Source organism: Ruegeria sp. BHSC029 (genome assembly GCF_059613085.1).
Window position 1 is genome coordinate 677,784 of sequence record NZ_JBXWRU010000001.1, and the last position, 57,046, is coordinate 734,829.

Consider the following 57,046-nt stretch of genomic DNA (forward strand, 5'->3'; position numbering starts at 1 on the left):
CGGAACTCCTTGAAAAGGCGCATTTTGCACTGACTTCGCGACCGATCGAGCGCGATGAGAAGGCAGAAAAGGCGCTGAGTTCTGTATCCGACGGTATACTGGATCAATTGACGCCGCAGCTGCAAAATGCTAGCTGGACCCGGAACGAACTGGAGGAGACCCTCAATTCGTTTGCCGAGGCAAACGGGTTGAAGTTCGGCAAGCTGGCTGGCCCCCTCAGGGCTGCGTTGGCGGGTCGGGCCGTCACACCTTCGGTTTTTGACATGATGCTCGTGCTGGGTCGGGATGAGACCATTGCACGGATTTCTGATGCAGCGGCACAGTCCTGACTTCACATTCGGGTAACGCTGCTCCGCTACGACCTGACTCGCGCAGCCTTGCGCGATCACCGCCCGTTTTGTCGGTCAGCGAGCCGGCATTCGTATGATTGAGGAAGGGAAAACATGACCGAGAGCAACAAGACAGCGACTCTGACCGTCCACGGAAAAACCTATGAGTTGCCAGTTCATTCGCCAACGGCCGGACCCGACGTAGTCGACATCCGCAAGCTCTACGGTCAGGCCGGCGTGTTCACCTACGACCCGGGCTTCACTTCGACCGCAAGCTGCGACAGCACCATCACCTATATCGACGGTGAAAAGGGCGAATTGCTGCACCGTGGCTATCCGATCGACCAACTGGCCGAGAAATCGCACTTCCTCGAAGTGTGCTTCCTGCTGCTGTACGGATACCTGCCCAAGGCCGACGAACTGGAAGAGTTCGAAACGACCATCACCCGCCACACCATGATCCACGAGCAGATGCACTATTTCTTCCGTGGCTTCCGCCGCGACGCGCATCCGATGGCTACGATGGTGGGCGTGGTCGGAGCCATGTCGGCTTTCTATCACGACTCGACTGACGTGGGCGACGAGCGCCAGCGCGAAATCGCGACGCACCGCCTGATCGCCAAAATGCCGACAATTGCGGCGATGGCATACAAATACTCGATCGGTCAGCCGTTCATCTACCCGCGCAATGACTTGGACTACGCGTCGAACTTCCTGTACATGTGCTTCGCCGTTCCGGCCGAGGACTACGTCGTCAACCCGATCCTCAGCCGCGCCATGGACCGGATTTTCACCCTGCACGCCGATCACGAGCAGAACGCCTCGACCTCGACCGTGCGTCTGGCTTCGTCGTCGGGCGCGAACCCGTTCGCCTGCATCGCGGCCGGTATCGCCTGCCTCTGGGGCCCGGCGCACGGCGGCGCCAACCAGGCCTGCCTCGAGATGCTGGAAGAGATCGGCAGCGTCGACCGCATCCCCGAGTTCATCGAACGCGCCAAGGACAAGAACGATCCGTTCCGCCTGATGGGCTTTGGTCACCGCGTGTACAAGAACTTTGACCCGCGCGCCAAAGTGATGAAGCAGTCGGCCGATGAGGTTCTGGACTTGCTGGGCATCGAGAACAACCCGAAACTGCAGGTCGCCAAGGCGCTTGAGAAACAAGCACTGGAAGATCCGTATTTCGTCGACAAGAAGCTGTTCCCGAACGTCGATTTCTACTCGGGCATCATTCTCGAGGCGATGGGTTTCCCGACCTCGATGTTCACCCCGATCTTCGCGCTGTCGCGCACCGTTGGCTGGGTCAGCCAGTGGAAAGAAATGATCGCCGATCCTCAGAACAAGATTGGCCGCCCGCGCCAGCTGTACCTGGGCGAAACTCTGCGCGACTACGTCGACATCGAAAACCGCTGAGACAGACAAAAGGCCCCGCCATCGAGCGGGGTCTTTTCTTATTGGAACAGTGACAATTGATCCCCGGCCCGCGCAGGCCGTGCAAAGAGGTCGCAACGCAGTTTGGGAGTTGTGGTCGCCAAGCCAAGTCGCGCAATCGCAGACTTGAACCGCTTGGCGACCATTTCGGCGTAGACTCCCTCGCCGCGCATCCGATGCCCCCACCGCGGGTCGTAGTCCCTGCCCCCGTGCATTTCGCGCAACCGCGCCATGACCTTTTCGGCGCGACCAGGCTCGTGTTCGGACAACCACTCCTGCCACAGTTGCGAGACTTCGCGGGGCAACCGTAGCATGATCCAACTGGCCGCATCCGCGCCGGCGTCGCGGCCCGCCTCCAACAGCGCTTCAAGCTCGTGATCGGTCAGTCCTGGAATGATCGGGGACGTCATGACGCGCACGGGAATCCCGGCCTCGGTCAACTTTCGGATCGTGCGCAGCCGACGTTTTGGCGCAGGGGCACGCGGTTCCATCCGCCGCGACAGGCCAGAATCCAACGTGGTCAGCGAGATGCCGACCCGGACCAGCCCGAGGGCGGCCATCGGCGCGAGAATGTCGATATCCCGTTCGAGCAAAGCACCCTTTGTCACGATCGCAACCGGGTGGTTGAAATCTCTCAGAACCTCCAGGCAGGCCCTTGTGATCGAAAGTGTTTTTTCGATCGGCTGATACGGGTCCGTATTTGTACCCAGCGCAATCGGCGCCACCTTGTACCGCGCGGACGAAAGCTCGCGCGCAAGCACATCAGGCGCGTTCGGACGTGCGATCAGTCGCGTTTCGAAATCCAACCCGGCAGATAGACCGAGATATGCATGTGTGGGTCGGGCAAAGCAGTAGACGCAACCGTGTTCGCACCCGCGATACGGGTTGATCGACCGGTCAAATGGCAGATCGGGTGACTTGTTGTAGGTGATCAGAGACTTCGCGACCTCGTCCCGAACCGAGGTTCGCAAGGGAGGCAGAGGCTCGGGATCCTCCCAGCCGTCATCGACCGCTTCGTGCGCATACGCCTCGTACCGACCAGCATCGTTCGATACGGCACCTCGCCCGGAAATAGTGTGGCGCAACGGCATATTTGTTCCCTCTTTGTTCACGTAATTCCTAGCATCTGCGGGTTTCCGCGGCAAGTCTGCCATCACAGTTGCCGGCCTTGTCTCAAGCACAGAACCCATGAATACCGCTCAGAAAGATCATGTGAAATTTGGCGTCGAGCGCGGCAAGATTTTCACCTATAGGTCGGTCTCGGAACCGCCGAGGTCGCAATCGTCACAGTCTAACTGCGGCGAAATGGCCAAAACGGGAAAAACAGCCACCAAGGGCGCAAGGCCCGCCAGCTCAGGGAAATGACCCATGTCCGATGAAGAAGACATCGTCCTGTCGGAACTCAACGACGACGAACTCGTCGAACAGATGTTTGATGACCTCTACGATGGTCTGAAGGAAGAGATCGAAGAAGGCGTGAACATCCTGCTGGAACGTGGATGGGCACCTTATGACATTCTGACCAAGGCGCTTGTCGGCGGCATGACTATCGTCGGCCAGGATTTCCGCGACGGCATCCTGTTCGTGCCCGAAGTTCTGCTGGCCGCCAACGCGATGAAGGGCGGCATGGCCATCCTCAAGCCTCTGCTGGCGGAAACCGGCGCTCCGCGCGTTGGCAAGATGGTGATCGGCACCGTCAAGGGCGACATCCACGACATCGGCAAGAACCTCGTCTCGATGATGATGGAAGGCGCCGGTTTCGAGGTTGTCGATATCGGCATCAACAATCCGGTCGAAAACTACCTGGAAGCGCTTGAAACCGAGCAGCCTGATATTCTGGGCATGTCGGCCCTGCTGACGACGACCATGCCGTACATGAAAGTGGTCATCGACACGTTGGTCGAACAGGGCAAGCGTGACGATTACATCGTGCTGGTAGGCGGCGCCCCGCTGAACGAAGAGTTCGGCAAGGCGATCGGCGCTGACGCCTATTGCCGGGACGCGGCGGTTGCGGTCGAAACCGCCAAGGAGTTCGTCTCGCGCAAGCACAACCAACTGGCGGGTTGATCCTGCACGCCTTGTTTTGTCAAAGCCGCCTGTCCGGGCGGCTTTTTCATTTCCGGGCCGTGGCATCACAACGAGATCGAAACTCAGGTGCCGAGTGTGTGATCCCAAAGGCCGCGAACTTGCATCCGGGGCTTTTTCGCAGTCATTTGACATTGGAACCTTGCGGAGGCGAAACATGCCGCAGCACGACATGCCTGACGACAAACGCCTGACGGAAAAGGGCTTTGACGAGATGGATGCACAGCAAAGCATCCTGTTGATCGCCTGCGGCGCGTTGGCGCGCGAGATTCTGGACCTGAAAACACGCAACGGCTGGGACCACCTTGCTCTGACGTGCTTGCCTGCCATCCTGCATGTCTATCCCGAACGGATCACTCAGGCCGTCGAGGATGCCGTCGCCAAGCATCGCGACCAGTATGACCGGATTTTTGTCGTCTATGCCGATTGCGGGACCGGCGGACTGTTGGAGCAGGCCTGTAAACGACTGGGTGTCGAAATGGTGCGGGGACCGCACTGTTATTCCTTCTTCGAAGGTAACGACAAATTCGCCGAACGCGACGACGATGAGACTACGGCCTTTTACCTGACCGACTTTCTGGCCAGACAATTTGATGCGTTCGTCTGGAAACCGCTGGGGCTGGATCGGCACCCGGAACTGCGCGACATGTATTTCGGAAATTACACCAAGCTGATCTACCAAGCGCAGACAGATGACCCCGAACTGACCCGTCGGGCACAGGAATGCGCCGATCGGATGGGGCTGGAGTTCGAACGCCGTTTTACCGGATATGGCGATCTCGAGACCGCGCTGAAAGACTGGGCCGACGCACGCCCCAATTCTTCCTGATTGGCCCCCGAATGGCAAAACCGGCTCAGGCGTTTTCGCGCGCTACGTCTCGGATTCGGTCGATCATCGCACGCACACCGTTCGACCGCTGGGCCGACAGATGTTCATTCAACCCCAATCGGGCAAGCTCGGCCGCGGCGTCGACCTTCTCCACTTCGGCAACGGGCAAACCGTTGTAAAGCGAGCGCAATACAGCGATCAGACCGCGCACGATCAGCGCGTCGCTGTCGCCGTCAAACCGAAAAACACCATATTCGATCACCGGATGAAGCCAGACCTGACTGGCGCAGCCATGGACTTTGGTTGCCGGCACCTTCAAGGCGTCATCCAGCGGCTCCATCGCCTTGCCCTGCTCGATCACGTGGCGGTACCGGTCTTCCCAGTCCTCAAGGAACTCGAAATCCTCGACAATCTCCTCAAAGGCAGGCGTGGCCATGAACGTGGGTCCTCTGGTTGCGGTTCTGGTTCTGACCTAAGTCGCTCGATGTCCGGTGTCCACCCCCATGGGCGGCTTTTCAAACGACCGAAAGTAGGCTAACCCAGTGCGGGTAATACCTTGCAAAGCTTTGGGTCCATGCAAAAAACTGTTTCCGTCCTTCTTGTCGCCCTGTTGACCCTGTCCGCCTGCAGCAGCTGGCGCGATTCCCGGGCAAACCCGTCGAACTGGTTCGGGAACAGCGCGCCTGCCCCGGTCGAGACATCGGCCAGCGACGCAGATGCGCTGGTGCCGAAGCAAAGCTCGGGCCGGGGACTGTTCGCGCGCCCTGAACCCGAAGATACCAGCGTACCGATCACCACCATCACCGAGCTGCGGATCGAGCCGAACGCCTCGGGTGCCATCGTTGTCGCGCAAGGCACCGCCTTCCGCCAGGGCGCCTATGACGCAAAGCTCACCTTCGTCGAATCCGAGGAAAACCGGAAGAACGGCGTTATGGAGTTCGTTTTCCGCGTGAACTACCCGACCTATGCCACTGCGCAGGGGCCCGAACGTACGCGTGAAGTGACCGATGCGGTCAATGTCAGCCGTCAGGACCTTGAAGGCATTCGTCTGATCCGCGTGGTTGGTCAACAGAACGCCCTGGAATCGCGTCGGCGCTGAAATCAATCTTAAAGGGGGACGACCTGAACAGTTTGTCCCTTCGCTGCCAAGGCAATCTCGCCTCTGCAGAGTTTGAGCGCGTCCTCGCCAAAAACCTCGAACCGCCAGCCGGACATCGCAGCAACGTCACGGTCCCCAGCCGCGATCTGATCCAGCTCCGAGCTGGTCGCGATGAGCTTGGCCGCGACCCCTGCGGTTTCCGTCTTTGACTTCAGCAATACCCGCAGCAGATCAGCCAGCGCGGGGTTCACCTTGATCTTGTCCCGGCTGTTGTCCACCCGGGGAAGATCCTCTGGCGGGCAATTCACACCGGCCTGTACGGCTGCCAGAATACCGTCAGCGATGGCACCTTTGCGCGCTTCGCGCAGCAGCAAACGCGAGCTGCCCAGATCAGCATGCGTGCGTGGTTTGGTCGACGCCAGCTCGACCAGCGCATCATCCTTGAATACACGGCTGCGTGGCACGTTGTTCTGCTGGGCATATTCCTCACGGAACCGGGCAAGCTCCCGCACCACCGCAAGGAACTTGGCCGAGTTGGTTCGGGTCTTGACCCGCCGCCATGCCTCTTCGGGGCGGATGTCATAGGTTGCCGGATCGGTCAGAACGCGCAACTCCTCCGCTACCCAATGGCTGCGCTTGGACTTCTCCAGCTCGGCGGCCAGATGTTCATAGATTTTGCGCAGATGCGTCACGTCCGCCAGCGCATAGGTCTGCTGGGCCTCGCTCAGCGGGCGCCGCGACCAATCAGTAAACCGCGAGGTCTTGTCCAGACCCTGTTTGCAGATTTTGCGAACCAGCGTTTCATAGCCAACCTGTTCCCCGAAACCACAAACCATTGCAGCGACCTGCGTGTCGAATAGCGGCTTGGGGAAAATACCGGCTTCCACCCAGAAAATCTCAAGGTCCTGGCGGGCGGCATGGAAAACTTTGACGACGTTTTCGTTCTGGAACAATTCGTAAAGCGGCTCAAGCGACAGTCCTTCTGCCAGCGGATCGACCAATACCGCGCTGTCCTCGTCTTCAGAGGGCACGGCCAACTGGACCAGACATAACTTGGAGTAGTAGGTCCGCTCGCGCAGGAATTCGGTATCGACGGTCACATAGGGGTGTTGGGCGGCAGCCTTGCAGAAGTCAGCCAACTCTCGCGTGGTTTTGAGGGTCTTCATGCGCTTGCTATTCTTGCTCTTGCTCTGGTCATTGCCCGTTGGTTTCTTCTGCCCCGAGCGCTTGGCCAGACCATAGGCCGAATTGGCCGCTCATGTAAATCTCTGGCGCAAGATCAGGGGAGTAACACCGGTGCGCGATCGCCACGGGCAAAGCGCTCCAGAACCGCCGGATACAGCTTGTGTTCCCAGGCCAGCACCTTCCGAGCAAGCGAATCCGGGGTGTCGCCGGGTTCGACCGGAACCCGGGCCTGCCCCAGGATCGGACCGTCATCCAGCGCCGCGGTGACCTCGTGCACGGTGCAGCCGTGTTCGGCATCCCCGGCGGCGATGGCGCGGGCGTGGGTGTTGAGCCCTTTGTACTTGGGCAGCAGCGAGGGGTGGATATTCAGCATCCGTCCCTGAAAGCGGGACACGAAATCGCCCGTCAGCACGCGCATGAACCCCGCCAGGCAGACGATGTCTGGGTGCGCCTCGAGCAGCGGCTTGCACAACTCGGCCTCAAACGCGGCGCGGTCACCGCCGAACGGCCGGTGATCGACCACGGCTGTGGCAATCCCGCGATCCGCCGCCTTGGCCAAGCCGCCAGCATCTGCATTGTTCGACAGAACCAGACAGGGGCGCGCCGGGTGGTCGCCTGTCATGCTGTCGACCAGCGACACCATGTTCGACCCGCCCCCGGAAATCAGGATGGCGACGCGCTTGTGGCTCACAGCAGCTTGCCTGCGTAGCTGACGCCCGCCCCTTCGGTGACCGATCCGATGCGCGCGACGCTCTCGCCGGCATCCGTCAGCAGGGCGGCCAGGTCATCTGCGCGGTCGGCGGCACAGACGACGATCATGCCGATCCCGCAGTTGAAGGTCTTGAGCATTTCCGACTCGGCGATACCCCCGGTTTCCGCCATCCACCTGAACACCGGCGGCAGGTCCCAGGCGTTCAGGTCGATTTGCGTACCCAGATCGTCGGGCAGCACGCGCGGCAGGTTCTCGGTCAGCCCGCCGCCGGTGATATGAGCCAGCGCGTGCACGCCACCGGCCCGGATCGCGGCCAAGGCGGGTTTGACATAGAGCCGCGTGGGCGTCAGCAGCGCCTCTCCCAAAGGCCCGTCGCAGAAGGGCGAGTCCGCGTCCCATCCCAGGCCCGAGATCTGAACCAGCTTACGCACCAGCGAGTAGCCGTTGGAATGCACCCCGTCCGAGGCCAGCCCCAGCAGAACATCCCCGGCCTGCACACCGGCGGGCAGATCGCTGCCGCGCTCCATCGCGCCGACAGCAAAGCCTGCCAGGTCGAAGTCGCCATCGGGGTACATCCCCGGCATCTCGGCGGTTTCACCCCCGATCAAGGCACAGCCCGATCGGACGCAGCCCTCGGCGATGCCCTCGATGATCCGCGCGGCGGTCTCGGTGTCCAGCTTGCCCGTGGCGAAGTAATCCAGGAAGAACAACGGCTCGGCCCCCTGGCAGATCAGGTCGTTCACGCACATGGCCACCAGGTCGATCCCCACGCCATCGACCACGCCCGTGTCGATCGCGATCCGCAGCTTGGTGCCAACGCCATCGGTTGCCCCCACCAGGATCGGGTCGGAATACCCTGCCCCTTTCAGGTCGAACAGCGCGCCGAACCCGCCAAGGCCGCTCATGACGCCGGGGCGGTTCGTCCGCTTGGCGGCGGGCTTGATCCGGTCGACCAGCGCGTTGCCCGCATCGATATCCACGCCCGCATCTGCATAGGTGATGCCGTTCTTGCCCGCTGTCATGGCCGTTCCCTCATGAATGCTTTCAGCGCGGGTTAGTCGATTGTGCGCCGCGTTGCAACGGTCAGGCTTGACGCGGCTGTTCTGCGTGGTACCCAAGCGCTCAGGCGGGCCTGTAGCTCAATTGGTTAGAGCAGAGCGCTCATAACGCTTTGGTTGGGGGTTCGAGTCCCTCCGGGCCTACCAAATACGGCCGAAATCACCGCCCGATGATGATGTCTGCGCACAAACCGCCCAAGCGCTCGCTTTGTCCCAGGCGTAAAACACCGCCGTGGACACGAGCGATATCTGCAACGATCGCCAGCCCGAGGCCTACCCCGCTGCCCTGATTCTGGTTCCGCGACGGGTCCAACCGGCTGAACGGCTTAACCGCCTCGGTCCGCTGTTCGGGCGGGATGCCGGGGCCATCATCCTCAACCCGAATGCGCAGCGATTTGTCAGTCAGGGTCATGCTGACCATCGCGTGCGACCCGTAGCGCACCGCGTTGCCGATCAGGTTTTCCACGGCGCGGCGGATTGCAGTCGGACGCAGCATCACTGCACCCTGCCCTTCGGGCGGCAGCAACTCGACGCTTTGTCCGGCCCGTTGCGCATCATCCACGATCGAGCGCAGAAGCTCATCCGGACGAACCTCGACCTGCTCGCCCTCGGACGCGCCGCGCGAGAAATCAAGGAAGGCATCCAAGAGTGACTGCATTTCGTTCACGTCCTGAAGCAGCGGCTTTGCATCTTCCTCGGGCAGCATCGACAGGCCAAGCTTGAGCCGGGTCAGAGGCGTTCGCAGGTCATGGCTGACTCCCGACAGCATCAGGGTCCGCTGCTCGATCTGCCGCTCGATCCGGGCGCGCATGTCAAGAAACGCGCTACCGGCGGCCCGCACCTCGACTGCCCCTCCGGGGGTGAACGGCACGACCCGACCGCGACCAAAAGCCTGCGCCGCATCGGCCAGCCGAGTGATCGGCCGCAACTGATTGCGCATGTACAAGAACGAAATCGAGGTCATGATCACCGCAAAGAACAGCATCGTGACGATCAACTGGTGCGGGGCGACCGTCGACAGACGCCGGCGATCAAAGCCAAGCTCCAACACACCTAGATGGGTGTTCAAGAACAAAGTCGCGACCTGACTGTCCGGCAACGATACCGCTACGAGGTTCGGCAGCAGCTCTCGAAGATCAGCGTCGATCTGCGGTGCGATGAAATCATACCAGCGCCGAGGTTCAATAGTAGGCGTTTCGTTGATCCCCAGAAAACGGGCCTGCATGTCCAGCACCCTCAGATCCGGACGCACCGCGGCCAGCGCCTGCTGTTGGGTTTCGGCACCCTGAATGCCTTCCAGAACCAGCCGCACTTCGCGCGACGCCGCCCGGGTCATCTGACCGGTCACATCCTCTAGGTGTTCACGCACGAATGCCACCGACACCACCAACAGAACCACGATCACCGGCAGCACCAGAATCAGGGCCGCCCGGGCATACAAGCTGCGGGGCAAATAGGGTTTGAGCCAGCGCGAGGACATGCGCTAAACCTAGCGGGCTGCCCCGCCAAGAGAAAGAGGCCAAGATGCTGCAAGCAGACGATTTCAACCCGAAACCGGGGATCCCTGTCGCCCTGCAGCCGGGCCTCAGGCTCTTGCTGGCCCCAAACCCGTCGCCGATGACCTATCTGGGGACAAATACATATCTCTTGGGCACCAGCGACCTTGCCGTAATCGACCCCGGACCGTTGAGCGACAGTCACATGCAGGCCATTCTGGATGCGTTGCAGCCCGGGCAAATGATCAGCCATATCGTGGTCACCCACAGCCACCTGGACCATTCGCCGCTGGCTGCTCCGCTGTCAGAGCGGACAGGTGCCCCGATCTACGCCTTTGGCGGGCCACAGGCAGGGCGCAGCGCGATCATGTCCCAACTGGCCGAGCAAGGCCTCGCCGGCGGCGGCGAGGGAATCGACACGGAATTCCGCCCGGACATCGAGTTGGCGGACGGCGACAGGATCGAGGGGGACGGATGGGGCCTTGAGGTCATTCACACGCCGGGTCATCTGGGCAACCACATCGCGCTGGCCTGGGGAGACGTGTGTTTCACCGCCGATCACGTGATGGGCTGGGCCAGTTCGCTGGTTTCGCCTCCGGATGGTGATCTGACAGACTTCATGAAAGCCTGCCACCGGCTACGCGCGCACGACTGGTCGGTCTTCCATGCCGGGCACGGCGCGCCGATCACAGACCCCTCGGGTCGGCTTGACTGGTTGATCCGCCACCGGCTGGAACGTGAGGCACAAATCCTCGACGCGCTGGCCGAGCGCCCGGGCACAGCCCGAGATCTGGCCCAGCGGATCTATGTCGAAACCCCGCGCGCCCTGCTTCCAGCGGCCGAGCGCAACGTGTTTGCCCATCTGGTAGACCTGACCGGAAAAGACCGCGTCGCCCCCCGGGGCGCGCTGTCGGTGCAGACCAGTTTTCATCGCATTTCCTGAACGCGCAAAAAATTCGCCCTCGGTGCTTTTCCCCTCTGGACGCCGAAAAACCGGATTGCTATATGCGCCTCAGTTCCGGCGTAGCTCAGCGGTAGAGCAGTTGACTGTTAATCAATTGGTCGTAGGTTCGATCCCTACCGCCGGAGCCAAAATCCTCTGATTTCAGAAGTTTGTGGCGCACCCAACCGCTCACGTCCCGTGTGCAGTCGGTTTCCGATCCGACACGCGGAGTTTTCAGCCGGTTCAACGCATGCGATCAGACTGCCCCCAAGGACCTGCGCCGTTAGTTCGGAGTTGGTCTTTCGATCAGCCCAATCCTGTCAACCACACTCGCGAAACATCAGAGAATTTTCCAGCGCCTGTGACTCAAGTTTGGTCCGCCTTGCATTTGCACAGCAGACCGTCCGCTACAGTTCGTTTTTGTAGATCACCCCGCCCTTCATGATCAGATCGAAGCGCTCTTCGTATTCGGTCATGACAGACATGTCCTCAAGGGGGTTGCCGTCGATCAAAAGGATATCCGCATGAGCACCTTCCGCAATGACACCCAGCGCCCCGGGATAAGGATTGCGCGGCCCCGACAAGGCAAGCAACTCGGCTGATTTCGAGGTTGCCTGACGGAGTATTTCGGCATTGTCGAACCATTCCGTTCTCAGAACGAACTCCTCGTTTGCGCGCTTGATCATCTCAGGAGAAGTGATCACGTCCGTGCCGAAGACGATATTCTCGAATCCAAGCTCCTTGGCCATGGTGAACATCTGGTTGATGCCGTCATAGGCTTCGTCATGCTTGGCTTTTTGTTCGTCGTTGTAGCCGGCCGGATGGAATGTGTAGACGATGACCTGCGGCGACAGCCAGGCATCATGCTCCATCATCACGCGCATGGCCTCTTCGCTCATCAGATTGCCATGCTCGATGGACTTCACCCCATTCTCGACGGCGCGGATGATGCCATCCGAGTTGTAGACATGGGCGGTTACGTAGGTGTTCCAGTCTTCTGCCGCTTCGACGGCTGCACGGATTTCGTCTGCCGTGTACTGCGTGGTGTCCAGTGGATCAGCAAATGACCCGGTACCGCCACCGACCGAAATCTTGATCTGCGAGGCCCTGCGGCGCAACACCTCGCGTACGGTCTTCAGAACCTCGTCACGCCCATCGGCAACTGCGACATGGAAGTATTTCATCGGAATGCTGGGCTCGAACACCAATGACCCGGGCTCGTTTGCGTCCGTCCGATGATCCGAGTGGCCCGAGCTCTGCGAGATCATGGGACCCGAAGGATAGACACGCGGCCCCACCAGAATGCCCTCGTCGATGGCGCGTTTCAGTGAAAACGAGTTCCCGCCGACATCGCGGACCGTCGTGAACCCCTGCATCAGGTATTGTTCGGCGACGGTTGCGGCAACATAGGCCCAGTATTCGCGATCGGCATTGAATGCGATACCGAACGGCATCTGAAACATCAGATGCGCATGCATGTCGGCAAATCCGGGCATCAGGAACCGACCCTGCGCATCGATCACCGTCGCCCCCTCCGGCGCATCCAGATCAGGGCCAATGGCCGTGATCACGCCGTCTTGGATCAAAACGTCCTGACCCTCGATCAGGTCGGAACGGACACCGTCGAAAATCCGAGCGCCGGTGATCAGGGTTCCGGCCTCTTGGGCGATCCCCGGCGCGGCGAGAACAAAGAAGAAAAGCTTCGCTGCAATCCTGCAAGCTGTCCGCATCTTGGGTTCCTTTCCGATTTCAACAGGTTCACCGAAGAATGGTGCATTATCGAGAGGCTAGTCTCTTTCTGATCCGGATGAAACGATCACGTCGCGGCCGGTGCGTAGATCAACGCAACGTTTCACTGCCGCACGAAACAACAAACCTGTTCACCCCGATTGAAATCCGAAACGGAAACCTGGGGCGCGCAATTCGTCCAAAGAAAGCAATTTTCGTCTGGACCTCGTCTTTGCAGATTGGTACACGCCCCTCAGTTCCGGCGTAGCTCAGCGGTAGAGCAGTTGACTGTTAATCAATTGGTCGTAGGTTCGATCCCTACCGCCGGAGCCAAAAATCCTTATAAATCAAGCGTTAACCTGCCAAGGCGTCCTTGAATTCATCCCGCAGTTTGCGTTTCAGGACCTTGCCCGTCGCATTGAGTGGCAGCGCGTCGACGAAGACCACTTTGTCCGGCACCTGCCACTTGGCAATCTTGCCGTCGAAAAACTCTAGCAGCTCGGCCTCGGACGGGTCTTCGCCCTCGGCCTTGACCGCCACCAGCAGCGGGCGTTCGTCCCATTTGGGATGCGGCACGCCGATCACCGCCGCGGTGGCCAGTTTCGGGTGCGCTACGGCGATGTTTTCCAGCTCGACCGAGCTGATCCACTCACCGCCCGATTTGATGATGTCCTTGGAACGGTCGCGGATGGTCATGTAGCCATCGGGGTCCAGCGTGGCCACGTCGCCGGTGGCGAACCAGCCATCCTGCAGAAGATCTTGATCCTGCTGCTGGAAATAGCTGTCCAGCACCCAGTGTCCGCGCACCATCAGGTCGCCCTGCGTGACCCCGTCATGCGGCAGGTCGTTGCCGTCGTCATCGACGATCTTCAGTTCGACCCCAAAAGGTGGACGACCTTGATTCTCGCGCAGTTTGTGCTGTTCCTCGATCGGCAGCTTGCGATGCTTGGCCAGCGGGATGTTGGCGGTGCCCAGCGGGCTCATCTCGCTCATCCCCCAGGCATGCACGGTGTCGACGCCGTATTTTTCCCGGAAGGTCTCGATCATCGAGGGCGGGCACGCCGCGCCGCCGATCACCGTACGTTCGAGGCTTTCCAGCCTGGTGCCGCATTTGGCGGCATGGGCCAGCAGGCCCTGCCAGATCGTGGGAACCCCCATCGCCAGCGTCACGCCATAGGTGTCGATCAGGTTCACCAGTGCCTCGCCATGCAGGTCCGGCCCGGGCAGCACCATCTGCGAACCGGACATGGCGCAGCCATAGGGCGACCCCCAGGCGTTGACGTGGAACATGGGCACCACCGGCATCACCACATCCATCGCCGAATACCCGATCACGTCGCGGGTGTTCGAGGCAAAGCTGTGCAGAACGGTCGAACGGTGCGAATACAGCACGCCTTTGGGGTGGCCGGTCGTGCCCGAGGTGTAGCACAGGCTCGAGGCGGTGTTTTCATCGAAGACCGGCCATTCGAAATCGGCGTCGCCGGTCTCGATCAACTCGTCATAGAATTCCAGTCCGGGGATCTGCTGCAGTGCGTCCTCGCTGCGCGGTCCCATCAGGACGAAATGCTTCACTTCGGTCAATTGATCGCGGATCGCGGCGACCAGCGGGATGAAGGTGGCGTCGAAGAACAGCACCCGGTCCTGCGCATGGTTGATGATGTAAACCAGCTGTTCGGGGAACAGGCGCGGGTTGATCGTGTGGCAGACGAACCCGGCACCCGAGGCGGCATAGTAGATTTCCAGATGCCGGCGGTTGTTCCAGGCCAGAGTGCCGATCCGATCCTGCGGCTGCAGGCCAAGCTTGGTCAGCGCTGACCCAATGCGCCCGGCATTGGCGGCGATCTCGCCCCAGTTCGTCCGGGTGACGGTTCCGTCGGTTTCGACCGACACGATCTCGGTCTGACCATGATAGCGCGCAGCATGATCGATCAGTGACGAAATCAACAGCGGCTGCGTCATCATCTGTCCCAGCATGGACATCCTCCCATTCATCGCGCCGGCCTGATGCGGCGTCTGTTGCGGCCAGGCGACACGGCGGCATGGCCGGCCCCAGGGCTTCTCCTCGGGGCCGATCCTGCCAATCATTTAATTGTCTGACAATAAAAGAATGCGGCCTGCCGTGGCGGCAGGCCGTCAGATTTGCAGGGCTTCAGCCCCGGTGCCGCAGCGCATAGGCCACAAGTGCGGCGGTCGAGCCGTCCTTGCCCTCGGTGCCCGCATCGCCATCGACGATTGGCCCCAGCGAGGTGGCCAACTCCTTGCCCAGCTCCACCCCCCACTGGTCGAACGAGTTGATGCCCAACAGCACGCCTTCGACGAACACCCGGTGTTCATACAGCGCAATGATCTGGCCCAGAACGAAGGGCGTCAGCTGCGGATAGATCAGCGTGGTCGAGGGCCGGTTGCCCGGGAACACGCGATGCCGGGCCTGACGCTCCAACTCGTCGCCATGCAGGCCCATCTCGGCCATGCGCGCTCGCGCTTCCTCAAGCGACCGGCCACGCATCAACGCCTCGGACTGAGCCAGGCAGTTGGCCAGCAGCAGACGGTGATGATGGGCCAGTTCGGGCTCGTGGCCTTCGGCGGCCACCATGAATTCGCAGGGGATCACGTCGGTGCCCTGATGGATCAGTTGGTAAAACGCGTGCTGCCCGTTGGTGCCGGGCTCACCCCAGACCACCGGCCCCGAAGGCACGCTCAGCGCCGAGCCGTCCATGGCCACCGATTTGCCGTTCGATTCCATCTCGAGCTGCTGGAAGTAGGCCGGCAGCCGCAGCAGCCGTTGGTCATAGGGCAGAACCGCGCGGCTGGCATGACCCAGCACCTGACGGTGCCAGAAGCCCACCAGCGCCAGCATCACCGGCATGTTCTCGGCCCAGCCCGCGGCGCGGAAATGCACGTCCATCGCCTGCCCGCCGCGCAGGAACGCGTCGAAGGCGTTCGAGCCCACCGCAATCATCACCGGCAGTCCAACCGGACCCCAGACCGAATAGCGCCCGCCGACCCAATCGGCGAAGCCGAACACGCGGTCAGACGGGATGCCGAAGTCCGCCGTCTTGTCCACGGCGCTGGACACGGCCGCGAACTGCCGCCCCGGGTCGCCGCCGCCGTCCAGCATCCAGGCCCGCGCCGTCCGCGCGTTGGTCATGGTTTCGATGGTGGTAAATGTCTTGGACGCCACGATCACCAGCGTCCGCGTCGGGTCCAGTTCGCGCAGCGTGTCGGCGATGTGCGCGCCATCCACGTTCGAGACATAGTGCAGGCGCGGCCCGTCGTGATAGGGCGCCAGCGCCAGCGTCGCCATCACCGGCCCAAGGTCCGAACCGCCGATGCCGATATTCACCACGTCGGTAAAGCTGCCCCCTGCCCCCTGGGCCGTTCCGCCCCGGACCTCTTCGGCGAACACGCGCATGCGCTGCAGGGTGTCCAACACCTCGGGCATGACGTCCTGGCCATCAACCTCGATTGGGCCGCCATCCAGATTGCGTAGCGCCGTATGCAGCACAGCGCGGCCTTCGGTCTCGTTGATCTTGTCGCCCCGGAACATCGCGTCGCGCCGCTCGGCTAGACCGGCCTGATCGCACAGGTCGATCAGCGCCGCGCGGATGTCCGTGTCGATCAGGGTCTTCGAATAGTCGAACAGCAAATCCCCGGTCGAGGCCGAGAATCTCTGCGCCCGGTCGGGATCCTGCGCGAACAGGTCGAGGATGCGGGTGTCCGCCGCCTGCGCGGCAAGGGTTCTGAGAGTGTCCAGTTGCATAAGATCAATCCGCCCAGTGTACCGTCATTCCATCCAAGACTGCCGCAATTGGCGCCTCCTCAGGCGGCAGGCTCATGGCACGCTCAAGCGCTGCACGCTTTTGTTCCCCATAGATGACCAGGTGTTTGGACAGCGCCCCATCCAGAACCGGACCCGTCAGGGTGATCCGCGTCTCGGGCTGCGTCTGCGGGCGAGCAACGGCCAATGCCGGTGCGTTGCCGGCCAATGCCTGCGCCAGCCCCTCCATCCCCGGAAACAACGAGGCCGTATGCATGTCGTCGCCCATTCCAAGAACCAGCACCGCCAACGGGCGCAGCGGCTCGATCAGAGCTTCGATTTGGGGCAGAACCTCTTCGGGCGCCTTGCCCGGAATATAGAGCGGGACATAGTCCGCTGCCGCCGCCCGGTTGGTCAGAAGACGGTCGCGGATCAAGCGCTCGTTCGACCGGTCACTGTCTGCTGGAACGCAGCGTTCATCGGTGGGCAGAACACGGACACGCTCCCATTCAAGATCCGCGGCGCACAGGCTGTCGAAGATCGGTCCGGGCGTGGTGCCGCCGGGAACCGCAAAAGCCACGACATCGCTGTGCAGCAGCGCGGCCTCCAACTCGCCTGCCAGAACGTTGGCAACATCAATGGCCAGCATGTCCCTGTCGGCATATTCCTGAATCTTCATGGCTTGATCCCTTGCCAATGGCGATCGTCGCGTTTCATCAGCAGTTCGGCGTCGCCGGGACCGGTACTGCCGCTGTCATAGGGTTTAGGCACGTCGCCGCGCGCCTGCCACCCCGCAATGATCGGGTCGGTCCAGGCCCAGGCGGCCTCGACCTCGTCTCCGCGCATGAACAGTGTTTGATTGCCTCGGATCACGTCCATCACCAAACGCTCATAAGCATCCGGCGCTTCCTCGTTTTCGGGCCCGAGCGCTTCGGCAAAGCTCATGTCCAACGGGACGTCGATCAAACGCATTCCGCCCTGCCCCGGCTCTTTGATCGTGACTTTCAGCGTTATGCCTTCGTTCGGTTGAAGGCGGATCGACAACGTGTTGGCATGCCGCCCGGCCTCGGCCCCGAAAATCGAATGCGGCGCATCCTTGAAGATCACGTTGATAACCGAGGACCTTGCCACCAACCGCTTGCCGGTGCGCAGGTAGAACGGAGTTCCCGCCCACCGCCAATTGCTGACATGCGCCCGCAGCGCCACATAACTTTCGGTGGTCGAGCGCGGATTGCCCACCGCTTCGCGGTAGCCCGGCCCGTCGGGACCACCCGAATACTGCCCACGCACGATATGGTGCGGCTGCACCGGGTCCAGTGCGCGGATTACCTTGAGCTTTTCATCGCGCACGGCATCCGAATCGAACTTGGCAGGCGGTTCCATCGCGATCAGGCACAACAGCTGCATCAAATGGTTTTGCACCATGTCGCGCATGGCCCCCGCGCGCTCGTAATACTCTTCGCGACCATCCACGCCGACGGTCTCGGCGACGGTGATCTGGATATGGTCGACATACTGGCTGTTCCACAGCGGCTCGAACAGCATGTTGCCGAACCGGACGGCCATCAGGTTCTGGACGGTTTCCTTGCCCAGATAATGATCGATCCGGTAGATTTGGTTTTCGCTGAAATACGAGGCCAGCGTGGCATTCAACGCCCGCGCGCTGTCCAGGTCGTGACCGAACGGCTTTTCGACGACGATCCTCGTCTGCTCGTTTGCCAGACCATGCTGGCGGATTTTCTCCGCCAACGGGGCGAACAATCCGGGTCCAACCGAGAAATAGAAGGCGCGGATCCGCGAATCCGCCAACAGACCTGAAAGGTTTTCCCACCCATCATCAGAGCTGGCATCCAACCGCAGATACTGCAGCCGGTTCAGGAACCCATCAAGGTTGCCGGGATCTGCCGCTTGACGAGGTGCGTGCTGGGCCAGCGACTCGGCGACGATCGCACGATAGCCCGCCTGATCATGTGCGGACCTTGCTGCGGCGATTATCCGAACATCGTCATTCCACTGTCCCGCGCAATAACGACGAAACAAGGCAGGCAAAATCTTGCGCTGCGCCAGATCCCCGGTGCCACCAAAAATGACCAGATCAAATGGGTCGACGGGTATAACGCGAGAAACCATGAACCGTCCTTAACGCGCCATCGCCGGCATGTCCAATGTTAGCGCAATCATATCCTGGACTTTCTCTGGTTTTCCAATCTGTACCAATCGTGTGCGGCGCACCGGACCGCCACCGAAACGCACAAGAATATTCAACCGCTCAACGCGTCCGCCGTCAACGGATTGCCAAGATCTGGTTGTGTTCAGAAATTATGAGAGTGAGTAACCTGCGCCGAAACGCAGGTCGGCATTCATTCGATGATCCATCGGCCGGATCAAGGCGCATTGGCCTCGAGCGCAACCTGGCCGAAACGCTAGTTCAGCCGGTATTCTCCGACGACGTTCCGCCATTCTCCGGGTGCGATCATCTTGCGGTGGGTAAAGCGCACCGAATGCAGCGGACCCTCGATTTCGCGCTGCCAGAACTCGATGAAATTGAACAGCTTGGGATGATCCGGCGCCAAGTCGTAATCCTGCCAGATGAACGTGTTCAGAACATGGATGTAATCCGGCATGCGATAGAAGATTTCAGCCGTTGTCAGGCCATACCCCTTCAGCATCAATTCGGTTTCGTTTTTCTCCATTCAGACCTCCAGATTTCCTCAAAGGTCCCTTCAGGGTAACATGATTCCTTTTCAATCCGTATTAAAACAATGTGTTACCCGAAAAACACCGCGGTTCCAGGCCACTTCCGGGTTGCTTGCTTGCACCCTATGTGCCGGGTCTGATAAGATGCATCCACAAGATATAGACCCAGCACAATAAACGGGCAGTTTACGTGAGCGATACGCCAGAAATCCCCGAAAACATGGATGAAACCCCGCCCGAGCGCCCGGTTTACGACGGCCCGACGGTATCCATCGAATCCGAGATGCGGACGTCCTATCTGGACTATGCGATGTCGGTCATCGTGTCCCGTGCGATCCCCGATCTGCGCGACGGCTTGAAACCGGTGCATCGGCGCATCCTCTATGCGATGCACGAGACCGGGAACACCCACGACAAAGCTTACCGCAAATCGGCCCGTCCCGTGGGCGATGTGATGGGTAAATACCACCCGCACGGTGACAGCGCGATCTATGACGCGCTGGTGCGGATGGCGCAGGATTTCTCGATGTCGCTGCCGCTGCTGGATGGTCAGGGCAACTTCGGCTCGATGGACGGCGACAACCCGGCGGCCATGCGCTACACCGAGGTCCGCATGGACAAGCCCGCCGCCGCTCTGCTGGCGGATATCGAGAAAGAGACGGTAGATTTCCAGGACAACTACGACGGCAAGGACAAGGAACCCACCGTCCTGCCCGCGCGGTTCCCCAACATGCTGGTCAACGGCGCCGGCGGCATCGCGGTGGGTATGGCCACCAACATCCCGCCGCACAACCTGGGCGAAGTGGTCGACGCGACGCTGGCGCTGATCGACGATCCGGACCTGACCAGCGAACAGCTGATCGAATACATCCCCGGCCCCGATTTCCCCACCGGCGGCGTGATGCTGGGCCGGTCCGGTGCGCGCAAGGCCTATCTGGAGGGCCGTGGCAGCGTCATCATCCGCGCCAAAACCCGCGTCGAGGAGTTGCGCAAGGACCGCTATGCCATCATCGTGGACGAGATCCCCTATCAGGTGAACAAGGCCTCGATGATTGAGAAGATCGCCGAAGCCGTGCGTGAAAAGCGCATCGAAGGCGTCAGCCACGTTCAGGACGAATCTGACCGCAACGGCGTGCGGGTGGTGGTCGAGCTGAAGCGCGACGCAACGCCCGAGGTGGTGCTGAACCAACTTTACCGGTTCACGCCGATGCAGACCTCATTCGGCTGCAACATGCTGGCGCTGAATGGCGGTCGCCCCGAGCAGCTGACCCTGCGCCGGTTCCTGACCAGCTTCATCGACTTCCGCGAAGATGTCGTTGCCCGCCGCACCGCATACGACCTGCGCAAGGCACGGGAACGCAGCCATATCCTGTGCGGTCTGGCCGTGGCGGTCTCGAACGTGGACGAGGTCGTTGCCACGATCCGGTCTTCGGCCGACGCGGCAGAGGCGCGCGAAAAGCTGATGACCCGCCGCTGGCCCGCAGCCGAGATCGAGAGCTATCTACGCCTGATCGACGATCCGCTGTCCAAGATGAACGACGACGGCACCTACAACCTGACCGAGGTTCAGGCCCGCGCGATCCTTGATCTGCGCCTGCAACGCCTGACCCAGATTGGTGTCAAAGAGGTCACGGACGAGCTGGAAGACCTGGCCGCCAAGATCAAGGAATACCTGGACATTCTGTCCTCGCGCGAGCGCATCATGAGCATCATCGCCGACGAGCTGCGCGAGGTTCGAGAGCAGTTCGCAGTGCCGCGCCGCACTGAAATCGTCGACTGGTCCGGCGATATGGAAGACGAGGACCTGATCGAACGCGAGGACATGGTCGTCACCGTGACCTCGGGCGGCTACATCAAGCGTACGCCGCTGGCCGACTTCCGCGCGCAGAAGCGCGGCGGCAAGGGTCTGTCGGGGATGCAGACCAAGGAAGAGGACGTCGTAACCAATCTGTTCGTGGCGAACACGCATACGCAACTGCTGTTCTTCACCACCGATGGGATGGTCTACAAGCTCAAGACATGGCGCTTGCCTCAATCTGGGCGAACCGGCAAGGGCAAGGCCATCGTCAACATCCTGCCGATTCCCACGGGTGTTTCGATTGCGGCGATCATGCCGGTCGATGTGCCGGATGAAGAATGGGAAAACCTGCAGATCGTCTTCGCCACCAGTGCCGGTGACGTGCGCCGAAACGCGCTGAGCGATTTCACCAACGTCAAGCGCAACGGCAAGATCGCGATGGATCTGCCCGAGGGTGTGGAACTGGTCAACGCGCGCATCTGTTCCGAGGATGACGACGTGATGCTGGTCACCAATTCCGGCCGGGCAATCCGCTTCCCGACCACTGCCGTGCGCGTGTTCAAGGGCCGCAAATCGACCGGTGTGCGCGGCATCAAACTGACGAATGGCGATCGAGTCGTCTCGATGTCCGTCATTCGCCACTTCGAGGCCACGGCAGACGAGCGCGCCGCCTACCTGAAGATGCGCCGCCTGATGGCAGGCGTCACCGAAGAGACCGAAACCGACGAAGACGAAGGCAACGCAGACAGCATCCTGCCTCAGGAGCGCTATGCCGAGATGTCTGCGGCGGAAAACCTTATCCTGACTATCACGGCCGGCGGGTCGGGCAAGCTCAGCTCGTCGCATGACTACCCGGTGCGCGGCCGCGGTGGAATGGGCGTGATGGCGATGGACAAGGCGATGCGGGGCGGCCCGCTGGTGGCCTCGTTCCCCGTCGAAATCGACGACCAGATCATGCTGGCCACGTCCAAGGGGCAGTCGATCCGGGTTCCGGTCGACGGTATATCGTTCCGGTCCCGCAGTGCGGGCGGGGTCAAGGTGTTCAACACCGGCAAAGGCGAGGAAGTCGTCAGCGTCGCTTGGATCGCAGACCAGGGTGACGAGGAAGACGATAGCGAAACGTAAGGATGGCCGCCTCTGATCGGCGGCCCTCATTTCAACGACGACGGAGCGGCTCTGCAACAGCAGCCGCTCCTTTTCGTTTCGGCGAATGTCGAAGCGTTCTTTCTGGGGTCAAGCCGGGTTTTGCGGTAGGCTCATCCAATGAGACCCGAACCCAGACTGGACATCATCGGCGCCGCCCTCGCCGACCCAACCCGCGCACGCATCCTGTGCAAACTGATGGACGGGCGGGCGTTCACCAACAAAGAGTTGTCCTGCGCAGCCAACATAACGCCACCAACTGCAACGGCCCATCTCAAGCAGTTGGAGCGGGCCGGCCTGACCACTTCGATACGCAGCGGCAGGCATGTCTATCACCGGATCGCAAGCGCACAGGTCGCATCGGCTTTGGAAAAGCTGTCCACGCTAACCCCCAGCGATCATGTCCGGCGGGCCGCGAAACCGGACTTGGGCGTTCTGTTGGCCCGTTGCTGCTATAACCATCTTGCCGGGCGTCTCGGTGTGTGGATCACGGACAACCTGCTGGATACGGGCGTTCTGCAACTGGCACATGGGGCACTGGCGCCGGGTCCGCGATATCACGCATTTCTGACCGATCTCGACCTGGACCCACCGCGGGTCAGCGCCCACCGGCCGGTCGCCAAATTCTGTCTGGACTGGACGGAACGCCGAAATCACATCTCAGGTTCCTTGGGAATCGCGATTCTGGAAAAAGCTCTGAAAGACAAATGGCTGACGCGCCAAAGGTCCAGTCGCGCCCTGACCATCACGCCGGAAGGCAAGATCGCTCTTGCTCGCCATTTCGGCCTGTCGGACTCCGCGTTTGATTGCCTCGGGTCGTCGGTTCGGTCGATGGCGAAGCGATAAGTCACACTTGAGATACAAACCCGGTCATTTTGACGTTGCTTGGTTAGGAGACTGGAATGACCCAAAAACCACAGGACACCGAACGATATCTGACAGACGAAGGTTGGCGCGTGATCGTTCAGGTTCCCGAGGACCGCGCGCAGGCGGTGATTGATGCCGTTCTGGCCGAAGCCAACCTTGTTTACGGCGATTATGATCGCGTCACCTTCCGGTCGACGCCCGGAACGCAGAGCTTTCGGTCACTCGGGACCGGACGCAATGCCGTCACCTGCGACACGGTGGATGTTCCCTGCGTCGAAGTCTCGTTCTTTCTGGATGTGTCGGACGGCGTGCGTTCGAAGGTGCTGCGCGCAATCTACGCGGCCCATCCCTATGAAGAACCGGTGATCCTTCTGCACCCGTGTTTTCGAACGCTGCACATCCGTGGGCAGGACGAAGACAACCCGAACCGGTTCTGGAACCGGCCTCTGGAAGACTGGGTGCCTGATGCACACCGCAGCTAGATGACCCCTATCATACCCATAGCGGTCATCTTTCCAGGTCATAGACCGTAGAGCGTGCCGAATTTGTCTTCGAGATAAGCCAACAAAGGCTCGGGTCCGGGCTCCATGCCGCTGGCGCGGCGGATGACGTCGCGTGGGGCATACAGACCGCCATGCTGCTGAACATGCTCGCGCAGCCAGCCGGTTGCAGTGGCGGTATCGCCCTGCGCCAGTTGATCGTCCAAGCTTGGAACTGCCGCTCGGAGAGCCTGATACAGACAGCCTGCGTACACATTGCCCAGCGAATAGGTCGGGAAGTAGCCAAACAGACCGACCGACCAATGCACGTCCTGCAGACACCCGTTCGAAGGCTTGTCGACCGCATAGCCGAAATCGGCATGGAAGCGGTCGTTCCACGCGGCCTCGAGGTCCTTCACCTGCAGTTCGCCCGACATAAGTGCGCGCTCCAGATCGAACCGCAGCATTACGTGCAGATTGTACTGAACCTCGTCCGCTTCGGTTCGGATGTATCCGTTGTGCACCCGGTTTACGGCGGCATAGAAGGCATCTTCATCTGCTATGCCGAAATCACCGAAGGTGTCCATCATCTGCCGGAACAGCCAGCCCGTGAAGGCGCGCGAGCGGCCCAGCTGATTTTCATAGATGCGGCTCTGGCTTTCATGAACGCCCATTGACACGCCCTGGCCCAGCGGTGTCAGCGCGTAGGCCGGGTCGATGCCCTGCTCATAGCAGGCGTGCCCGACCTCATGGATGGTCGAATAGAAACAGTTGAACGGGTCGGTTTCGCTGGTCCGAGTGGTGACGCGCACGTCGTCGCCGCTGCCCGAACAGAACGGGTGTACGGCCTTGTCCACCCGCCCCCGGTTCAAGTCGTACCCGAAAGTCTCCGCCAGCTTTTGCGTCAGCTTCATCTGGGCCGCTTCGTCAAACGTTCCGGTCACGCCCGCGGGGGACGGCCGGTCAAGAACCGCGGAGCGCAGCGCAACCAGACGCGGGCGCAGGGCGTCGAAGATGTCGGCGATCTGGGCAGCGGTCGTGTAGGGCTCGTAATCCTCGACCAGCGCGTCATAGACATCGCCGCCCTGCGCCAGAGCCGCCCCTTCCTCGCGCCGCAGCGCCACGACTTCCTCCAGAACCGGAAGAAACGCGGCAACATCCTCGTCGGCGCGGGCCTGTGCCCACTTGCCCTGCGCGGCCGATGTCACGCGGGCGATGGCCGTGGCCAGATCAGCGGGCACCTTGACCGTGCGCTCGTATGTGCGGCGGATTTCGCGCAGTTGCGCCTGACCGACCTCGGTGTCGGCATGGGCGTTTTCCAGCCACTCGGCCACGCGCGGATCCGAACGGCGCGCATGCAACACGGCTTCGATTGCGGCCATCTCCTCGGCGCGCTGGTTGGCGGCCCCGCGCGGCATGACAGTCTCCTGGTCCCAGCCCAGGCGCCCGGCGATCTGTGCCAGGGCCGAGGTTTCGCGCTGAAAGGCCATCAGGTCATTGAATGCAGTCATTGGGTCAAGCTCCGCGCAGCGAGGTTGCGATGGGATAAGCGGTCAGGAACCGGGCGCGCAGGATCAGGGTCCAGACGACCACGGCCATAAACTGGTGGAAGATGGCGATCTGCCAGGGCGCGCCGTAGACCACGGTGAGGATGCCTACGACCACCTGCAGCGACAGCGCCGCGAACATGGAGTTGAAGGCGAATCGGGTCTGCGGGTGGGCGCTGCTGCTGCCGCGCCGCCAGACGAAGATGCCGAAGGCGAACAGCACATAGCCCACGCAGCGGTGGATGAACTGCACCAGCCCCGGACTTTCGAAAAAGTTGCGCCACATCGGTTCAAGCGCGGTGGCGTCCGGCGGCAGCAGTTGCCCGCCGATCAGCGGCCAGTCGGTATAGGACCGGCCGGCGTCGATACCCGCCACCAATGCACCGATCAGGATCTGCAGAAAGGCAAAGTGCAGCAGCCCGGTCGACAGCGAGAACAGCCGCGCCTCTTTCGCGCGACGGGCCTGCATCAGGTCGCGTTCCTCGCGCCCCAGCATGAAGATGTACCAGGCCAGAAAGCCCAGGATCACGAACGCGAGGCCAAGATGGGTGGCCAGACGATAACTGGCGACCGCGGTCATCCCCTCGCCCTGCGTCACCCCCGAGGCCACCATCCACCAACCGACGGCGCCCTGAACGCCGCCCAGCAGTCCGGGGATCGCAAGGCGCCCGGTCCAGCCTGCGGGGATCTTGTGCAGCACCAGAAAGCCAAAGAACCCAAGCGCCCAGACCAGGCCGATCACACGGCCCAGCTGCCGATGACCCCATTCCCACCAGTAGATGGTCTTGAAGTCATCCAACTCCATCCACTGGTTCATGATGCGCCACTGGTCGATCTGTTTGTACTTGTCGAACTCGGCCTGCCAGTCCGCCTCGGACATCGGCGGGATCGCTCCGGTGACCGGTCGCCATTCGGTGATCGACAGGCCGCTGTCGGTCAGGCGGGTCAGCCCACCCACCGCGATCATCATGACGACAAGCGCGAACAGGATCATCAGCCAGATACGGATGGCCTTGCGTGCGCCACCCCGGCCGCGGTCGATCATGCCGGGCTGGATCGTTCCCTGCTTTTGTTCACCCGAGACTTCTTCGAAGATGCTGCGCTTGCCGCTCATGCCGTCCTCATGTCCTTGATTTTCCCGCAAGCTAGGGCCAGTGCCCGCGAAGGTCCAGCCTCAGCCCTTGTCCTTCCAGCGGACCATCTGACGCATGATCCCGTGCAGCATCTGCACATCGGCCCGCGTCATCTGCATGCGCGACCACAGGTTGCGCAGGTTTACCTTCATCCCTTCGGCCTTTTCCGGCGGGTAGAAGAACCCGGCATCGTCCAGCCGCTGCTCATAATGCTCGACCAGTTTCTCGACCTCGATGCCGGTGGCCCAGTCACCTTTGCCCAGATCGGTGGCCTCGTGCACCACGTCGCCGGTCTGGCGCATCCACTCATAGGCGGTCAGCAACACGCACTGCCCCAGGTTCAGCGAGGCATATTCGGGGTTCACAGGCACCGAGATGATCGCATTGGCCTTTGCGATGTCTTCATTCTCCAACCCGGCCCGCTCAGGCCCGAACAGCACGGCCACCTTTTCGCCCGCCGCCACCTTCTGGGCCGCGATCTGCATGGCCCGTTCGGGGCTGTAGACGGGTTTGGTCAGTCCGCGCTGACGGGCGGTGGTGGCGAACACATATGTGCGGTCGCCCAACGCGCCGCCCAGATCGTCGAACAGCTGCGCCTCGTCCAGCAGCCGCCCGGCACCGCTCGACATGGCCACGGCCTTGGGGTTGGGCCAGCCGTCGCGCGGGGCGACGATGCGCATCCGGTCCAGACCGAAATTCCACATCGCCCGCGCCGCGGCGCCGATGTTTTCGCCCATCTGCGGGCGGACAAGCACGAATGAGGGCTGGGGTCTGTCGCTGAGCATCCTGATCTCCGAAAGTTGCGCCTGCCATAATGCCGCCGCTGGCACAGGGCAAGCCCGGCCGCCCTGCCCGATTGCAAATCACGCGGTCTGCGGGCAATAAAGTTTGCTTCGCCGCCGCAATCGGCTAAACCGCGCCAAAGACCAACCGCGAAGGATCCGCCAATGGACACCCCCGAGCAGCCTCAGATCTATCTGATCACCCCGCCGACCATCGACCCGGCCACCTTTCCCGACCGGCTGGCCCGCGTTCTGGACGGGACCGAGATCGCCTGCATCCGGCTGGCGCTGGCCGGCAGCGACGAGGACGCCATCGCCCGCGCGGCCGACGCCTGCCGCGAGGTGGCCCATGCGCGCGATGTGGCGCTGGTGATCTCGAACCATGTCCTGCTGGCGCAACGGCTGGGGCTGGACGGGGTGCATCTGGAGGATGCGGCCCGCTCGGTCCGGGCCGCGCGCAAAGAGCTGGGGGCGGATGCCATCGTGGGCAGTTTCTGCGGAACCTCGCGTCATGACGGGATGACTGCGGGCGAAGCCGGGGCCGACTATGTGGCTTTTGGGCCCGTGGGGGAAGTGTCCTTGGGCAAAGGAACCCGTGCCGAGCGTGATCTGTTCCAATGGTGGTCCGAGATGATCGAGGTTCCGGTTGTCGCCGAAGGCGGCCTGACACCCGAACTGGTTGCCGAACTGGCTGAATGCACCGACTTCTTCGGTATCGGAGACGAGATCTGGGCCGCAGAGGACCCGCTAAGCGCCCTGAACACGCTGATCGCGCCGATGAATACCGGCGGTTAGGACATAACCGCCCAGTACAGACCCAAGCCCGCCAACAACAGCGAGGCTACTGTGGAAATACGGCCGCGCAGCCTGGGCGAATCCGGCAAGAGCACGGTCAGGGTGGCGAGGATCAGGATCGCGACTCCGCTCAGCGCCAACAGGATGCCAGCGGCAAAACCCAGCACCGCCGGCGCGACATGGTGCGGCGGCACACCAAGGCGCGACGATGCTTCTGACAGTGTCAGGCCAAGGACTGCACCGGCCGCCAAAAGGAACAGCACGCGCCAGACCCCCAACCGGTCGGTGACGAGGTTCCAAAGCGCCAACAAGGCGATGGCAGCCGGCACGACCGGCCACGGCAGGAACGGCCTCGCACTCAACACGTCGAACATCCCAAGCGGCAGCATCACCAGAACGCCCAGCCCCAGCGCGGCAAGTTGAACAAGGACCGGGCGCAACTTCAGTGACAAGAAAACCAGCACCGAGGCCAGCGCCAGAAGCTGTGCCCCCGCGCCCGCGACATGCAGCAGCCCGGCCCGGAAAAAAGCCTCGGCCGCTTGCTGCGCCCCCAGCCCGGCCCCGCCTGCCAAGGGAATGCGAGGACTGACCTCGCCGCCGCTCAGAAACCCGGTATAAGGCGCCTCGACCCCTTGCTGGCGCAAGACCACGGGGCCGATCCCTTCGGGCCACGTCAGGCGCAGACTGCTTGCATCGGGTGGCAGAGGACCGGCCAACAGCACTCGGGAAATCCGCGGCACGTCCGGGTTGCCGACCACTGGAATACTTGCGCCTTCATAGGACAATGCAACCGGCCCGTTCACGTCGATCTGCAAGGATTGCTTCCAATCCGTAACAAAATCGTGGACGTGTTCCTCAAGTTCGGACGAGACAAGCCGGCGCAGCTGTGCGTAACGCGCGCTCCCGCCGTCGCCGCCCTGCGCGACTTCTTGCGGATCGAACCCGGCCAGAACGGCCTCGGCGTTCATGGCGATTTCGACCAGAAGCCGACCGTCCCGGACCTGAAAGTCAACGATTGTCCGTCCGCTTTGTTGCGCCCATGCAGGCATTGCCAAAAAAATATATGCCAGAAATGGCGCAATGATCCAGGCGCGAAACCTCAGGAAGGTCAGCAAACGGATATTGAGACCCATCCGAAAATATCCAAAAGAACCAAAAAACACTGTGTCTGAGTGTTTCTTCCTTCCAAACAATTGGCAAGCCAAATCGCCGACGTGGACCCAGCCCGCGCAGCTTCCGGCTTGCGCGCGCCCTGCGCCTGCGGCATGACGAGGAAATGACTCAGAACAGCGACATCCTGTGTATCGGATCCGTCCTGTGGGACGTGATCGGACGATCCGCCAGCCACATGCGGCAAGGATCGGACGTGCCCGGCCGCATCACGCGCCTGCCCGGTGGCGTGGCGATGAACATCGCCATGACCCTTGTGCGCTTCGGCATGACCCCGACCCTTCTGACCGCCATCGGCAGCGACCCCGAGGGCGACGAGCTGGTCCATGCCTGCAAGCGGCTGGGCATGGACACGACCCATATCTATCGCTCGCAGGACCTGCCCACCGACCGTTACATGGCGGTCGAAGGCGCAAACGGACTGATCGCCGCCATTGCCGACGCCCATTCGCTGGAGGCCGCCGGCGCCAAGATCCTGCGCCCGCTGATCCATGGCCCGCTGGGCTATGAAAACACCCCGTTCGAGGGGCAGATCGCGCTGGACGGCAACCTGACGCTGGACCTTCTGGAAGAAATCGCCGTCAGCCCGGCCTTCGCCCGTGCCGACCTGCGCGTAGCCCCGGCCTCGCCCGGCAAGGCCGAGCGGCTGCTGCCTTTCCTCAAGCACGGCCGGGCCACGCTGTATGTGAACCTCGAAGAAGCCGGGCTGCTGTGCCAGCGCGAGTTCGACGATTCCGAATCCGCCGCCCGTGCGCTGCTGGAGCGGGGCGCGCTGCGTGCGCTGGTGACCGACGGGGGCAACTCGGCCACCGTGGCCAGTGCCCAGGCGGTGATCACCCAGAAACCCCCGTCGGTTCTGGTCACGCGCGTGACCGGTGCGGGCGACACGTTCATGGCGGCCCATATCGCCGCCGAAGCCAATGGCGCCAGCATCGACGAGGCGCTGACCCGCGCCCTGCATGCCGCCGCAACCTATGTATCCGGAGAGACTCCCCTGTGATCGACATCCAGTATTCCGCCGAAGTGCGCGCGGCCAAGGACGATGGAACCCCCATCGTTGCCTTGGAAAGCACCATCATCACCCACGGCATGCCCTACCCGCAGAACATCGAGGTGGCGGCCCAGGTCGAGCAGGACATCCGCGATGCGGGCGCCGTTCCGGCCACGATCGCGGTGATCGACGGCCGGCTGCATGTGGGGCTGGAACCCGATCAGTTGAAGGATTTGGGACAGGCGCAGGGCGTGGCCAAGATTTCGCGCGCGGATATGGCAGCCTGCATCGCTTCGGGCGGGACCGGGGCCACCACCGTTGCCGCCACGATGATCGCCGCCCATTTCGCGGGGATCCAAGTCTTTGCCACCGGCGGCATCGGCGGGGTGCATCGCGGCGCGGAAACCAGCTTTGACATCTCGGCCGACTTGCACGAACTGGCGCAGACGCCGGTCACGGTCGTGGCTGCCGGGGCCAAGGCCATCCTCGATCTGGCCAAAACGCTCGAAGTGCTTGAGACACTGGGCGTGCCGGTCATCGCCCATGGGCAGGATGAATTCCCGGCCTTCTGGTCGGCCAAGTCGCCCTTTGCCGCGCCCCTGCGGATGGACACAGCCGAGCAGATCGCCAAGGCCCATGCGACGCGCCGCGCTCTGGGTCTGCCAGGCGGGCAGCTGGTGGCCAACCCGATCCCGCTGGCCGATCAGATCCCGTCCGAGGAACTTGACCCGATCATCGCCTCGGCCCAGCAGGACGCCGAAGCGCATCGCATTACCGGCAAGGCCGTCACGCCCTACCTGCTGCAGCGCATCTACGAGCGGACCGAGGGCCGATCCCTGATCGCCAATATCGCCCTGGTGCGCAACAATGCGCGCCTTGCGGCTGGTATAGCCAAGTCTTTGGAGGCTCAGGCTGACTAAGCGTCAAACGGACCTATTGTACCAAGGCGCCGGACTGATTAACTAGTCCGGCAAACCGCTCGGAACCGCGATGAACACACCGTTTGATGAAGAACCCCACCGCCGCCCCGGCCTGCTGTCGCGGCTACGCGCGTCGTTTCTGACGGGTATCGTCGTCATCGCACCGGTCTGGCTGACGCTGTGGCTGATCCTGTCGGTAGTCGGCTGGATCGACAGCGCGGTCCTGCCCCTGATCCCGCACCAGTTCCGCCCTGAGCAATATGTGGGCATCAACCTGCGCGGCGTGGGCGTCCTGTTCTTCCTGATCTTCACGGTTCTGGTCGGCTGGATCGCCAAAGGTATCCTGGGCCGGTCACTGATCCATTTTGCCGAAAGCCTGGTCAACCGGATGCCCGTCGTCCGGTCGATCTATTCCGGGATCAAACAGATCTCGGAAACCGTCTTTGCCCAGACCGAGCGGTCGTTCGAGAAGGCCTGCCTGGTGCAATATCCCCGCCGGGGCATCTGGGCCATCGGCTTCGTCTCGACCGAGGCAAAGGGCGAGATCAACAAACGCGCCGAAACCGGCGGCGGCCTGCTGAGCGTGTTCATCCCAACCACGCCGAACCCAACCTCGGGTTTTCTGCTGTTCTTCCCCGAGGAAGACGTGATCCTGCTGGACATGTCCATCGAGGATGCCGCCAAGCTGGTGATTTCGGCCGGGCTGGTCTATCCGAATCAGAAAGACCCCACGCAGCCGCCCGAGTGATCAGCCGAACATCGCGGGCAGATCAACGGTGCTGCGCGCACCCAGATCGGGTTTGTGATCGGCCAGAAACTGGTCGGCCGCGGCCCGTCCCGCCTGTTTCAGGCTGTGCAGAACCACCGGGTTGGGCACTGTCTTGGTCGCCACCGACAGGCTGTTCATCAGCGCGTCATCGGCGATCATGTGCACGAAGACCCGGCTCATTTCACCCGCCTTCAGCTTGCCCTTGGCCAACAGGCGCTGCACGAAGTTGATCGCCCGCAGCTCGCGCAGAAGGGAAGAATTGAAGCTGATCTCGTTGATCCGGTTCTGAATCTGCTGCGGGGTCTTGGGAACCTCGTCGCGCTCCAGCGGGTTGATGTTCACGATCACAACATCTTCGGGCAGGCCCGCGTTGAACAGCGGAAACAGCGCCGGGTTGCCGGTATAGCCGCCATCCCAATAGGCTTCGGTCCGGTCGGTTTCGGGGTCGTGGATTTCAACCGCTTGGAACAGGTTCGGCAGGCAGGCCGAGGCGAGAATCGCGTCAGTCGTCACCTCATCGCCCGTGAAAACACGGATCTTGCCGCTGCGCACACAGGTGGCGCAGACGAACAGGCGTGGCCCCTGATCGGCGCAGACCTCGCCAAAATCAAACGCCTCTACCACCGGGGCCAGCGGATTGCGGTAGAACGGTCCATAGGCATAGGGCGACACCATCCGCGACCAGGTATCAGCCACCGAGAACGGCAAGGAATACTCCATCGCCTGCGCGATCTGAGCGGGCTCCATCCCGGCCAGCCAGTTGGCGATGCGCATGTCGCCCACCGCGCCCATCCTCTCCCACAGGGCGTTCAGGGTCTCGCGCGCGCCATCGCGACCGGCATGAACCATGCCGGCCTTGAACGCGGCTCCGTTCAGCGCCCCGGCCGAGGTTCCGGTAATCGCCGCAACCTCAATGTCTTCGTCGTCCAGCAGACGGTCCAGCACGCCCCAGGTAAAGGCGCCATGCGCGCCGCCGCCCTGCAGGGCAAGATTGATGCGCTTTACCATGTCCGCCGGCCCCGGCGCGCGCCGCGGATCACAACGCGGTCCAGCCGCCGTCGACCGAGATCGTGGTGCCGGTGATCTGGGCCGCGGCGTCCGAGCACAGGAACACGGTGGTTCCACCCAGCTGTTCGACGGTCGCGAACTCTTTCGAGGGTTGCCGCTCGAGCATGACGTTCTTGATCACGTCCTCGCGGCTCATGTTGTATTCCTTCATCGTGTCGGGGATCTGCGCCTCGACCAACGGCGTCAGCACATAGCCCGGACAGATGGCGTTGCAGGTGATGGGCTCCTGCGCGGTTTCCAGCGCAACAGTCTTGGTCATGCCGACGACCCCGTGCTTGGCCGCCACATAAGCCGCCTTGTAGGGCGATGCAGTCAGCCCATGCGCCGAGGCGATATTGACGATCCGCCCCCACCCGGCCTTGCGCATCATCGGCAGCGCCGCCGCCATTGTGTGAAAGGCCGAGTTCATGTTGATGGCGATGATCGCGTCCCATTTCTCGACCGGGAACTGGTCGATCGGCGCGACGTGCTGAATGCCTGCGTTGTTGATCAGGATATCGCAGGCTCCGGCCTGTTCGATCAGCGCGCGGCATTCCTCGCCCTTGGACATGTCGGCCTTGATGTAGCGCGCGTTGGTCCCGGTCTCCTTGCTGATCTCGGCCGCCAGCGCGTGATCTTCATCGCGGTTGGTGAACGAGTTCAGAACCACATCGGACCCCGCCTTGGCCAATTCGCGCGCGATGCCCAACCCGATGCCCGAATTCGATCCGGTGATGATTGCTGTTTTTCCCGACAGGTTCATTTTGGGTCTCCCACAGACTCATGATTTGGAGACACAGTGCCATGCTGCACCTGCAAAATAAACGGGGAAAGACCCGCTTGCGGTTCCGGTCGATTTATGGGCGGGAAACTCAGTGCTCGAGGCAGAAAAAAACGCCCGCACGAAGCGGGCGTTAAGTTATTGAGGCAGGTTTCATACAGGCAAGAAACCTATCGAGCAGTGGAACCTTTATAAGCAATTCCGCGCCGTCATCCAAGCTAAAAGTTTGATAATAAGAAAAATCATCGGTACGGTGAATCCCAACAAAATAAGGCCAGAGCAGGATTGTTTCCAAAATGAGCCCCGATATTCTCCGTCCCATCCGCCCGTTGATCGCGGGAATCGCTGCCTCGGTTGTCGCCACGTTAGCGCAAGCAGAATCGACCCATGGCATAGCTATGTATGGAGACCCGGCCCTACCACCGGATTTTGTGTCGCTGCCTTATGCCAACCCCGACGCGCCCAAGGGCGGCAAGGTCGTGTTCGGCAATACCGGCGGCTATAACAGTCTCAACCCGTTTGTGCAAAAAGGCACCGCCCCTTGGCAGCTGAGATTTTGGACCCACGAGGGGTTGATGGGCCGTTCGTGGGACGAACCTTTCACTCTTTACGGGCTTTTGGCCGAATCAATCGACACCGCGCCGGACCGATCCTGGGTCGAATTCACCCTGCGTGAGACTGCCCGATTCTCTGACGGATCGCCGGTCACGGTAGACGATGTGATCTGGTCTTACGAAACCCTCGGAACGCAGGGGCATCTGCGCTATCGCGGTTTGTGGTCCAAGATCGACAGCATTCAGCAAACCGGACCACGCTCGGTCCGGATCATCTTCAACGAGCCAGACCGCGAGCTGGCCCTGATCGCAGGGCTGCGGCCGATCCTCAAGAAGGCCCAATGGGAGGGCAAGGATTTCGCCGAGGCAGCGCTGCAAGATGTCCCGATCGGCACCGGCCCCTATGTCATCGATGACTACGAGGCCGGGCGTTTCGTGAACCTCAAACGCAATCCGGATTATTGGGGCAACGATGTGCCGTTCCGCCGGGGCACCATGAATTTCGACGAGATGCGGTTGGAGTTCTACGGCGACCAGACGGTTCTGTTCGAGGCCTTCAAGGCCGGCGCGCTGTCGGCCGTCCGCGAGTTCAACGCCGACAAATGGGCCACGCAATACGATTTCCCGGCCGTTCAGCGCGGCGATGTCATCAAAACCGAGATTCCGCATAAAAAGCCCTCGGGCATGACAGGTTTGGTCATGAACACGCGCAGAGCGCCTTTTGACGATTGGCGCGTGCGCGAGGCACTGACGCTTGCGTTCAATTTTGAGTTCATCAACGGCACGATCACGGGCGGGGCTCAGCCTCGGATCACCTCGTATTTCTCGGGGTCTGAACTGGCGATGCAGCCCGGCCCGGCAACCGGTCGGGTGGCTGAGATGTTGCAACCCTACGCGGCTGATCTGCTGCCGGGAACCTTGGAAGGGTATGTTCTGCCCGAGGGCGACGACTCGGTTCGCAACCGAAGGGACATCCGCAAGGCGGCTGATCTGCTGGAGCAAGCCGGATGGACAATCCAGGACGGCGTGCTGAAGAACGCAGCGCGAGAGCCCCTCAAGATAACCCTGGTCATCAGTCAGGGAAGCTTGAATGTGGTTCAGAACGTGGATGCGATCGCCGAGATGTATGCCCGCGCGCTGGAACGGCTGGGGATCGAGCTGACCGTCGACAAGGTGGATGACGCACAATACACCCAGCGGGTGTCCGAGCTGGATTTCGACATGACCCCGTTCCGCCGCGCGCTGTCGCTGTCGCCGGGCAACGAACAACGCCTCTACTGGGGCAGCGAAGGCGCGGATGCTTCAGGGACACGCAACCTGATGGGGGTCACCTCTCCGGCAGTGGATGGGCTGATCGATGCGATGCTGGCCTCGGAAAGCCGTGAGGATTTCGTGGCCGCCACCCGCGCGCTTGACAGGGTTCTGACCGCCGGACGGTATGTCATTCCAATCTGGAGCTTTGATGTTGGCCGCATCGCCCATGTGAAGGAAATGAAGCATCCTCAGATCTTGCCAATCTACGGCGACGGACCGCAGTTCATGCCCGATGTCTGGTGGTACGAGGAGTAGCAGGCAACCGGTAGGGGCTTGTGCCCCGGCCCATTTCAAGTGATGCACTTAGCTCGGATCGGGCGCCGCGCGGGCGTCGGCAATTTTCGGCACATGTGACCAAACACCAAAAGGCGATCAAACAACCCCGCTGGCCGCTATTTCTAGAGCATTTGACTACTTTTTGCGGGTGGAACGCCTGTTACCACGATATCTCGCAATCCAAGTGAGGATCGACGCAACGGACACCTGCACCGAAAACAGATTTCTTAGATAGAACAAAGCCCTGTATTCGGCGCAGTCCAGAGTGCGAGCATTTGAACGATCGCCAAAACCGACAGTGAGTGGGAAAACGGGCCGAGCACGGCGTGAAAAACCGCTTTGATTTTCCAGCACCCCGACCTGCGACATTTTGTCATGTCTTCGCGCGGGCTGCGCGCTCCGTACGCTGGTCTGGGGAAGAGCAGTCCTGAAACCCGAACCACGGAAGGCTCGCAGATGTTGAACTGGACTGATTTGACACAAGACTGGAGCGCGTCCTACGCACGTGCCAAGCGCCGTTTTCCGAACCTGCGCGATCAGGATATGGCGCGCGTGAGGACGGACAGGAAACGCTTTGAGGCCTATCTGGCCGAGCGGCACCACCTGACGGTGAACGAGGCCCATGAAGAGGTCGAGGATTTCCTTTACACCGAAGGCCTGAACCGCGAGCTTGCCCGGCGTTAGGCCAGCGACGTGACCCACAGGATGGTTGCATCCTCATCGCTTACCGAGATCACGTTGTGCCCCATGCTGCCGTCGTAATAGGCGCTGTCGCCCCGACGCATCTCAACCGGTTCATAAAACTCGGTGTACAGGCGGATCACGCCGGTCAGCACATACAGGAATTCTTCGCCATCGTGACGCACCCAGCCGTCGAACTCGTCCATTGACCGGGCGCGCACGCGGGCCCGATAGGGCAGCATCTGCTTCTTGGTCAGCGTTTCGGCCAGCAACTCGTGCTCGTAGGTCGTAGTGGCGTGCGCGGTGCCTTCACCCATCTTGGTCACCGCCATGCGACCGATCACTTGATCCCGCTCGGGCGGGGTGAACAGCTGCGGTACAGAGATTTCGAGACCGATCGCCAGCTTCTTGAGCGCATCATAGGTCGGCGACATTTGGCCATTTTCGATCTTGCTGAGCGTGGACCGGGCCAACCCGGCCTGGTTCGCCGCCTGCTCGAGGGTCCATTTCCGCGCCTTGCGCAGTTCACGCACGCGGGCACCCAGATCTACCGGCTCCAGCTCGGTGCGGGAACCGTTGTCGCGGGCGATGCGTACGATGGATTTGTGGTCTTTGCTCGTCATGCGTCATTCTATAGGGCCAGCGCCGCGCGCTTGCAACGCGTGACAAAGGGCAATAGCCAAGGCGCATGTTGTCGATCTTCGATCAGGGGCCGCCGACGCCCTGCCCCGCGCTGTTCAACCTGGCCGCCCATGTGTTGCGCCGCGCCGATGCCACGCCCGACAAGGTGGCCCTGTCCGTGCTGCGCCCTGACGGTTCGGACGACTGGACCTTTGCGAAGTTGAAATCCGCGGTTCTGGGCACCGGAACCGGGCTGCTGCGTGCGGGCCTGGTGCCCGGCGACATCGTGCTGATGCGTCTGGGCAATACGGTCGATTTTCCCATAGCCTATCTGGGGGCGATCGCCGTCGGGCTGATCCCGGTACCGACCTCCTCGCAACTGACCGAGCCGGAAACGGAGCGGATGATCCGGGAACTGTCTCCAGCCGCCATTCTGCGCGATCCGTCCGTGGCCTGTGCCGCGCACCCCAACCAGATCGGCCTGGCCGACCTTGCCGCCATGCGCGACCTGCCGCCCGCGTCGTTCGACATGGGCGATCCGGAACGCATGGCCTATGTCGTCTATACCTCGGGCACCTCGGGCAAACCGCGCGCCGTGGCCCATGCGCATCGCGCGATCTGGGCACGGCAGATGATGGTCGATGGCTGGTACGGCCTGCGTGAGGCCGACCGCCTGTGCCACGCGGGCGCGTTCAACTGGACCTACACGCTGGGCACCGGCCTGATGGACCCGTGGACCATCGGCGCCACAGCGCTGATCCCCGAACCCGGAACCGACCCGGCCGCCTTGCCCGGGTTGCTGTGCCGCCACCGCGCCTCGATCTTTGCGGCCGCCCCCGGCGTGTACCGAAAGATGCTGAACGCGGCGGACACGCTGCCCCTGCCCGATCTGCGCCACGGCCTAAGCGCCGGCGAGAAACTGTCGCGCGCCCTGCACGAACGCTGGGTACAGGCCACCGGGACCGAGCTGTACGAGGCCTACGGCATGTCGGAATGCTCGACCTTCATCTCATCCAGCCCGTCCCACCCCGCGCGCGGCGATGCGCTGGGACGGCCGCAACCGGGGCGCCGCGTGGCGATCCTGGGGCCCGACGGGCCGGTTCCGCAGGGGCAGGAAGGCACCATCGCCATTCACCGCTCGGACCCGGGGCTGATGCTGACCTACCTCAACGCCCCGGACGAGGCCCGCGCGCGCATGCAGGGCGACTGGTTCCTGACCGGCGATCAGGGGGCGATGGCCGTGGATGGGCAGATCACCTATCTGGGGCGCGACGACGACATGATGAACGCCGGCGGCTACCGGGTGTCCCCGGTCGAGGTCGAATCCGTCCTGTCGCGGTTTCCCGGAATCGCTCAGGTCGGCGCGGCGGCGGTCGAGGTCAAACCGGACACTTTCGTGATCGCCGCCTTCTATTCCGGGCCGGAAAAACTGGACGAAACCGCCCTGCGCGCTTATGTCGAGGCCAACCTGGCGCGCTACAAGCAACCCCGCGCCTTCATCCACCTTCCCGAACTGCCCACCGGGGGCAACGGAAAACTCCTGCGCCGTGCATTGCCGGCCTATTTCAAGGCACCCGAAGAATGACCCAGACCGTCAAGCTTGATATCCTGTCCGACCCGATCTGCCCGTGGTGCTATATCGGCAAGACCAACCTGGACAAGGCGCTGGCCTCGGTCCCGGACCATCCCTTCGTGATCGAATGGCATCCGTTCCAGCTGAACCCCGACATGCCCGAAGGCGGCATGGACCGGCGCGAATACCTGGAACGCAAATTCGGTGGCAAGGAGGGTGCGGTTCGCGCCTATGCGCCGGTGGTGGAGCATGCCGAAAAGGCCGGCCTGAACATCGATTTCGAGGCCATGAAACGCACCCCGAACACGCTGGACGCCCATCGCCTGATCCATTGGGCAGGGATCGAGGGTAAGCAGAACCAGGTGGTGGATGCGCTGTTCACTGCGTATTTCGTGCAGGGCCGCGACATCGGCGACCACGAGGTTTTGGCCGACATCGCCGACAGCGTGGGCATGGACGCCGCAGTTGTTCTGAAGCTGCTGAAATCCGACGCCGACCGGGACGACATTCGTCAGCGGGATACGCACTCGCGTGAGATGGGCGTAAACTCGGTCCCCACCTTCATCGTCGCCAACCAGCACGCGGTCCCTGGGGCGCAACCACCGGAATTGTGGGCGCAAGTGATCGGCGAAATCATGTCTCAGCTTGAGCCTTCCTCTGCAGAATAGCACAGAGTTCTGTGCGCGATTGCACCTAGCCCACCTTGCCCTGTCGTGTTAGCGCGTTGGGGCAAGGAGTCCCCGCATGGCTGACCGTATTTCCAAGGCCGAATTCATCGCGCTGATCGCGATGATGTTTGCCACGATCGCATTTTCGATTGATTCAATGCTGCCTGCTCTACCTGAGATCGGCGCGCAGCTCAGCCCTGATGACGTGAACCGGGCGCAGCTGATCCTGACCAGCTTTGTTCTTGGCATGGGAATCGGCACGTTCTTCACCGGCCCGATCTCGGATGCGGTCGGACGCAGGCCGGTGATCTTCGCCGGAGCAGCAGTCTATATTCTGGCATCGGCCGTGGCTTGGGCCAGTTCGTCGCTGGAGTTGGTTCTGGCTGCCCGGGTGGTTCAGGGACTGGGGGCCGCCGGGCCCCGCGTAGTCGCGATGGCGATCATCCGCGATCTGTTCTCGGGCCGGGAAATGGCGCGGATCGTGTCCATCGCGATGATGATCTTCACCCTGGTGCCCGCCATCGCGCCCATGGCCGGTGCCGCCGTGATCGCCTTTGCCGGTTGGCGCGGCGTGTTCATGTCGTTTATCCTGTTTGCGTTGGTCATCATTGTCTGGATGGGGTTCCGTCTGCCGGAGTCCCTCGCGCCGAAAAACCGCCGCCCGTTCCGCCTGCCACTGATGGTCGGTGCCGTGAAAGAGATGTTTGCCCACCCCACCGTGCGCCTGTCGATCTTTGTCCAGACCCTGTGCATGGGCATGCTGTTCACCATGCTGACCATGGTGCAGCCGGTCTATGACGTGATCCACGACCGCGCCGACAGCTTCCCTTTCTGGTTCGGATTCGTGGCGCTGATGTCCGGCTCGGCCAGCCTGCTGAACGCAGCCGTCGTGGTGCGCGTGGGCATGCGCCGGATGGTGACCTGGGCGCTGGCCGGACAAATCCTGATCACCTCGTTGGTGATTGCCCTCAACATGTCGAACCTGTCGTCCCAGGCCTCGTTTGCGCTTTTCGTGTTCTGGCAGACCACGGTCTTTTTCATGGCCGGCGTCACCATGGGCAACCTGAATGCCATCGCGATGGAGCCGATGGGCCATATCGCCGGCATGGCGGCCTCGGTCATCGGGTCGATCTCGACCGTGCTGGCCGCCGCGATCGCCGCACCGGTGGGGCTGCTGTTCGACGGTACGCTGGGGCCGCTGAGCATCGGCATCCTGATCATGTGCGTGCTGGCCTTCGCACTTATGGTTCACATGGGCCGGATCGAAGACCGCGTCCCCGCCTGACCTGTCCCGCGTGCCCGAACTGCGCTAGACTCGCCCCAGTCAGGGGGAATTCGGCATGAGCGACTATTACGATCTGGGCACGCATAGCTGCCCCGTCACCACGTCCTCGGATCAGGCGCAGCTTTGGTTCGACCGGGGCCTTGTCTGGACCTACGGCTACAACCATGAAGAGGCGGTCGTGTGTTTCCAGCGCGCGCTGGAGCATGACCCCGACTGCGCCATGGCCCATTGGGGCGTGGCCTATGCCGCCGGGCCCAACTACAACCTGCCCTGGGATCTGCTGGACGACCGCGGTAAGGCCAAGGCCCTGAACTGCGCCTATGACGCAACCCAGTGCGCACTGGCCCTGCTGGATCGCTGCACGCCGGTCGAACGCGAACTGATCCGCGCTCTGCCCGCCCGCTATCCCCAGCGGGATCCGGCGCTCGACATGCACCGCTGGGACCACGACTTCGCCGACGCCATGCGCGCCGCCTTCGTGGCCCAGCCCGACCATCTGGACCTGCGCACCATCTATGTCGAGTCACTGCTGAACCTGACCCCTTGGCAGATGTGGGACCTTAGGACAGGCCAGCCTGCCGAGGGCGCCGCGACGCTTGAAGCGCAGGAGGCGTTGGAATGGGCCATGGCCAACGATCCGGCGGCAATGTCGCATCCGGGGCTGCTGCACCTCTATGTGCATCTGATGGAGATGTCGCCCACACCGGAAAAAGCGCTGAATGCCGGTGATGTGCTGCGCACGCTGGTGCCCGATGCCGGACATCTGGTGCACATGCCCACCCATATCGACGTGCTGTGCGGCCACTACCAGAACGTCGTCCACTGGAACGAACAGGCCGTCATCGCTGATCTGAAATATTACCAGCGCGAAGGCGCGTTCAACATCTACACCGGCTATCGCCAGCACAATTACCACTTCGTCATCTATGGCGCGTTGTTCCTGGGCCAGATGGAGCCCGCCCTGCGCGCCAACACGGGCCTGTGGGACACCACGCCCGAGGAAATGCTGCGCATCGAAAGCCCGCCGATGGCGGATTACTTCGAAAGCTACATGGCCATGGGGCCACATATTCTGATCCGTTTCGGCCGGTGGGAGGAAGCCAAGGCCCTGCCCCTGCCCCCCGATCCCGACCTGTATCTGACGGTGACGGCCACCACGCATTACGCCCGCGCCATCGCCCATGCTGCCACCGGCGACGTGGTCGCGGCCGAGGCCGAGGAACTGCTGTTCCTCGCCGCCAAGGACCGCGTGCCCGAAACCCGTCTGCTGCACAATAACCGTGTAATCGACCTGCTGGAGATCGCGCGCGAGATGCTGCGGGGCGAGATCGAGTACCGTAAAGGCAATTTCGACACGGCCTTCGCCCACCTGCGCCGCTCGGTCGAGCTGGACGACAATCTGCCCTATGACGAGCCCTGGGGCTGGATGCAGCCCACCCGCCACGCGCTGGGGGCGCTGCTGTTCGAACAAGGCCACGTGGCCGAGGCCGAAGCCGTCTATCGCGAAGATCTGGGATTGGGCGGCACCCTCAGCCGCGCCTCGATCCATCCCGACAACGTCTGGAGCCTCAAGGGTTTGCACGATTGCCTCAAGGCGCGTGGCGCGGTAGAGGAATTGCAGTTGATCCGACAACGACTTGACCTGGCCCTGGCGCGGGCCGACCGCAGTGTCGGCGCCTCGTGCTTCTGCGCCCAGGCCGCGATGAGAGCCGCTGAATGAAACTGTTGAACGCTGCGCTGATCGCGCTGTGCTGCGGTCCCGCCTGGGCCGACCGTCAGACCTTTCCGCCTGTGGACGAGGCCAGCAAAGACCCGGCACTGGAAGCCTTCCGTGCGGACCTGCGCGCCAAGGTCGCCGCCCGCGACCTCGAGGGCGTCATGGCCGCCACCTGCCACGAGATCTATACCAGCCACGGCGACCCGGACGGCCCCGAGACGTTCCGCGCCAATCTGACGGTCGATCCCGAAACCCTGCCCGAGGCCGACCGCCGCCACGCCGCCACCATCCGCGAGGACTACTGGCGCGACCTCGAGACCACGCTGGCCCAGCCCGGCTATTTCGACGAGGATGGCGAATTCTGGATGCCGCACCAGTGGCGGCTTACCCTGCCAGCGAAGCTGGATCCGTTCACCGCCTATTTCGTGACCGGTCAGGATGTCACCCTGCGCCAGGCCCCAAACCGCGGCGCGCCCATTCTGGACCTGATCAGCCACGAGGTGGTGATCGTGCCGGACTATCTGGAAGAGGCCGAATATCAGGGCGTCATCCTGACCGACGGAACGCGCGGCTATATCTATTCCGAATTCCTGTGGTCGATGGTCGGCTATCGCGCGGCCTTCGTGAAGTCGGACAGCGGCGACTGGCAGCTGTGTACGTTCGTGGCCGGGGACTAGGCCGCGCCCTCAGGCGCTGGCCTTCTTCTTTTTCTCGGCGGCGACCTTCTCGGCCAGATCGCGGGCAATGGCAAAGGCGCCCTTGATCTTGTCGCTGTCCTTTTTCCAGTCGCGCCGCACCACGATCTTGTTGTCCTTGACCTTGGCCAGCCCGCGCTGGTTCTGGATGAACTCGACCAGACCTTGCGGTGAGGCGAACTTGTCATTGTGGAACTGGATCGTTGCTCCCTTCGGTCCGCCGTCCAGCTTGGCGATGCCGGCGCGTTTGCACATGGCCTTGATCCGCACCACCAGCAGCAGCGTGTTCACCTCTTTCGGCAGCGGGCCGAACCTGTCGATCAACTCGGCGGCAAAGCCCTCCAGTTCGACCTTGGTCGACAGCGACGACAGGCGGCGGTAGAGGCCCAGCCGCACGTCCAGATCGGGCACATAGTCTTCGGGGATCAGTACCGGAACGCCCAGGTTGATCTGCGGCGCCCACTGATCGTCGGCCTCGCTCAACCCTTCCATCTCGCCGGCCTTGATCTTGGCGATCGCCTCTTCCAGCATCGACTGGTAGAGCTCGTATCCCACGTCGCGCATCTGGCCCGACTGTTCCTCGCCCAGCAAGTTGCCCGCGCCGCGAATGTCCAGGTCCTGGCTGGCCAGCGTGAACCCCGCCCCCAGCGTATCGAGCGACCCCAGAACCCGCAGCCGCTTGTCGGCGGCCGGCGTCAACCGCGCGCGCGGCTTGGTGGTCAGATAGGCATAGGCGCGGGTCTTAGATCGCCCCACCCGGCCCCGGATCTGATAGAGCTGCGCCAGCCCGAACATGTCGGCCCGGTGCACGACCATCGTGTTGGCGGTGGGAATGTCCAGCCCGCTTTCGACGATCGTGGTGGCCAGCAGGATGTCATACTTGCCGTCGTAGAAGGCATTCATTCGATCATCCAATTCGCCCGCCGCCATCTGGCCGTGGGCCACCACATAGGTCAGTTCCGGCAGCTGTTCCTTCAGGAATTCCTCGATCTCGGGGAGGTCCGAGATGCGCGGCACCACATAGAAACTCTGCCCGCCACGATAGTGCTCACGCAGCAGTGCCTCGCGGATGGTGACGGCATCGAACTCGCTGACATAGGTGCGGATCGCCAGACGATCGACGGGCGGCGTGCCGATGATCGACAGGTCGCGCACGCCGGTCAGGCTCAGTTGCAGGGTGCGCGGGATCGGCGTTGCGGTCAGTGTCAGCACATGCACGTCCGAGCGCAGCTGCTTGAGCCGCTCCTTGTGGGCCACGCCGAAATGCTGTTCTTCGTCGATGATCAGCAGGCCCAGATTCTGGAACCGGATGCCCTTGGCCAGCAGCGCATGGGTGCCGATCACGATATCGACCGTGCCCTTTGCCAGCCCTTCGCGGGTCTGCTGCGCCTCTTTGGCCGAGACGAAGCGTGACAATTGCCTGACTTCCAGCGGGAAGCCCCGGAACCGGTCCTTGAAGCTGGCGGCGTGCTGACGGGCCAGCAGCGTTGTGGGCGCAATCACCGCCACCTGCAGGCCGGACATGGCCGCAACAAAGGCCGCGCGCATGGCGACCTCGGTCTTGCCAAAGCCCACGTCGCCGCAGATTAGGCGATCCATCGGCGTGCCCGAGTGCAGGTCCTCCATCACGTCGGCGATGGCGCGCAACTGGTCTTCGGTTTCCTGATAGGGAAATCGGGCGCTGAACTCCTCCCACGCGTGGGGCGGCGGGTCCATGATCGGGGCCTTGCGCAAGGCGCGTTCGGCGGCAATGCGGATCAGCCGGTCGGCCATCTCGCGGATGCGTTCCTTGAGCTTGGCCTTCTTGGCCTGCCATGCGCCACCGCCCAGCTTGTCGAGCAAACCTTCCTCGTGCCCGTATTTCGATAGCAGTTCGATGTTTTCGACCGGCAGGTACAGCTTGGCGCCTTCGGCATATTCCAGCAGTAGGCATTCATGCGCGGCGCCCAGGGCGCTCACGACCTCCATGCCCATGTACCGGCCGATGCCGTGATCAACATGCACCACCAAATCGCCGGGGCTGAGCGACTGGGTCTCGGTCAGGAAATTCTCGGCCTTGCGGCGTTTCTTGGGCTGGCGGATCAGGCGGTCGCCCAGCACGTCCTGTTCCGAGATCACGGTCATGTCGGGCGTCTCGAAGCCGTGCTCCAACGCCCAGACCGCCAAGTGCAGGCCGCGTTTGCCGATGCGCGAGCCGTCGGAAACGGGAATTGCCTCGGCCAGGCCCTCATCCTCGATCAACCCGGTCAGGCGTTCGCGCGCGCCCTCGGAGTACGAAGCGACCAGAACCGGCCCCTTCTCAAGCTTGTTCTTGATGTGGCTTGCCAGCGCGCCGAACAGGCTGATGCTTTCCTGCTGGCGCTCGGGGGCAAAGTTGCGCCCGATCCGACCGCCCGCGTCGATCACCCCCGGGCCGCTGGCCTGCGGCAGGGGGCTGAACTGCAGCACCCGCCGCTGCGCCACCGCCCGGGTCCAGGCGTCATCGTCCAGATACAGCAGGCCCGGCGGCGTGGGTTTATAGACCGAATCCATCCGCGAGCGGTTCTCGAGCGCCAGACGCCGGGTTTCGTATTGATCGGCGATGCTGTCCCACCGGGCCAGACGCGCGGGCGTGACCTGATCGTCCAGCGTGATCGTCGCATCCGGCAGATAGTCGAACAGCGTTTCCAGCTTTTCGTGGAACAGGGGCAGCCAGTGCTCCATGCCCTGATGCTTGCGCCCGGCGCTGACCGCCTCGTACAGCGGATCATCCGTGCCGGCCGCACCAAATTCGATGCGATAGTTCTGACGGAACCGGGTGATGGCGGCGTCGTCCAGTATCACCTCGGAAACCGGGGCCAGTTCGACCAGATCAAGCTTTTCGGTGGTGCGCTGAGTGGCCGGATCGAACCGGCGCGCGCCGTCCAGCACGTCACCGAACAGGTCCAGCCGCACCGGCCCTGCTTCGCCCGGCGGGAAGATGTCGATGATCCCGCCGCGCACGGCATAGTCGCCGGGCTCCATCACCGTGGGGCTTTGGCTGAAACCCATGCGCACCAGAAAATCGCGCAGCGCGGCCTCGTCGATGCGCTGGCCGACCCGAGCGGTGAACGCCGCCTGCCGCAGCACGTCGCGCGCCGGCACGCGCTGGGTGGCCGCGTTCAGCGTGGTCAGCAGAACGAACCGCTCGGGCATCTGGTGCACCAGTGCCGCCAGGGTCGCCACCCGCGCCGCCGCGATGTCGGGGTTGGGCGACACCCGGTCAAAAGGCAGGCAATCCCAGCCGGGAAACAGGATCACCGGCATGTCGGGCGCAAAGAAACGCAGCGCGGCGCGCATCGCCTCGGCACGTTTGTCGTCGCGCGCCACATGCAGAACCGGCCCACCCGAGCGGGCAACCTCGTTCAGCACCAGCTGCGCGTCAAACCCCTCGGGGGCGCCGCCGACTGTCACGTGGTTCGGAGCCTTCATCACGCTGCCTTTCTGAATCTGCTATCCCAGAACGCCTATCGAAAGGTTCTGATACATGCCCCACATCGAAGTGACCAGTATCGCAAACATGCCGATGACCTGCGTCGCCAGCCGGCATCGATGCAGCGCCTTGGACACAGCTTCAATCGTCAACTCCTGCCGCCGCAGGTTCCGGGCCACCCGCAGGCTGTTTGCGCCGACAAGAACCATCGGGAACAACAGCAGGAACACGGCCTGGGCGAACTCGACCTGATAGTAAAACCCAAGCGTCGCCAGCCCTGCGAACAGGAAACAGCACAGCGCCAAGATTACGACCCCCGAAACGTCGGCAATGTAGAGGATGCGATTGGTGTTGATCCGCACGATGTCCAGCAGGTCGGTCTCGGCCTGGCCTCCGACGCGGCGGGCGCGCACGACCAGATCATAGGGAACGCCCATCACCCAATGGCTGGCTGTCGACCACAGCACCGCAAGCGCGATCCAGTACCACAGATTCGAGAAACTGCGCATGTCGATGAGCTCGAAGATCGTGGAGTACCAGTCCAAACTTGCCTCATTGTTCAAAATTCTCAGGCGGTTCTATCGCAACGGCGCGGCCATTGGTACCCTTGAGACCTGTGCAAATTCATGCCACCCAATGCGCGACTGTTCAAGGAGAACGCGCCATGAAACCGACAATCGCTCCCTACCCCCACGGCCGCTTTCGTCGCGCCCGCCAGTCCGAGGCGATCCGGGGCTTGGTGCGCGAGAACACCCTGACCGTGGATGACCTGATCTGGCCGGTTTTCGTGCGCGACGGCGAGGGCATCGAAGAGCCCGTGCCCTCGATGCCCGGCGTGGTGCGCCGCTCGGTCGATCTGATCGCCAAGGCGGCGGCCGAGGCGCAGGCGATGGGCATCCCGGCGATCTGCCTGTTTCCCTACACCGATCCCGCCCTCAAGACGCAGGATTGCGCCGAGGCGTGGAACCCCGACAACCTTTCGAACCGCGCCATCCGCGCGATCAAGCAGGCCGCACCTGAAATCGCGGTGATGACCGACGTCGCGCTGGACCCCTACAACATCAACGGCCATGACGGATACGTGGTGGACGGCAAAATCGTGAATGACGAAACGGTCGAGGCGCTGGTCAAGATGACGCTGGCCCAGGCCGAGGCCGGAGCCGACATCATCGGCCCGTCCGACATGATGGACGGCCGGATCGGCGCGATGCGCCAGGCGCTCGAAGCCGCCGGCCATCGCGACGTCATGATCCTCAGCTATGCCGCGAAATATGCCAGCGCCTTCTACGGACCCTTCCGTGATGCGGTGGGCGCCTCGGGCGCGTTGACCGGCGACAAGAAGACCTATCAGATGGACCCGGCCAACTCGAACGAAGCGCTGCGCCTGATCCAGCGCGACCTGACCGAGGGCGCCGACATGGTGATGATCAAGCCCGGCATGCCCTATCTGGACATCTGCCGGAGGGTCAAGGACACGTTTGGCGCACCCACCTATGCCTATCAGGTGTCGGGTGAATACGCGATGATCCAGGCCGCGGCGCAGAACGGTTGGATCGACGGCGAAAAGGTGATGCTGGAAAGCCTGCTGGCCTTCAAACGCGCGGGCTGTGACGGCATACTGACCTATTTCGCACCGCAGGTCGCCCGGCTTCTGCACGGCTAATCCCGCGGGACTCCGCGATTTTTCGCCGATCGGCCGGCCTTGGCCTGCCGGTTTTCCCGTGACACCCGACGCCGTTCGGCGTATTCTTGCACACAAGACCGGGACCACCCGGCTTTTCAGGCACATCGACAGAGAAAAAGAAAAATGAGCAGTTCCAACACACCACGACTGAGCCGTCGCGGCTTTGCCTTTGGCATGGCCGGACTGACCCTGACCGCCGCTTGCGGCAACGGCGTCGGAAACTCGAACGCGGCAACGATCGATGCACGCGTCGATGCCACGCTGACCGAGATGTATACCCGCTACCCGAACACCCAGGAAATCGCCAACAAGGCCAACGGGATGCTGGTCATGCCGCTTATCACCGAGGCGGGGTTCGTCTTTGGCGGTGGCTACGGAAAAGGCGCCTTGCGCATCAATGGCGCGACGGTCGACTACTACTCGGCTGTCAAAGGCACCGCCGGGCTGCAGATTGGCGCCCAGCAATACGCCCATGTCCTGTTCTTCATGACCGAGGACGCCCTGAACGATTTCCGCCGCTCAAGCGGATGGACCGCCGGCGCGGACATTGGATATGTCGTCAGCGACCAGGCGGACCAGTTGTCGACCGACCTGACTACCCTGCGCAAACCTGTGCTGGCGGCGGTCTTCGGTCAGGCTGGGCTGCAATTGGGCGCGACGGTCGAGGGCATCAAATACACGCGCATCATTCCCTGACCCCCTGCCCCCCTCAAGAAAACTCCGTCACTGGCCAATGCCGTGGCGGAGTTTTTCGTTTCAGACGCAGATTCCGCGGCGCGGCCTCTTTCGGTCGCCAGAGCCATGAATTAACCTTCGCCTGATCTGCAAATTCAAATGGTGCGCTGCTGATGGGTGTCGTCTTTCGCTGGTTGATGCGTATCGCCTCGGGTCTGGTCCTGCTGACCCTCGCGGCGATCGGTCTGGTGTATTTCCTGGCCAGCCAGTCGCTGCCTGACTACGATCAAACGCTGCAGGTCAAAGGCCTGAATGCCCCGGTCGAGATCGTGCGCGACACCGCCAACGTGCCTCACATCCTGGGGCGGACCGACCCCGACGTGTTCTTCGGTCTGGGCTATGCGCATGCCCAGGATCGGTTGTGGCAGATGACGGTCATGCGCCGGACCGTGCAGGGGCGCCTGTCCGAGGTTTTTGGCCAGCGGACCGTGCATATCGACAAGCTCATGCGTCGGCTGGATCTATACGGGCTGGCGCATCAGTCCTTCGAAGTTCAGGACGATTACACCAAGGCCGCTCTTCGCGCCTATGCCGCGGGTGTCAATGCGCGGCTGGACGAAATCAACGAAAATGCCTTGGGCCGCGGCGCGCCGGAAATGTTTTTGTTCAACGCACCGGTTGCTCCTTGGCAACCGGGCGACAGCATAGCCATGATCAAGCTGATGGCGGTTCAGCTGTCCGGGCATTTGCAGGACGAAGTGCTGCGGGCGCGCACCTCCTTGATGCTGAACGATCCGCAGCGGCTGTCAGATATTCTGCCCGACGTGCCTGGCGCGGGCATTGCAGCGCTGCCCGAATATGCGGCGTTGTTTCCCGACCTTCCCCGCTATGCCACCAGTTCTGAACCCGCAGCCGCATGGCTGAACCCGGTCCCGCAGCGCGGGTTGGCGGGCGCCTCGAATGCATGGTCTGCGGCTCCTTCGCGCTCGGCCACCGGTGGAACCCTGTTGGCCAACGATCCGCATCTGGGCCTGACTGCGCCGGGGATCTGGTATCTGGCGCGTCTTGAACTGGCCAAGGGCGGCGTGATCGGCGCCACCATCCCCGGCATTCCGGCGGTTATGTCCGGCCGCAGTGACCGGCTGGGATGGGGCTTGACCTCGTCCTATCTGGACGATCAAGACGTGCATATCGAGAAGGTCAACCCCGACAACCCCGAGGAATACCTGACGCCTGAAGGCTTCAAACCCTTCAAGACGCGCCCCTCAATCATCGAGATCAAGGACGCCCCCCCGATCACTCTGACCCTGCGCTGGACCGAGAACGGCCCCGTTCTGCCCGGCACCCATTACAACCTGGAAACCATCACACCGCCGGGCCATGTCGCCTCGCTGTCCTGGACGGCGCTCAGCCCGCGCGACACATCGATCAGCGCGTCGATGGCGCTGATGAGCGCGGATACCGTACGTGAAGCGATTGAAGCTGCCGAGCGGTTCATCGCACCGTCGCAAAACCTGTCGGTGGTCGACAAGACGACCGTCGGCATGAAACTCATCGGCGCAATGCCCAGCCGCGACCTCAACAACCAAAGCCGCGGCCGCATCCCGACGCCGGGCTGGATCGCGGCAAACCGCTGGCAGGGGCGTCTGCCCTATTCCGACAACCCCGAATTCGTGGCCCCCGCCGGCGGCGTTTTGGGCAACACCAACAACAAGATCATCGACCGGCCCTTCCCCCTGCATGTGTCCTATGAATGGGGCGATACGCAGCGCGTCCACCGCTGGGAATTCCTGATGCAATCCCGCGAGGTGCACACCCGCGACAGCTTCATCGAGGCGCAGCTGGACACGGTCAGCTTCACCGCGCGGTCACTGCTGCCGCTGATCGGGGCCGACCTCTGGTTCACCGGCGAGGCCGCGCCCGAAGGCACCCCCGAACGCCAGCGCCAGATCGCCTTGACCCTGCTGGCCGAATGGAACGGCGAGATGAACGAGCACCTGCCCGAGCCGCTGATCTACGCGGCCTGGGTCCGCGCGCTGCAAAAACGCCTGATCGCCGATGACCTCGGGCCGCTGGCCAAGGAATTCAAGCATGTCGAGCCCCTGTTCATCGAACGCGTCTTCCGCGACATCGACGGGGCCTCGGCCTGGTGCGACGTCCGGCAGAGCGCGCCGGTGGAAACCTGCACCGACATGGCCCGGCTGGCCTTGGACGATGCACTGGTCTGGATTTCCGAGCGCTATGGCAGCCAACTGGAATCCCTGCGCTGGGGCGATGCCCACCAGGCCACCCATGACCACCCGGTGCTGGGCGAGGTTCCGGTGCTGCGCTATTTCGTCAACATCCGCCAATCGACCAGCGGCGGCGACAACACCCTGCTGCGCGGACGCACCTCGGGCGAAGGGCCGGACCCGTTCCAGAACGTGCACGGCGCGGGCTATCGTGGGGTTTATGACTTTGCCGACCCCGACAGCTCGGTCTTCATCACGGCCACCGGGCAATCGGGCCACTTCCTGTCGCGCTACTATGACGATCAGGCACAACTGTGGCGCCGGGGTGAGTACATTCCGATGTCGCTGGATCTGGATCTGGCGCGCGCCGCCGCCGTCGGGACCACCCGCCTGATGCCGCAATAGGCGGGTTTTCGGCGGACCCCCGCCCCTTTTTTGTCGCCCCGTGGACGTGGCCCCGTGGCTTGGCCTACCATTCCGGTGCGCCGGGACCGCAGCGCGAGGGGGAAACTCATGGCCAGTTTGCGCGATACCCTGAACAATCTAGCCCGCGACTATGCCATCGCCTGGAGCTCGGGTGACGCCGATGCCGTGGCCGAATTCTTTACGTCGGACGGGCAGATCACCATCAATCGCGGCGACCCCATCGTTGGGCGGGCGGCCATCGCAGAGATGGCGCGTGGGTTTCAGACCGACTTTCCCGACCTTGAAGTGCGCTGCGATATGCTGCGATGGGCCGGTCCCCACGCCATTTTTGTGTGGACCCTTGAAGGGCACCATGCCCAAACCGGCAATGCGGTGATCACGCGCGGCTGGGAAGAATGGGAACTGGATGCGGATTACAAGATCCGGTCGTCATTGATCTGGTTTGATGCCGACGACCATCAGCGCCAGATCGACGGGGCCTGACAGTCAGAGGCCCGCGAACTGATTGGCCTGCTTGTCGGTCCACAGAACGGTGATTTCGAACCCGTCCTCGGTCTGTTTTTCGCCGCGCACCACGTCCTGCCGGAATAGCCAGGCGCGTTTGTTGCCGTCGGCAAACCCCAGTTTCAGAATCTCCTCCCGGCGCACGCCCCGCAGGGTCGTGGCGATCTCGGTCAGCAGCAGATCGATGCCCTCACCGGTCACGGCCGAGATCGGGAACACCGCCGGATCGCGCTCGGCCCGGGCCTGCACGGCCTGCCGGTCTTCGTCGGACAGCAGGTCGATCTTGTTCCAGACTTCAAGCTGAGGGCGGGTGTCGTCCACACCCAGCGAGGCCATGATCGTGCGCACATCCTCGGCCTGCTCTTCGGTCTCGGCATGACTGATGTCGCGCACATGCACGATCAGGTCGGCGGCCAGAACCTCTTCGAGCGTGGCGCGGAAGGCCGCGACCAGTTCGGTCGGCAGGTTCGAGATGAAACCCACGGTGTCCGACAAGATCACCTCGGGGCCGTCGGGCAGTTCGATCCGGCGCATGGTCGGGTCCAGCGTGGCAAACAGCATGTCCTTGGCCATGACTTCAGCCCCGGTCAGGCGATTGAACAGCGTAGATTTGCCCGCGTTGGTATAGCCGACCAGCGCCACGATCGGATAGGGCACCTTGGCCCGCGCGGCCCGGTGGAGCGTCCGTGTCTTCACGACCTTCTGCAGCTGACGACGCAGCCGCACCAGTTGATCGTCGATCGCACGCCGGTCGGCCTCGATCTGGGTTTCCCCCGGTCCGCCGACAAAGCCCAGCCCACCGCGCTGACGTTCCAGGTGGGTCCAGGCTCGCACCAGCCGCGTCCGCTGATAGCTCAGCGCGGCCATCTCGACCTGCAGCACACCCTCGCGCGTGCGGGCGCGGTCCGAGAAGATTTCCAGAATCAGCCCCGTCCGGTCGAGGATCTTGACCTTCCACGCCTTCTCCAGATTGCGCTGCTGAACCGGGGTGACCGGCCCGTCGATCAGAACCAGCTCGATCTCGTTTTCCGCAAAACGCGCGCCCAGTTCCTCGATCTTGCCGCTGCCGAACAGCAGGCCGGGCTGCGCCCGCGGCAGGCGTACGATCTCGGACCCGATCACATCCAGATCGGGCAAGGCGGCAGCCAGTGCCACCGCCTCTTCCAGCGCCGGAACGGGGTCGCGGCGCTGGTCATCTGACTTGATATCGGGATGCAGCACCCAAGCCCGGGTGCGCCTCCGGTCATGTTCCATCAAGAGGCGTCTTCGCCCTCATACAGGTTGATCGGCTGCGACGGCATGATGGTCGAGATCGCGTGCTTGTAGACAAGCTGCGACTGTCCGTCGCGGCGCAACAATACGCAGAAATTGTCGAACCAGGTGATGACACCCTGCAATTTCACGCCGTTGATCAGGAAAATTGTAACGGGAACCTTTGCTTTCCGTACATTGTTCAGGAAGGCATCCTGAAGATTCTGTCTGTCCGAAGCCATATTTTGTTATCTCGCCGTTGTTCTTGCTTACGCGCTGCGGACCAACGCGCTCCCTCCGCGCGAGTATGGAGTGACGCGCAGAGATATTCCAGATGAAAAATCAGGCAGTAACGTGAAGGCCCGAATTGCCGGTTCAATCCCGCCACAGGGCCGGAGTGATCAACGCGATGATCGCCAGAGTCTCCAGCCGGCCGATCACCATCCCGGCGCACATGGTCAGCTTGGCTCCGGCCGACAGATCGATCAGACGGATCGGCAGATCGGTGGCCAGTTCGATCAACGGACCGGTCGTGCTCAGCACCGCGACGCTCAGCACCATGGCGCGCTCAAACCCAACCCCCTCGGCGGCCAGAACGACATCAAGCAACGCGAGCGTCAGCGCGAACATCATCAGAAAGACCCACGCGATGAACGCGCCCTGGCTTTGGATGCGGCGGTTGCCACCGCCTGCCCCGCTTACCGATGACGGGTGGATCAGCCTGTCCAGTTCACGCGCGCCATTCAGGTACAAGGCATAGACCCGCAACAGCTTCACCCCGCCGGCGGTGGTGGCGACCCCGCCCCCGATAAGCGCAAGCCCCATCAACACAAGCCCCGGTGTTCCCAGACCGGACAACTGTTGCGCGTCGTTCCAATAAGCGCTTTCGAACCCGGCCGTCGTCAGGAACGACATCACCGTGAACAACATGCCCCAGATGACGTTCAGCGTTTGCAGGCCCGTCACCTGCCCGCCGATCTCGGCAACCCCGGCCAGCACCCGGAAGACCAACAATGCCGCCACGCCGACGACGATCATCAGGCCGATCCGGAATTCCGGATCGTGGTCCAACCGGGAATAGCCGGTTGTCGCGGTGTCCTTTGAGAACGTCAGGCGGGACAAGGCAAAGAACAGGAACAGAAACAGGATGGCCTCGCCGGTGATCCCGGCGGTGGACCCTTCCAACCCGCCCACTGGCGATATGCCGGACGTGGCCATCACCGACATTGCGTGGCAGATGGCCGTCAGGCCCTTTTCTCCGGCGATCAACAGCAAGACCCAGATTACCGCTGTGAGGCTGGCGTAAACCGGGGTCAATGTCGCCGTCACACGGAGCAGCCGCCCCCGCGGGTCGACCTTTTCGCTCTGGGCAACGCCGGAAACCGGGCGGCCCGGCTGTCCCCGCGCGGTAATCTCGAACCCGCCCAACGACAGAGGCGCCAGGATCGCAGCCGCCGAGATCCACATCAGCAGCCCACCCATCCAGCCGACGAGTGCCCGCCACAGGTGAACCGGCGCCGACAGGCGCTCGGGGTCAGGAAACAGGTCCGCTCCGGTGGTGGTGATGGCGCTGACCATGTCAAAATAGGCGTTCAGAAAGGTCGTGTTCCCCAACGCGTCATGGACCGGAACGGCCAGAAACAGCGGCAATACCGTCAGCGAGCCCAGCAGGACAGCCAACTGTCCCAAGGTCCCGCGCCGCGGTTGCCTGCTGGCCGTCGCCAGGGCAACGATCGTGACCAGGAACAGCCCAACCAAACCCGAATAAAAGAACGACCGCGACGTGGGGTGGTCATCCAAGGCAAGGGCGTAGATTGCCGGGATCCACATGGCCAGGGACACAACCGCCGTGATCAACAGAAACAGCGGCAGCCGCCGAATAACGCTGATTTTGGGTGCGCGGGCGACAGCCATCAGAAAAAGTCGATCGAAACCTGCATCAGGCGTTCGACCTCGGGTACATCATTGGCCATTGCGAAGATCGCAACCACGTCCTTTTCGTCAATCCGCAGACTGCCAGTGGGCCGCAGGACCTCGTCGCCCTTGCGCACCGCGCCGACCAGGACGCCTTCGGGAAAGTCGATGTCGCGCAGTTTCTGCCCGGCCATTGGCGAGGTTGATAGCACTTCGGCCTCGATCACTTCGGCCTCGGCATCGCCGATCGAATAGACCTGTCGCACCCGGCCATGCCGGATATGGCGCAGGATCGAACTGACGGTCGTGGCCCGCGGGTTGATATAGGCGTCAATCCCCAACGGCCCCATCAGGGCCACCATGCTGGGGTCGTTGATCAACGCAATCGCCAGCGGGCAACCTTCGGCCTTGGCCCGGACCGCAGCCAGCATGTTGGTCCGGTCGTCATCGGTGACGGCCAGCATCGCGTCCGCGCGCTCGATCCCCGCTTCGCTCAACAGCGCGGAATCCAGACCGTCGCCGTTCAGAACGATCGTACGCTCCAGCGACTCGGCGGCCAGTTCCGCACAGCGCCGGTCACGCTCGATAACCTTTGCACGGATGCGGCCCTCGCGTTCTTCCAGTGTCCGGGCGACTTCAAGGCCGACGTTCCCGCCACCCACGATGACCACGCGATCCTGCTTTTTCTGTGATTTACCAAAGACCTCCATCGTGCGGTCAACGTCTTGGACGCTGGTAAAGACATAGCATTCGTCACCGACGAACAATTGGTCCTCGGATTCCGGCGCGAACAGCGTTCCGTCGCGGCGAATACCCACCACGATGGCGCTGAGCGTTGAAAACAGGTCTGTCAGTTGGCGCAGAGGCGTGTTGACGATCGGGCAATCCTCGGCGATCCGAATGCCCAGAAGCTGCGCCTTGCCATCCATGAACAGTTCCGTGTCAAAAGCCGCAGGTGCCGACAGGCGGCGCATGGCTGCGGCGGCCACTTCACGTTCGGGGCTGATCACCACGTCGATCGGAAGATGGTCACGGCGGTACAGGTCGCGATGGATCGCTTCGAGGTAGGATTTCGACCGCAACCGCGCGATCTTGCGCTGGATCGAGAACACCGAGTGCGCCATCTGGCAGGTGACCATGTTCACCTCGTCCGAATGGGTCGCGGCGATGATCATGTCGGCGTCACGGGCTCCGGCCCGCTCGAGCACGTCGGGATAGCTGGCAAAGCCGGCGATGCCCTGAACGTCCAGCGTCTCGGTCGCCCGGCGTACCAGGTCAGGGTTGTTGTCCACAACGGTGACGTCATTCAACTCGCCCGAAAGGTGCCGAGCAATCTGCCAGCCCACCTGGCCGGCGCCACAAATGATGACCTTCATGCCTTTGGCCTTTCTGCCTGAGCGTTTTGAATGACAGATGCCCACAGAGCGGTCAATCGAATTGTCATGACGGCCTGTGTGATGCAAGATAAGCGAATGAAAACAGTGCTTCGATTGCTTGTTCCCCTTGCCCTGCTGGCCGGATGCGGGCCGTTGTCGATGTATTATCGCGAAGGCGAAAGCGTCTCGCGGATGCAGGCAGAAACGACCGAATGCCAAGTGCAGGCGCTGAAGGATGCACCGGTTGCAAACCAGGTGCGCCAAAGCCCGCCCACCTATTGGCCGGGCCGCACCTATTGCGATGGGCGCGGGCGATGCTATCGCACCGGAGGATGGTGGGAGCCGGGCCGCGTTTACACCGTGGATGTAAATCAGGGGCTGCGAAACACAGTCGAGGCGCAGTGCATGGCCAAGAAGGGATACCGCCCCATCAGCCTGCCGCCCTGCAAACAGTCGGTCAAATCGGCCGTTCCGCCGACCCGAACAACCGTCCTGCCGCCATTGGGCACGGCCTCTTGTTTCGTCAAATTCGACGACGGCTCATTCCAGATCATCACGCCGGGGTTGCCGGGCTGACCGGCT

50 protein-coding genes and 3 tRNA genes (1 of these 53 running past the window's edge) are annotated in these 57,046 nt (G+C 62.5%); 28 read left to right on the forward strand and 25 right to left on the reverse strand.

Translation table 11 applies throughout. The annotated features are described in order from the left end of the window. Nucleotides 1-329, forward strand: partial view of a glutamate--tRNA ligase gene (gene gltX / locus AC2FML_RS03285; protein ID WP_170363384.1) — the 3' portion only. It extends 1,078 nt beyond the left edge of the window; only the last 329 of its 1,407 coding nucleotides appear in the window; its start codon lies off the left edge, out of view; its stop codon occupies nucleotides 327-329. A gap of 114 nt (nucleotides 330-443) precedes the next feature. Continuing rightward, on the forward strand, nucleotides 444-1,739 hold the full coding sequence (gene gltA / locus AC2FML_RS03290) for a citrate synthase (protein WP_170338439.1): 1,296 nt from the start codon (nucleotides 444-446) through the stop codon (nucleotides 1,737-1,739). A gap of 38 nt (nucleotides 1,740-1,777) precedes the next feature. Here gltA and AC2FML_RS03295 read toward each other — a convergent pair whose 3' ends face one another. Next, nucleotides 1,778-2,848, reverse strand: coding sequence for a PA0069 family radical SAM protein (locus tag AC2FML_RS03295; RefSeq protein WP_496781949.1), 1,071 nt, complete (start codon nucleotides 2,846-2,848; stop codon nucleotides 1,778-1,780). 277 nt (nucleotides 2,849-3,125) lie between these two features. Here AC2FML_RS03295 and AC2FML_RS03300 point away from each other — a divergent pair, with 277 nt between their 5' ends. Both AC2FML_RS03300 and AC2FML_RS03305 read left to right on the forward strand, forming a co-directional pair. Continuing rightward, entirely contained in the window at nucleotides 3,126-3,824 is a 699-nt protein-coding gene (locus AC2FML_RS03300) for a corrinoid protein (RefSeq protein ID WP_093962188.1), read from the forward strand. A gap of 175 nt (nucleotides 3,825-3,999) precedes the next feature. Beyond that, nucleotides 4,000-4,671 carry a DUF1638 domain-containing protein gene (locus tag AC2FML_RS03305; protein WP_170442821.1) on the forward strand — a complete coding sequence of 224 codons (672 nt, stop codon included), beginning with the start codon at nucleotides 4,000-4,002 and terminating at the stop codon, nucleotides 4,669-4,671. A 25-nt stretch (nucleotides 4,672-4,696) separates the two neighbouring features. Here AC2FML_RS03305 and AC2FML_RS03310 read toward each other — a convergent pair whose 3' ends face one another. Continuing rightward, on the reverse strand, nucleotides 4,697-5,107 hold the full coding sequence (locus tag AC2FML_RS03310) for a SufE family protein (protein ID WP_480633128.1): 411 nt from the start codon (nucleotides 5,105-5,107) through the stop codon (nucleotides 4,697-4,699). A 138-nt stretch (nucleotides 5,108-5,245) separates the two neighbouring features. On the opposite strand from AC2FML_RS03310, the gene AC2FML_RS03315 reads away from it, so the two are divergent. Next, a complete protein-coding gene (locus AC2FML_RS03315) occupies nucleotides 5,246-5,770 on the forward strand; it encodes a hypothetical protein (protein ID WP_496781950.1) in 525 nt (174 codons plus the stop codon). 8 nt (nucleotides 5,771-5,778) lie between these two features. Here AC2FML_RS03315 and rnd read toward each other — a convergent pair whose 3' ends face one another. The 3 genes from rnd to purM all read right to left on the reverse strand — a co-directional run bounded on the left by rnd (nucleotide 5,779) and on the right by purM (nucleotide 8,689). Next, a complete protein-coding gene (gene rnd, locus AC2FML_RS03320) occupies nucleotides 5,779-6,936 on the reverse strand; it encodes a ribonuclease D (protein ID WP_170367186.1) in 1,158 nt (385 codons plus the stop codon). 113 nt (nucleotides 6,937-7,049) lie between these two features. After that, entirely contained in the window at nucleotides 7,050-7,646 is a 597-nt protein-coding gene (purN, locus tag AC2FML_RS03325) for a phosphoribosylglycinamide formyltransferase (protein WP_496781952.1), read from the reverse strand. Next, nucleotides 7,643-8,689: a phosphoribosylformylglycinamidine cyclo-ligase gene (gene purM, locus AC2FML_RS03330; protein ID WP_496781953.1), complete on the reverse strand. Its 1,047-nt coding sequence runs from the start codon at nucleotides 8,687-8,689 to the stop codon at nucleotides 7,643-7,645. Before purM ends, purN begins: the two co-directional genes overlap by 4 nt. A 106-nt stretch (nucleotides 8,690-8,795) precedes the next feature. Between purM and AC2FML_RS03335 the strand changes: the two genes are divergently transcribed. Then, nucleotides 8,796-8,872 (forward strand) — tRNA-Ile (locus tag AC2FML_RS03335). A 13-nt stretch (nucleotides 8,873-8,885) separates the two neighbouring features. On the opposite strand, the gene AC2FML_RS03340 is transcribed toward AC2FML_RS03335, so the two are convergent. Beyond that, a complete protein-coding gene (locus AC2FML_RS03340; protein WP_475144071.1) occupies nucleotides 8,886-10,205 on the reverse strand; it encodes an ATP-binding protein in 1,320 nt (439 codons plus the stop codon). Nucleotides 10,206-10,249: 44 nt separating this feature from the next. Between AC2FML_RS03340 and AC2FML_RS03345 the strand changes: the two genes are divergently transcribed. Then, nucleotides 10,250-11,164 (forward strand): MBL fold metallo-hydrolase, encoded by a 915-nt coding sequence (locus tag AC2FML_RS03345; RefSeq protein WP_496781955.1) that lies wholly within the window; start codon nucleotides 10,250-10,252, stop codon nucleotides 11,162-11,164. 74 nt (nucleotides 11,165-11,238) lie between these two features. Next, nucleotides 11,239-11,313, forward strand: a tRNA-Asn gene (locus AC2FML_RS03350). Between the two features lie 258 nt (nucleotides 11,314-11,571). Here AC2FML_RS03350 and AC2FML_RS03355 read toward each other — a convergent pair. Continuing rightward, on the reverse strand, nucleotides 11,572-12,894 hold the full coding sequence (locus tag AC2FML_RS03355; protein ID WP_496781957.1) for a metal-dependent hydrolase family protein: 1,323 nt from the start codon (nucleotides 12,892-12,894) through the stop codon (nucleotides 11,572-11,574). 256 nt (nucleotides 12,895-13,150) lie between these two features. Between AC2FML_RS03355 and AC2FML_RS03360 the strand changes: the two genes are divergently transcribed. After that, a tRNA-Asn gene (locus AC2FML_RS03360) sits at nucleotides 13,151-13,225 on the forward strand. 21 nt (nucleotides 13,226-13,246) lie between these two features. On the opposite strand, the gene AC2FML_RS03365 is transcribed toward AC2FML_RS03360, so the two are convergent. The 5 genes from AC2FML_RS03365 to AC2FML_RS03385 all read right to left on the reverse strand — a co-directional run bounded on the left by AC2FML_RS03365 (nucleotide 13,247) and on the right by AC2FML_RS03385 (nucleotide 19,342). Next, nucleotides 13,247-14,866 carry a long-chain-fatty-acid--CoA ligase gene (locus AC2FML_RS03365; RefSeq protein WP_496781959.1) on the reverse strand — a complete coding sequence of 540 codons (1,620 nt, stop codon included), beginning with the start codon at nucleotides 14,864-14,866 and terminating at the stop codon, nucleotides 13,247-13,249. 175 nt (nucleotides 14,867-15,041) lie between these two features. Continuing rightward, nucleotides 15,042-16,652 (reverse strand): glucose-6-phosphate isomerase, encoded by a 1,611-nt coding sequence (pgi, locus tag AC2FML_RS03370; protein WP_170338938.1) that lies wholly within the window; start codon nucleotides 16,650-16,652, stop codon nucleotides 15,042-15,044. A 4-nt stretch (nucleotides 16,653-16,656) separates the two neighbouring features. Further along, nucleotides 16,657-17,328, reverse strand: a complete 672-nt coding sequence (gene pgl, locus AC2FML_RS03375) for a 6-phosphogluconolactonase (protein ID WP_496781961.1) — start codon at nucleotides 17,326-17,328, stop codon at nucleotides 16,657-16,659. Then, entirely contained in the window at nucleotides 17,325-18,779 is a 1,455-nt protein-coding gene (gene zwf, locus AC2FML_RS03380) for a glucose-6-phosphate dehydrogenase (RefSeq protein ID WP_496781962.1), read from the reverse strand. Before zwf ends, pgl begins: the two co-directional genes overlap by 4 nt. A 293-nt stretch (nucleotides 18,780-19,072) precedes the next feature. Further along, nucleotides 19,073-19,342 carry an usg protein gene (locus AC2FML_RS03385; RefSeq protein ID WP_093962206.1) on the reverse strand — a complete coding sequence of 90 codons (270 nt, stop codon included), beginning with the start codon at nucleotides 19,340-19,342 and terminating at the stop codon, nucleotides 19,073-19,075. Between the two features lie 224 nt (nucleotides 19,343-19,566). On the opposite strand from AC2FML_RS03385, the gene gyrA reads away from it, so the two are divergent. The 3 genes from gyrA to AC2FML_RS03400 all read left to right on the forward strand — a co-directional run bounded on the left by gyrA (nucleotide 19,567) and on the right by AC2FML_RS03400 (nucleotide 23,636). Beyond that, on the forward strand, nucleotides 19,567-22,269 hold the full coding sequence (gene gyrA, locus AC2FML_RS03390; RefSeq protein WP_170366759.1) for a DNA gyrase subunit A: 2,703 nt from the start codon (nucleotides 19,567-19,569) through the stop codon (nucleotides 22,267-22,269). A gap of 138 nt (nucleotides 22,270-22,407) precedes the next feature. Further along, a complete protein-coding gene (locus AC2FML_RS03395) occupies nucleotides 22,408-23,133 on the forward strand; it encodes an ArsR/SmtB family transcription factor (protein WP_496734803.1) in 726 nt (241 codons plus the stop codon). A 56-nt stretch (nucleotides 23,134-23,189) separates the two neighbouring features. Further along, nucleotides 23,190-23,636, forward strand: a complete 447-nt coding sequence (locus tag AC2FML_RS03400) for a YqfO family protein (RefSeq protein WP_480726319.1) — start codon at nucleotides 23,190-23,192, stop codon at nucleotides 23,634-23,636. Nucleotides 23,637-23,674: 38 nt separating this feature from the next. Here the strand turns inward: AC2FML_RS03400 and AC2FML_RS03405 are convergent, their stop codons facing one another. From AC2FML_RS03405 to AC2FML_RS03415, 3 genes are read right to left on the reverse strand one after another with little or no spacing between them, the layout of a single operon-like run. Then, nucleotides 23,675-25,144, reverse strand: a complete 1,470-nt coding sequence (locus AC2FML_RS03405) for a carboxypeptidase M32 (RefSeq protein WP_496734799.1) — start codon at nucleotides 25,142-25,144, stop codon at nucleotides 23,675-23,677. Between the two features lie 4 nt (nucleotides 25,145-25,148). Further along, complete coding sequence (ctaA, locus tag AC2FML_RS03410) at nucleotides 25,149-26,294, reverse strand: heme A synthase (protein ID WP_496781964.1); 1,146 nt, start codon at nucleotides 26,292-26,294, stop codon at nucleotides 25,149-25,151. A 60-nt stretch (nucleotides 26,295-26,354) separates the two neighbouring features. Beyond that, the gene (locus AC2FML_RS03415; RefSeq protein ID WP_496781966.1) at nucleotides 26,355-27,098 is read right to left on the reverse strand and encodes an RNA methyltransferase; all 744 of its coding nucleotides are present in this window, start codon (nucleotides 27,096-27,098) and stop codon (nucleotides 26,355-26,357) included. Nucleotides 27,099-27,260: 162 nt separating this feature from the next. On the opposite strand from AC2FML_RS03415, the gene AC2FML_RS03420 reads away from it, so the two are divergent. Further along, the gene (locus AC2FML_RS03420; protein WP_496781968.1) at nucleotides 27,261-27,890 is read left to right on the forward strand and encodes a thiamine phosphate synthase; all 630 of its coding nucleotides are present in this window, start codon (nucleotides 27,261-27,263) and stop codon (nucleotides 27,888-27,890) included. On the opposite strand, the gene AC2FML_RS03425 is transcribed toward AC2FML_RS03420, so the two are convergent. Then, a complete protein-coding gene (locus AC2FML_RS03425) occupies nucleotides 27,887-29,023 on the reverse strand; it encodes a HupE/UreJ family protein (protein WP_496781970.1) in 1,137 nt (378 codons plus the stop codon). The genes AC2FML_RS03420 and AC2FML_RS03425 overlap by 4 nt on opposite strands. Nucleotides 29,024-29,166: 143 nt before the next feature. On the opposite strand from AC2FML_RS03425, the gene AC2FML_RS03430 reads away from it, so the two are divergent. The 3 genes from AC2FML_RS03430 (at nucleotide 29,167) to AC2FML_RS03440 (ending at nucleotide 31,719) form a co-directional block, all read left to right on the forward strand. Next, entirely contained in the window at nucleotides 29,167-30,060 is an 894-nt protein-coding gene (locus AC2FML_RS03430; protein WP_170359039.1) for a PfkB family carbohydrate kinase, read from the forward strand. Continuing rightward, nucleotides 30,057-30,971, forward strand: coding sequence for a pseudouridine-5'-phosphate glycosidase (locus AC2FML_RS03435; protein ID WP_496781972.1), 915 nt, complete (start codon nucleotides 30,057-30,059; stop codon nucleotides 30,969-30,971). Before AC2FML_RS03430 ends, AC2FML_RS03435 begins: the two co-directional genes overlap by 4 nt. Before the next feature lie 70 nt (nucleotides 30,972-31,041). Beyond that, nucleotides 31,042-31,719 (forward strand): DUF502 domain-containing protein, encoded by a 678-nt coding sequence (locus AC2FML_RS03440; RefSeq protein WP_093962217.1) that lies wholly within the window; start codon nucleotides 31,042-31,044, stop codon nucleotides 31,717-31,719. Here AC2FML_RS03440 and AC2FML_RS03445 read toward each other — a convergent pair whose 3' ends face one another. Together AC2FML_RS03445 and AC2FML_RS03450 are read right to left on the reverse strand one after the other, a co-directional pair. Continuing rightward, nucleotides 31,720-32,748 (reverse strand): patatin-like phospholipase family protein, encoded by a 1,029-nt coding sequence (locus AC2FML_RS03445; protein WP_496781974.1) that lies wholly within the window; start codon nucleotides 32,746-32,748, stop codon nucleotides 31,720-31,722. 28 nt (nucleotides 32,749-32,776) lie between these two features. Next, a complete protein-coding gene (locus tag AC2FML_RS03450; RefSeq protein WP_496781976.1) occupies nucleotides 32,777-33,550 on the reverse strand; it encodes a 3-hydroxybutyrate dehydrogenase in 774 nt (257 codons plus the stop codon). A gap of 314 nt (nucleotides 33,551-33,864) precedes the next feature. On the opposite strand from AC2FML_RS03450, the gene AC2FML_RS03455 reads away from it, so the two are divergent. Then, nucleotides 33,865-35,691 (forward strand): extracellular solute-binding protein, encoded by a 1,827-nt coding sequence (locus AC2FML_RS03455; RefSeq protein ID WP_496781978.1) that lies wholly within the window; start codon nucleotides 33,865-33,867, stop codon nucleotides 35,689-35,691. 477 nt (nucleotides 35,692-36,168) lie between these two features. Beyond that, nucleotides 36,169-36,396: a hypothetical protein gene (locus AC2FML_RS03460; RefSeq protein WP_093962974.1), complete on the forward strand. Its 228-nt coding sequence runs from the start codon at nucleotides 36,169-36,171 to the stop codon at nucleotides 36,394-36,396. Here the strand turns inward: AC2FML_RS03460 and AC2FML_RS03465 are convergent. After that, nucleotides 36,393-37,016: a helix-turn-helix domain-containing protein gene (locus tag AC2FML_RS03465; RefSeq protein WP_093962221.1), complete on the reverse strand. Its 624-nt coding sequence runs from the start codon at nucleotides 37,014-37,016 to the stop codon at nucleotides 36,393-36,395. The genes AC2FML_RS03460 and AC2FML_RS03465 overlap by 4 nt on opposite strands. A gap of 65 nt (nucleotides 37,017-37,081) precedes the next feature. On the opposite strand from AC2FML_RS03465, the gene AC2FML_RS03470 reads away from it, so the two are divergent. The 5 genes from AC2FML_RS03470 (at nucleotide 37,082) to AC2FML_RS03490 (ending at nucleotide 42,934) form a co-directional block, all read left to right on the forward strand. Then, nucleotides 37,082-38,599 carry a class I adenylate-forming enzyme family protein gene (locus tag AC2FML_RS03470; RefSeq protein ID WP_496781979.1) on the forward strand — a complete coding sequence of 506 codons (1,518 nt, stop codon included), beginning with the start codon at nucleotides 37,082-37,084 and terminating at the stop codon, nucleotides 38,597-38,599. Further along, nucleotides 38,596-39,255: a DsbA family oxidoreductase gene (locus tag AC2FML_RS03475; protein ID WP_170338392.1), complete on the forward strand. Its 660-nt coding sequence runs from the start codon at nucleotides 38,596-38,598 to the stop codon at nucleotides 39,253-39,255. Before AC2FML_RS03470 ends, AC2FML_RS03475 begins: the two co-directional genes overlap by 4 nt. A gap of 76 nt (nucleotides 39,256-39,331) precedes the next feature. After that, nucleotides 39,332-40,540, forward strand: a complete 1,209-nt coding sequence (locus tag AC2FML_RS03480) for a multidrug effflux MFS transporter (protein ID WP_496781981.1) — start codon at nucleotides 39,332-39,334, stop codon at nucleotides 40,538-40,540. Nucleotides 40,541-40,595: 55 nt separating this feature from the next. Further along, nucleotides 40,596-42,260, forward strand: coding sequence for a hypothetical protein (locus tag AC2FML_RS03485; RefSeq protein WP_496781982.1), 1,665 nt, complete (start codon nucleotides 40,596-40,598; stop codon nucleotides 42,258-42,260). Beyond that, nucleotides 42,257-42,934 (forward strand): SH3 domain-containing protein, encoded by a 678-nt coding sequence (locus AC2FML_RS03490; protein ID WP_170359024.1) that lies wholly within the window; start codon nucleotides 42,257-42,259, stop codon nucleotides 42,932-42,934. The genes AC2FML_RS03485 and AC2FML_RS03490 overlap by 4 nt, the downstream gene beginning before the upstream one ends. Nucleotides 42,935-42,943: 9 nt before the next feature. Here AC2FML_RS03490 and mfd read toward each other — a convergent pair whose 3' ends face one another. Both mfd and AC2FML_RS03500 read right to left on the reverse strand, forming a co-directional pair. Next, the gene (gene mfd / locus AC2FML_RS03495; RefSeq protein ID WP_496781984.1) at nucleotides 42,944-46,402 is read right to left on the reverse strand and encodes a transcription-repair coupling factor; all 3,459 of its coding nucleotides are present in this window, start codon (nucleotides 46,400-46,402) and stop codon (nucleotides 42,944-42,946) included. Nucleotides 46,403-46,423: 21 nt separating this feature from the next. Further along, nucleotides 46,424-46,948, reverse strand: a complete 525-nt coding sequence (locus AC2FML_RS03500; protein ID WP_170338382.1) for a component of SufBCD complex — start codon at nucleotides 46,946-46,948, stop codon at nucleotides 46,424-46,426. A gap of 119 nt (nucleotides 46,949-47,067) precedes the next feature. On the opposite strand from AC2FML_RS03500, the gene hemB reads away from it, so the two are divergent. From hemB to AC2FML_RS03520, 4 genes are all read left to right on the forward strand, one after another. Beyond that, the gene (gene hemB, locus AC2FML_RS03505; protein WP_496781986.1) at nucleotides 47,068-48,066 is read left to right on the forward strand and encodes a porphobilinogen synthase; all 999 of its coding nucleotides are present in this window, start codon (nucleotides 47,068-47,070) and stop codon (nucleotides 48,064-48,066) included. Between the two features lie 144 nt (nucleotides 48,067-48,210). Further along, the gene (locus tag AC2FML_RS03510; protein ID WP_093962230.1) at nucleotides 48,211-48,783 is read left to right on the forward strand and encodes a lipid-binding SYLF domain-containing protein; all 573 of its coding nucleotides are present in this window, start codon (nucleotides 48,211-48,213) and stop codon (nucleotides 48,781-48,783) included. Nucleotides 48,784-48,935: 152 nt separating this feature from the next. After that, complete coding sequence (locus AC2FML_RS03515; protein ID WP_496781988.1) at nucleotides 48,936-51,398, forward strand: penicillin acylase family protein; 2,463 nt, start codon at nucleotides 48,936-48,938, stop codon at nucleotides 51,396-51,398. Nucleotides 51,399-51,506: 108 nt separating this feature from the next. Continuing rightward, nucleotides 51,507-51,902 carry an SgcJ/EcaC family oxidoreductase gene (locus tag AC2FML_RS03520; RefSeq protein ID WP_496781990.1) on the forward strand — a complete coding sequence of 132 codons (396 nt, stop codon included), beginning with the start codon at nucleotides 51,507-51,509 and terminating at the stop codon, nucleotides 51,900-51,902. A gap of 3 nt (nucleotides 51,903-51,905) precedes the next feature. On the opposite strand, the gene hflX is transcribed toward AC2FML_RS03520, so the two are convergent. From hflX to trkA, 4 genes are all read right to left on the reverse strand, one after another. Beyond that, complete coding sequence (hflX, locus tag AC2FML_RS03525; RefSeq protein WP_170390309.1) at nucleotides 51,906-53,177, reverse strand: GTPase HflX; 1,272 nt, start codon at nucleotides 53,175-53,177, stop codon at nucleotides 51,906-51,908. Continuing rightward, complete coding sequence (gene hfq / locus AC2FML_RS03530) at nucleotides 53,177-53,416, reverse strand: RNA chaperone Hfq (RefSeq protein ID WP_005982826.1); 240 nt, start codon at nucleotides 53,414-53,416, stop codon at nucleotides 53,177-53,179. Before hfq ends, hflX begins: the two co-directional genes overlap by 1 nt. A 133-nt stretch (nucleotides 53,417-53,549) precedes the next feature. Further along, complete coding sequence (locus AC2FML_RS03535) at nucleotides 53,550-55,088, reverse strand: TrkH family potassium uptake protein (protein WP_496781992.1); 1,539 nt, start codon at nucleotides 55,086-55,088, stop codon at nucleotides 53,550-53,552. Then, a complete protein-coding gene (gene trkA, locus AC2FML_RS03540; protein WP_093962234.1) occupies nucleotides 55,088-56,464 on the reverse strand; it encodes a Trk system potassium transporter TrkA in 1,377 nt (458 codons plus the stop codon). The genes AC2FML_RS03535 and trkA overlap by 1 nt, the downstream gene beginning before the upstream one ends. Before the next feature lie 96 nt (nucleotides 56,465-56,560). On the opposite strand from trkA, the gene AC2FML_RS03545 reads away from it, so the two are divergent. Continuing rightward, on the forward strand, nucleotides 56,561-57,040 hold the full coding sequence (locus AC2FML_RS03545) for a hypothetical protein (RefSeq protein WP_496781994.1): 480 nt from the start codon (nucleotides 56,561-56,563) through the stop codon (nucleotides 57,038-57,040). The last annotated feature ends 6 nt before the right edge of the window (nucleotides 57,041-57,046 follow it).

Coding starts and splice junctions, on each gene's coding strand:
- AC2FML_RS03420 (WP_496781968.1), top strand. CDS start 27,261: ATGGACACCCCCGAGCAGCCTCAGATCTATCTGATCACCCCGCCGACC.
- AC2FML_RS03465 (WP_093962221.1), bottom strand. CDS start 37,016: ATGACGAGCAAAGACCACAAATCCATCGTACGCATCGCCCGCGACAAC.
- AC2FML_RS03295 (WP_496781949.1), bottom strand. CDS start 2,848: ATGCCGTTGCGCCACACTATTTCCGGGCGAGGTGCCGTATCGAACGAT.
- AC2FML_RS03480 (WP_496781981.1), top strand. CDS start 39,332: ATGGCTGACCGTATTTCCAAGGCCGAATTCATCGCGCTGATCGCGATG.
- pgi (WP_170338938.1), bottom strand. CDS start 16,652: ATGCAACTGGACACTCTCAGAACCCTTGCCGCGCAGGCGGCGGACACC.
- AC2FML_RS03385 (WP_093962206.1), bottom strand. CDS start 19,342: ATGGAGAAAAACGAAACCGAATTGATGCTGAAGGGGTATGGCCTGACA.
- AC2FML_RS03485 (WP_496781982.1), top strand. CDS start 40,596: ATGAGCGACTATTACGATCTGGGCACGCATAGCTGCCCCGTCACCACG.
- AC2FML_RS03475 (WP_170338392.1), top strand. CDS start 38,596: ATGACCCAGACCGTCAAGCTTGATATCCTGTCCGACCCGATCTGCCCG.
- AC2FML_RS03340 (WP_475144071.1), bottom strand. CDS start 10,205: ATGTCCTCGCGCTGGCTCAAACCCTATTTGCCCCGCAGCTTGTATGCC.
- AC2FML_RS03440 (WP_093962217.1), top strand. CDS start 31,042: ATGAACACACCGTTTGATGAAGAACCCCACCGCCGCCCCGGCCTGCTG.
- AC2FML_RS03305 (WP_170442821.1), top strand. CDS start 4,000: ATGCCGCAGCACGACATGCCTGACGACAAACGCCTGACGGAAAAGGGC.
- AC2FML_RS03490 (WP_170359024.1), top strand. CDS start 42,257: ATGAAACTGTTGAACGCTGCGCTGATCGCGCTGTGCTGCGGTCCCGCC.
- AC2FML_RS03460 (WP_093962974.1), top strand. CDS start 36,169: ATGTTGAACTGGACTGATTTGACACAAGACTGGAGCGCGTCCTACGCA.
- AC2FML_RS03400 (WP_480726319.1), top strand. CDS start 23,190: ATGACCCAAAAACCACAGGACACCGAACGATATCTGACAGACGAAGGT.
- AC2FML_RS03425 (WP_496781970.1), bottom strand. CDS start 29,023: ATGGGTCTCAATATCCGTTTGCTGACCTTCCTGAGGTTTCGCGCCTGG.
- AC2FML_RS03345 (WP_496781955.1), top strand. CDS start 10,250: ATGCTGCAAGCAGACGATTTCAACCCGAAACCGGGGATCCCTGTCGCC.
- AC2FML_RS03355 (WP_496781957.1), bottom strand. CDS start 12,894: ATGCGGACAGCTTGCAGGATTGCAGCGAAGCTTTTCTTCTTTGTTCTC.
- gltA (WP_170338439.1), top strand. CDS start 444: ATGACCGAGAGCAACAAGACAGCGACTCTGACCGTCCACGGAAAAACC.
- AC2FML_RS03365 (WP_496781959.1), bottom strand. CDS start 14,866: ATGCTGGGACAGATGATGACGCAGCCGCTGTTGATTTCGTCACTGATC.
- AC2FML_RS03470 (WP_496781979.1), top strand. CDS start 37,082: ATGTTGTCGATCTTCGATCAGGGGCCGCCGACGCCCTGCCCCGCGCTG.
- hflX (WP_170390309.1), bottom strand. CDS start 53,177: ATGGAACATGACCGGAGGCGCACCCGGGCTTGGGTGCTGCATCCCGAT.
- AC2FML_RS03300 (WP_093962188.1), top strand. CDS start 3,126: ATGTCCGATGAAGAAGACATCGTCCTGTCGGAACTCAACGACGACGAA.
- AC2FML_RS03455 (WP_496781978.1), top strand. CDS start 33,865: ATGAGCCCCGATATTCTCCGTCCCATCCGCCCGTTGATCGCGGGAATC.
- purM (WP_496781953.1), bottom strand. CDS start 8,689: ATGACAGCGGGCAAGAACGGCATCACCTATGCAGATGCGGGCGTGGAT.
- AC2FML_RS03415 (WP_496781966.1), bottom strand. CDS start 27,098: ATGCTCAGCGACAGACCCCAGCCCTCATTCGTGCTTGTCCGCCCGCAG.
- zwf (WP_496781962.1), bottom strand. CDS start 18,779: ATGGTTTCTCGCGTTATACCCGTCGACCCATTTGATCTGGTCATTTTT.
- AC2FML_RS03510 (WP_093962230.1), top strand. CDS start 48,211: ATGAGCAGTTCCAACACACCACGACTGAGCCGTCGCGGCTTTGCCTTT.
- rnd (WP_170367186.1), bottom strand. CDS start 6,936: ATGAAGACCCTCAAAACCACGCGAGAGTTGGCTGACTTCTGCAAGGCT.
- AC2FML_RS03395 (WP_496734803.1), top strand. CDS start 22,408: ATGAGACCCGAACCCAGACTGGACATCATCGGCGCCGCCCTCGCCGAC.
- AC2FML_RS03535 (WP_496781992.1), bottom strand. CDS start 55,088: ATGGCTGTCGCCCGCGCACCCAAAATCAGCGTTATTCGGCGGCTGCCG.
- trkA (WP_093962234.1), bottom strand. CDS start 56,464: ATGAAGGTCATCATTTGTGGCGCCGGCCAGGTGGGCTGGCAGATTGCT.
- AC2FML_RS03430 (WP_170359039.1), top strand. CDS start 29,167: ATGACTCAGAACAGCGACATCCTGTGTATCGGATCCGTCCTGTGGGAC.
- gyrA (WP_170366759.1), top strand. CDS start 19,567: ATGGATGAAACCCCGCCCGAGCGCCCGGTTTACGACGGCCCGACGGTA.
- AC2FML_RS03315 (WP_496781950.1), top strand. CDS start 5,246: ATGCAAAAAACTGTTTCCGTCCTTCTTGTCGCCCTGTTGACCCTGTCC.
- AC2FML_RS03405 (WP_496734799.1), bottom strand. CDS start 25,144: ATGACTGCATTCAATGACCTGATGGCCTTTCAGCGCGAAACCTCGGCC.
- ctaA (WP_496781964.1), bottom strand. CDS start 26,294: ATGAGCGGCAAGCGCAGCATCTTCGAAGAAGTCTCGGGTGAACAAAAG.
- AC2FML_RS03520 (WP_496781990.1), top strand. CDS start 51,507: ATGGCCAGTTTGCGCGATACCCTGAACAATCTAGCCCGCGACTATGCC.
- AC2FML_RS03310 (WP_480633128.1), bottom strand. CDS start 5,107: ATGGCCACGCCTGCCTTTGAGGAGATTGTCGAGGATTTCGAGTTCCTT.
- pgl (WP_496781961.1), bottom strand. CDS start 17,328: ATGAAGATTCAGGAATATGCCGACAGGGACATGCTGGCCATTGATGTT.
- AC2FML_RS03445 (WP_496781974.1), bottom strand. CDS start 32,748: ATGGTAAAGCGCATCAATCTTGCCCTGCAGGGCGGCGGCGCGCATGGC.
- AC2FML_RS03545 (WP_496781994.1), top strand. CDS start 56,561: ATGAAAACAGTGCTTCGATTGCTTGTTCCCCTTGCCCTGCTGGCCGGA.
- hfq (WP_005982826.1), bottom strand. CDS start 53,416: ATGGCTTCGGACAGACAGAATCTTCAGGATGCCTTCCTGAACAATGTA.
- hemB (WP_496781986.1), top strand. CDS start 47,068: ATGAAACCGACAATCGCTCCCTACCCCCACGGCCGCTTTCGTCGCGCC.
- AC2FML_RS03450 (WP_496781976.1), bottom strand. CDS start 33,550: ATGAACCTGTCGGGAAAAACAGCAATCATCACCGGATCGAATTCGGGC.
- AC2FML_RS03515 (WP_496781988.1), top strand. CDS start 48,936: ATGGGTGTCGTCTTTCGCTGGTTGATGCGTATCGCCTCGGGTCTGGTC.
- mfd (WP_496781984.1), bottom strand. CDS start 46,402: ATGAAGGCTCCGAACCACGTGACAGTCGGCGGCGCCCCCGAGGGGTTT.